Origin of the sequence: Bifidobacterium sp. ESL0690, assembly GCF_029392315.1 — a bacterium.
Taxonomy (GTDB): Bacteria; Actinomycetota; Actinomycetes; order Actinomycetales; family Bifidobacteriaceae; genus Bifidobacterium.
This window is the reverse complement of record NZ_CP113939.1, coordinates 1,960,831-2,018,501: the sequence shown is the minus strand read 5'-3', so window position 1 is coordinate 2,018,501 and position 57,671 is coordinate 1,960,831. Positions and strand designations below refer to the sequence as shown.

Sequence of the window (57,671 nt, the reverse complement as noted above, 5' to 3'; positions counted from 1 at the left end):
CGACGAGGCGGCGGAGCGCAGGCGGAGCGCGCACAGCGGGTTCAGCAATCCTGAGAACCCGCGCCGCAGCTGGCCGCTGACGATTGTGGTGGCGGTGTTCGCCGCGTACTGCCTGTTCCCGTTCGTCTACCTGCTGGTCAACGCCACCAAGACGCAGGCCGACTTCACCAGTACGTTCGGCCTCGGCTTCGGCCATACCTTCGCCCTGTGGGACAACCTGACGGAGGTGTTCTCCTACCAGGACGGCATCTTCGGCCGCTGGCTGCTGAACACGCTCCTGTACGTGGTGGTGGGCGCGGGCGGCGCCACATTGCTGGCGATCATGGGCGGCTACGCTTTGGCCAAGTTCCGTTTCCCGGGCCGCAGGGCGGTGTTCGCGGTGGTCATCGGCGCGATCAGCGTGCCGGGCATCGCCCTGGCGGTCCCGCAGTTCCTCCTCTTCGCCAAGCTGGGGCTGACGAACACGCCGTGGGCGATGATCCTGCCGAGCCTGATCTCGCCGTTCGGTTTGTACCTGATGTGGATCTTCAGCGAGCAGGCCGTCCCGACCGAATTGCTGGAGGCGGCGCATGTGGACGGGGCGGGCGAGTTCCGCACCTTCTTCACCATCGCCCTGCCGCTCTTGGCCCCGGGCATCGTCACCACCGCGCTCTTTACCATCGTGGCGACGTGGAACAACTACTTCCTTCCCCTGATCATGCTCAAGGACGCGGACTGGTACCCGCTGACCATCGGTCTGAACCAGTGGAAGGACCAGGCCTCCACCGCGGGCGGGCAGGCCATCCAGAACCTCGTCATCACTGGTTCTCTGGTCACCATCGTCCCGCTGGTGATCGCGTTCCTGCTGCTGCAGAAGTACTGGCAGTCCGGCCTCGCCGCAGGCGCCGTCAAAGAATAAAAACGCATGGCTCAAAGGCTTCCAGGCTTTGTCGGTTAAAACAAGATTTGATACTTGTGGTTGGTGATTCGTTGACGATTTAGCGCAAATCGTCAACCACAAGTACCAATCCTTCCAATCAAAGCAGAAAAGCTGGTTGAGTAAGTCAAATAACTATGTAAACCGAGCAAGTTCAACAGGAAAAACAAAGCAAGTCGAGCCAGTCAAGTCAAGTAGTCAATCTAGCCAAATCAATCAATCAACTAAACCAAACCAATCAGCCAAATCGATGTAAGCAAAACTGCCAAAACCGCAATCAGTGACGCCGCAATACCGCTACGTCCAAACCTTCTAGCCATTAATAAGGAACCAACTACTATGTCTGTCCGTAATTCGCCAACTCTCAGCCGCGATGGCCGGGGGCTTCGTCGTCAATTTCACTGGCCGAAACTGCTGACGTCCGATGGGCGCGGCATCGCCTATGGCGGCGACTACAACCCCGACCAATGGCCCGAAGAGGTCTGGGACGACGATATCCGCCTGATGAAGAAGGCCGGCGTGAACGTTGTGGCTTTAGGGATTTTCAGTTGGGGGCGTCTCCAGCCCGCTCCGGATACTTGGGATTTCGACTGGCTCGACCGCATCGTCGACAAGCTCGGCAAGGCCGGCATCGCCGTGGATATGGCCTCCGCCACGGCAACCGCTCCGATGTGGCTCTATGAATTGCATCCCGAAGTGCTCCCTGTGGAATCCGATGGCACGATCGTCCGTCCCGGCTCGAGGCAGTCGTGGAGCCCGTCAAGCCCGGTGTTCCGGGAATACGCGCTGGCACTGTGCCACAAAATGGCCGAACGCTATAAAGACAATCCCTACGTCGTCTCCTGGCATGTCGGCAACGAATACGGCTGGAACAATCGGCACGATTACTCGCAAAACTCGCTTCATGCCTTCCGCAAGTGGTGCAAGAAGCAGTATGGCACCATCGAAGCCGTCAACGATGCTTGGGGCACGGCATTCTGGTCGCAACAGGTGCGTTCCTTCGACGAGATCCAGCTGCCGATGCATCCCGGCAATGACACGATGGTCAATCCCAGCCTCCAATTGGATTTCGAGCGTTTCGGGTCCGACGCTTTGAGGGATTTCTTCGCCGCCGAACGCAATACCATCGCCGAGATCTGCCCCGACAAGCCGCTGACCACGAATTTCATGATTTCCACTGATCAATGCGTGATGGATTATGCCGATTGGAGCGACGAGGTCGATTTCGTCTCGAACGACCAATATTTCGAACCGGGCGCGAAGCATCTCGACAGCTTGTTATGCGGCGACGCGTTGGTGGATTCGCTTGCCTTACGCAGGCCGTGGTATCTGATGGAACATTCGACTTCGGCAGTGCAGTGGAAGCCGGTCAACGCGCGGAAACGCGACGGCGAATTGGTTCGCGACGCTCTGGCGCATGTGGCCATGGGGGCCGATGCCATCAATTTCTTCCAATGGCGGCAATCGCGGGTCGGTTCCGAAGCCTTTCATTCCGCTATGGTGCCCCACGCGGGCAAGGAAACCAAGGTTTTCCGCGAGGTCTGCGAGCTGGGCGAAATATTGAATATGCTTTCGGCCGCAGGCTTGCAAGGCAGCGAGCTTCAGGAATCGGACACGGCTATCCTTTTCGACGCCGAATCCGAATGGGCGGTGAGATGCAAGACGCTGCCAAGTGCGAAACTCAGCCACTGGGACGATGTTTCGGCATGGTACAGCGCTTTTCTGGACACCGGGCATCGCGCCGATGTCGTGCCGCTACGCGCCGACTATAGCGGTTATAAGACAATAATTCTGCCAAGTATTTTGTTGCTTTCAAACGAACAGGTCCAACGTCTCGAAGCGTTTGTGGCTTCAGGTGGCACCGCGATTGTCGACTATGCCACCGGCATCGTTGACGAGCATTTCCATGTGGGACTCGGGGGTTACCCGGGTGCCGGAAACGGTCTGCTGCGCAAGATTCTCGGAATAAACTGCGAAGAATTCAACATTCTCGGATCTATCGAGGGCGAATCTGATTCAGTGCTTCTCGGCAATGGTGCTGTTTCAAAACTGTGGCAGACCGTGGTTCGTTCGCATGCCGACTCGGCGGTCGTGCTCGCCAGATATCAGGGGAACGGGGCCAAAGACTGGGAGCTCGAAGGTGTCCCGGCCATCACTTGTAATACATACGGCAAAGGCAAGGCCTACTATATCGGCTGCGATCTGGATCGTGACGCGTTGGCCGCGTTGTCTCGGGGCTATCTGGAATCGGATACCATCAATGCCGATACCATCTCCGAAGCCCAAGCCAAAGCTGAAACCGAGACCGAGACGCACGACCAAAACCATATCATCTACGAGCAGGAAGAGGGTCCCGACAACAATTCGAACGAAAATCGTGATCTGGTCCATATCCGCCGCAAAGGCGACGGGCAGGTTTTCGATTTCTACTTTACGCGTGGCCATGAGTCGGTAAAAGTCGGGCATATCGACGGCGACGTCCTGTTTCTTTATCGCGGCTATACCCGAAATGTCGAAGGCGAATCGCAGTGGCTTAAAAAGGGTGAGGATGTCGTGCGCAAACCTGCGGAGAATGCCTATATTCTTGAGCGCAATGGAATATTGATAACTAGACGACAGGGAGTGTGATACATTAAAAAAGAGGCAAAGGAGACATAAAATGTCGCATAACGGAACGCACCATGATTTCAGCACTCATCACAGGCACGTTACGTTACGCAGTGTCGCCGAAGCCGCCGGGGTATCGCTGAAAACCGCGTCGAACGTCATCAACGGTACGGGGCGTATGACCGATGCCACTAGAAAAAGGGTCAAATCCGTCATCGATGACATGGGCTATCGGGTCAATATCGCCGCCCGTAACTTGAACCGTGGGCTTACCGGTTTTATTACTCTTGCTGTGCCGTCGCTGACGCCGCCATATCTTGCACGATTGGCCAACCGCGTGATCGATGAGGCGCGCAAACGCGGTTATTCCGTTTACGTCACCACTTATGCGGAGGGTTCGGCAAAAGGTGCGCGCGACGTGTTGCATTCGTTCAATCCCACTGTTTCGGACGGGATGATTCTCTCCATGAGCGAGTTTGAGGATATCTCTCCGGAAGATTTCGATGTCGACTATCCGCTTGTTGTGGTCGGTTCGCGCACCACTTGGCGGCGTGCGGACCACGTGACCCCGGACGATATACAAGCCGCCGAAAGTGCGACCGCGTACATGCTCGATCACGGGAGTTCGCGTATTGCGGTTATCGGTGCGCGCGAAGCGTTGGACACGAAAAAGCTGCGCAATGCCGCGGAAGGTAACGCACAGTTGCGAATGAAGGGGATTGTCGAGGAATGTCGCCGGCATCGGCGTCAACTTGATCCGGCGCTTGTCGGGGTCACTCCCGGCGATTGGACCATCAGCGCCGGAGTTCGCGCCACGCATCAGTTAATTGACACCGGCGTTCCGTTCGATGGCCTGATAGCGCTGAATGACCAGCTGGCTTTCGGTGCGCTTTCCGTGCTGGCGACTAGCGGCATCAGGGTCCCCGGCCAAGTGCAGGTTATCGGTTTCGATAACATCGAGGAATCCGCCTACCTGCAGACTCCGCTGACAACCATGGATTCTTGTCTGGATTGGACGGCGCCCACCGCCGTGGAGAGGATCATCGGCAGAATCCACGGGGAGATTACGAGCCCCGAACTGCTCAAGGTCAAATCCAAACTCATCGTGCGGCAGACGACGCGGCCGTAAATGTTTTACAGAGAATAGATCAGTGATTTATTGACAGATACGACACGGCACTCTCGCCAAGTTTCACCAGTCTCTTCAACGCCACAAGCCTATAAATTTAGTGCTTTTGTAATGAATTTCGCTTCAAGATAGCATCGTATTCAGCCTACAGTATTGTGTAATAGGCGTTTCGTGGAATGCACCATCTTATTTCCTTTGATGTATGAGCCATGAATCGTCGCTGGAAAGGTGCTTTTATGTTCGATCGTCGGCTCTTCACCCTCGTTCCGCGCAGTGGCGCGTTCGTCGCAGCGAAAGTGCTGAGCCTCTGGGTTTCGCTGCTCGCCGATATCGGATTTGCGTTCATCGCCGTAGGGCTTCTCGGCAATCTTTTCCCTGTGCTCACATCCGCCAACGACAACCTCAAACCAGCAGTGCTAAAAAAGCTTTTACGCGATTTCCAGGCGGTTCCGCAAGGTTATTCGGCCTTCGTTTTCGCGCTGGTCATGGTGGCGATTATCAAATATCTGGCCATTCGCGCTTCTCATTTCTTCGGTACCGAAGCTTCGGAACGCGTCAAGATCGCGCTGCGAGAACGCCTATATAACAAAATGCTTGATTTGGGACCCACTTATTCCGAGCATGTAAAAACCGCGGATGTGGTGCAATCGCTGGGTGAAGGTGTCGACCATATCCAAAGTTTCTTTGAAGCCTACCTGCCGCAACTCGTTTTCGCAGTTCTGGCGCCGCTGACCCTTTTCGTCGCGATTCTGCCATTGAATGCACCGACGGCGGCCCTGCTGTTGGTTTGCGTCCCTATTATCGTCGGCATCGTCTGGTGGGTGTCGGTGGCGACATCGCGCGCGTTCGGCCAATACTGGGATTCCTACACCGATATGGGCGCCACGTTCCTCGACAATGTTCAGGGCTTGGAGACGCTCAAGACCTTCGATGCCGACGAAGCCGCCGCCAAACGCATGAATGGCAAGTCAGAGGAATTTCGCAAGACTTCCATGAAGGTTCTTCACCTCGAACTTCGCGCGCGTCTGGCTCTGGATTTGGTCTCTTTCGGGGCGACCGCCGGTGGTATCGCCATTATTGTCTGGCAAGTGGCCAGCGGGCACCTGAAACTTCCCGCGGCTTTGGTGGCCATCCTCCTTTCGGTCAGCTTTTTCGTGCCGTTGCGCAAGCTCGCCTCTTGCTCCGATACTGCAATGAACGGCGTGGCGGCGATTAAACGGATTTATGCGATGCTGGACGTGCCGGTTTCCGGAGATGGACAGTCGGCTTTGCCGCAGGGCGTGGAGGATTGCTCAATCACCTTCCGCAATGTCGATTACACGTATAAACCGATTACCTCTGTCGTCGATAGTGGGGCAGGCGATAATGACAGTGCCTCTATTGAAGATATTGTTTCCAAGAATGACAATGCCTTGAATAGTGACGCTGCCGCAAAGAACGCTGCCGACTCCAAGGATAGTAACGATTCGGAAGCCCACAAAGCCTTGGATGGCGTCAGTTTCACTGCGCGCGCGAACGGTTTCACCGCCATCGTCGGGGTGAGCGGTTCCGGCAAATCCACTGTCGGCGCGCTGATTGCCGGCACCCGCAACGACTATGAGGGTTCCATTCGCTTGGGCTATCGGGTGCTCGGAAGCGTGGGAAGCTGCGAGCTGCACAGCCTCAAGAATCGTTCGCTGTGCGACGCGGTCACGCTGGTCGATTCCCGCAGCCATCTTTTCACCGGTTCCCTGCGCGAAAACCTGCTGATGGCCAAGCCTGATGCCACGGCCAACGAAATGTGGCTTGCCCTCGAAGGCGCCCATATCGACGATTTCGTCTACTCGCAGCCGCAACGTCTCGATATGCGTATTGAACAGGATGCCAGCAACCTTTCTGGCGGGCAGCGTCAGCGTCTCGCCATTGCCAGGGCCTTGCTACGCGAGAGCCCCATCTACGTTTTCGACGAGGCGACGAGCAGCGTCGACGCGGAAAGCGAAGCACTGATTGACGTGGCGATCCGCGATTTGGCCCGCACGCGCACGGTCATCGTCATCACTCATCGTTTGACCCAGGCGCGCGACGCCAATAATATCGTCGTTCTTGATGGCGGACGGGTCGTCGAAAGCGGCACACACGATGAACTTATGTCGAGCCACGGCCGTTACGCCACGATGTTCGAAACCCAGGCGTCGATTGAGCACGTCTCGCACCGCAACAGCTGGGGGAGCGCCTACGCCAAGCCGCAGCCAGCCAACCCCAAGGTGCGCAGGCCGTTTGATTTCGCGCTGCTCGATTATCAGAGCCACGATGATTTCGATGATTTCGACAATCGTTCTTCCCGTACTCGGGACTCCGAGCGTTCGGGAACGCAGACGCAACAGGGTCGTCAGACGCGTCATCGTCCGGCTGCTGCTGCCGGTAAATCGGCAAAAACCGAAGCCGCGCGCGCCCACGCCGCAACGCTCAAAGCGGCGGTGGGTTCCGCCAAACGTGCCGTATCCGCAGCTGCCCAGACTTCGGCGAGGAAATCCGGAAGCGCTTCGTCCGGTGTCTATAATTCCGCTCCTGCCGCTGCTGGGAGCCGACATTCCAATGGCACACGTTCCTACGAGCCGGCAAAGCGGCACGATGAAAGCGATGCGATACTCGATGTCGCGAACCGTCCACACGGCGAGAACAAACAGATGGGGACGTTCCATCTGACGCTGAGACTGCTTGGCTGCGTCGGTCGGCTGACCCCGTTCGTCGTGGGCGCAAGCCTTTGCGGGACCATCGCCCGACTTGCGGAAACCTTCATGCCTGTTTTCGGCGTGCTGGCGCTGATGGCGGTCTTCGGCCATCCCGTCTGGGGTGTGAACGTCGCCTTCGCGCTTATTGCCGCCGCCGTATGTGCAATCGCCAAAAGCCTTATGCACTATGCCGAGGAATATATGAACCACGAAATGAGTTTCCGCGTGGTCTCGCTCTTCCGTTCCAAGGCCTTTGAAGCGCTTCGGCGTCTCGCGCCCGCCAAACTCGCGCGGCGGGGCAAGGGCGATCTGACCACGCTGGTGACTTCCGACGTGGAATTGCTGGAGACCTTCTTCGCGCACGCCATTTCACCGGTGATTATCGCGCTGACGACTTCGGTGGTGATTGCGGTGGCGCTCTTCACCCTCGACCCATGGTTCGCGCTGTTGCTGATTGTCGCCCATCTGTTTGTCGGCGTTGCGCTGCCACGTCTTTATGCTGGTAATGTGCGTGGAATCGGTGCCCGGATTCGCAACGATTCCGCCAAACTCGGCGACAGGCTTGTCGATGACATGCACGGCATGGATGAGATCATCAGGTTCAACCAAGGCCGTCGCCGCTTGACCGATATCATTGCCGAAGACAAGAATCTTTGGCTTTTCGAGAGCAGGCTGAGTCGCAAAGATGGCGTGTTTGGGGGCCTCGGCGCGGTTTCGGTCATCGTCGCCACGTTTATCGCGGTGAGGGTCATGTTCGGCATCGTTACCGCCGATCCCGTCTCGATGGCCATGTGCGTGGTCGCGGTCATGATTATTTTCAGTTCGTTCGGCCCGACCCTTGCCTTGAGTGATTTGCCGGGTAATCTCAACCAGCCGTTAGCCGCTGCCAGACGTATGTTCGCACTCTTCGACGAAGTGCCTGCGGTCGAGGAAACCGGAAAGGACAAGCCGAAATTCGAAACCGTCTCGCTTCAAGATGTGACCTTCGGCTACCCGCTTTCTTCTGCCGGTTCGACCTCCATTCCTGCTTCGGCACTGGTATTGAAGGACTTCAACTTCACCACATTGCATTCGGGGATACTTGGCGTGCAAGGCCCATCCGGACACGGCAAATCCACGATTCTGAAACTCTTGATGCGTTACTGGGATCCGCAAGAAGGTTCCGTCGATTTCTCCGGCGAGCCGTTGCCGAATGTCGAGGCGCATTATCGCCGCCGCGTCGAGACGATGATGGATCAGGACACGTATCTTTTCGACGGCACGATTCGCGACAACCTTTTGGTCGCCGACCCGCGCGCCACGGATTCCGAGATGTATCAGGCGTTGCAACGTGCTTCCATCGATACGGTCATTGAGGCGTTGCCAGACGGATTGAACACTCAGGTGGGTGAGCTCGGTTCCAGGCTTTCCGAAGGCGAACGGCAGCGCATCAGCCTCGCCAGGATCTTCCTGACCGGCGCTTCGTTGGTGCTTTTCGACGAGCCGACGAGCCGCGTCGACGCGTTGAACGAATCCGTCATCTTGCACTCGATTAACACGCTCGCCGACGAACGTCCTGTTTCCATCGTCTTAGTCTCGCACCGCGCCTCCACGATGCAGATTGCCGACCGCGTCATTACGCTCTAGACACGCAGAGGCGCTTGATTCCGCCGATTTCTCTTTTATCAGCTTTCTGTCTTAGTTGGCTGGATGGTTGTCGGCTGTGGGAAATCGCTGAGTGAAGGCTTTCTGCGCCCCTTTTATTGCATTGATGCTCACAGATACGAGAAAATGGTCGTTTGGATTTTGCCAGTGACCGTTTTATTGCTTGGACGATTGTGGATGTTGGAAACTGTTCGTTTAGCGCCTGTCGATGGGCGTTTTCTTGCATGGATGCTTGGCCGATGCCAGAAACTGGTTATTTCTTTGCGTAGGCCGGACAGGGCGGGCTAGTAGGCTGGATACCGGTTGACGACAAAAGGAGCAGTGACGATGAGCGCTGAAGAAACCGCTGGAACAGTACCGGAAATCCCCGATATCACGTTAAGTGATGGCAACAGAATTCCGCAGATTGGGCTGGGTGTGCTCCGTATCAGCGACGATGACGTGACCAGCGTTGTCAAGTCCGGGCTAGAAGTCGGATATCGCCATATCGATGCTGCCGCGGGCTATAACAACGAGCCTGGTGTCGGCCGTGCGCTCGCGGAAACCGGTTTTAATGCCGGTGAAAACCGTAAATCGCTCTGGGTGACCACCAAGCTCAAGGATTCCGATCAAGGGTACGACAGCGCTCTCAAGGCGTTTGATCGACAGTTGGGTGATTTGCGTCTCGACTATGTCGACATGTACATGCTGCATTGGCCGACGCCGTTCAACTGGCGTTCCGGCGAAACATGGAAAGCGTTGATGAAACTGCGCGACGAGGGGCGCGTGCGTACGCTCGGCGTCTGCAACTTCCTGCCTGAGCATCTTGAACGTTTGCATCGGGAAACAGGGGAGTGGCCTACGGTCGATCAGATCGAGCTGCACCCCACCTGGCAGCAGCGCGAGGTTGTCGCGTTTTGTCATGAACACAATATCGCGGTGGAAGCGTATTCGCCGATGGCTCGCGGAGCCGACCTCAATGCCGGCAAGGGTACCATCGCGCGTATAGCACAAGCTCATGGTGTCTCACCAGCTCAGGTCATCTTGCGTTGGCATATTGAAAACGGCACTATCATCATTCCTAAGTCGGTTCATACTGAACGTCAGCGTGAAAACCTCGACCTCTTCGACTTCGCTTTGACCCCTGAAGAGCATGCTCAAATCAATGCACTCGATGGCCCCACCCGTGCCGGTCATGACCCGATGACTTTTACTTATGCGTGATGCTTTTATCATTTGATATGTTTTGTGCTGTTTTATGCATTAATGTTAAGTTTATGGACGAAATATGTGATTATTTTACCCCGAGAATGTTTACAAATGTTGTGGAAACGCGACGATTCTTTGCCCGTTGCTAGAAGCGGTTTCGCTATTGTAATCTGAGACAGGTTACATTTCAAAAGCGAAAGGAGTAACCATGCCACAAAAAATTAAAGCTTCGGTTGCCTATGGAGTAGGAAAAGGATTCGCCCAGCCGGAAGAGATTATCATTGATGATCCTATCGGCGCCGAGGTGCTGGTAGACGTTCAGGCGTCTGGCCTGTGCCATTCCGATCTGCATTTGGTGGAGGATGACGATCAGTTCTTCCCGTTCCCGGCCGTTATCGGCCATGAGGTCGCCGGCATCGTCGAGGCCGTTGGGCCTGAAGTGCAGGGCATCAAGGTCGGCGATCACGTGGTCGCTTCGCTCGAGCAGGTGTGCGGCCATTGCGCCAACTGCCTGAACGGTCATCCGCAGTCCTGCTCGCAGCAGCAGGAGTGCGTGCGCAAGCCCGGCGAGAAGCCGCGTCTGTCCTTCCCGGACGGCCGTCCGATCACCCAGGCCTTCGGCACCGGCGGTTTTGCCGAGAAGGCGCTGATTCATGAGAACCAGCTCGCCGTGGTCAACAATGAGGTGAAGTGGGACGAGGCCGCCTGCATCGGCTGCGCCACCATCACCGGCGCTGGCGCTGCGATCAACACCGCGCACGTTCGTCCTGGCGACACGGTCGCCGTCGTCGGCACGGGTGGCATCGGCCTGAACATCATCTCCGGTGCTCGCATCTGCGGTGCCAAGAAGATCATCGCCATCGATTTGCTCGACAACAAGCTTGAGTTCGCTAAGAAGTTCGGCGCCACCGACGTGGTCAACTCGAAGAACGAGGACCCGGTCGCCAAGGTGCGTGAGCTCACCAACGGCGGTGTTGATGAGGCGTTCGAGGCCATCGGCTTCCAGTCCACGATGAAGCAGTGCTGGGATATGCTCGGCGTTGACGGCACCGCGTACTGCATCGGCCTTGCCAAGCCCGACGCGACCATCAACCTCGAGATCAACCCTGCCGACCTGCTGGTCCACCAGCGTGGTTTCAAGGGCGTCTGGATGGGCTCGACCAACATCAAGCACGACATCCCGATGTACGCCGACCTCGCCGTCGACGGCCGTCTGAACATGCATGACATCGTCAGCCAGCACATCAACTTGAGCCAGATTGACGAGGCCTACGTCCAGCTCAAGAAGGGCGAAGTCATCCGCTCCGTCATCACCGAGTTCTGATATTTCGGTTTCGGTGTCAATGGCAATAGTTGTTGGCACCACAAAGTGATTGCAAAATAAATTCGCATTGGTCGGTTTCTGTCTAGTAGGCGGAGCTGGCCAATGTTGTTTGTAACGGAGGACTCGTGTCTACTGATACGAGAAGTTTCCGAAATTGTTCCCTTAATCAAAATCTTGTTAATTATTAAAATCTGAGGGATGCAGGCTATTCTATGAGGTTTAAGCATCTAAAATTTAAATAGATATTTTCTGTGATGTTTTGATCTTACGACGAGGACGGCTTTGTGATGTTTCAGATAAAGCAAAGTACGGATTTATTATTATTTTTATTTATGATAGCCCTCCTGTCCAGTAATTTGAGTGGAATAGTGGAAGTGTAATCTATTTGGTTCAAAGTACAATATATAGCTAGTGGTGTGCCACACGATTTATTGTTTATTGGTATCTAGTTGGTCAATCGGCTTTTCTCCAAGAAGAGTTTGGACCTTGTATATTTGTGGTTCTCTTAGCCAGTTCTCATTGGAAAATACGGTGACATAAGGATCTTGGAATACTGTGAATGAATGCTCGTCACGATTATAGAGATAGAGGAAAAAAGATTTGCGTTTTCTTTTTGCGGTTTCTAGTTCATTATGGGAAATGAAAAAGGCATAAGAATTGTTTTTACAACTTTTTACTTCTATGAATTTATCGGGGCTAGTACTTTGTGGCGTTAAATATGAGGCGATGTCATATCCGGCTGTTACGTCTATTGGCGAGATTTGAATCGGGTCTTTTTTGATTTCTTTTTTGAGAAGTATTTTCTTTTCAAAGGCTAGAGCTAGTTTTTCTGCTTTTTCCCCAATCTCGTCCTTAATCGCTAAGGTATTTTTTAATTCAGTTAGTGTGATTGCCGGTGCAGCTTTTAGCCCAGGAATTACTTTTGTCCCAAGATTAAAAGTGTAATCGAGGAGGAAAATTCGGTTGCCTGTTGGGCAAGATATGAGACCTACAGAGTCGGATATCATAACTAGTCCAGAGTATTGGAACGGTATTGAATTTCTGGAGATCCAGAAAAGTCCTGTCTCCTCATCATATGTTTTTTGTTGAGCATATAAGAAATCGTAAAAAGGTCTATAAATTTTTGGTAATTGGTCTTTGAGAAATGCCGAAAAAGTGACCTGGCTATTAATACCCTTTTCTGGTTTGTTTATCTCCTGCGTTGAGTATGAAATAAGACCGATATTTTTTAATAGCAACAAAGAATTATCAAGCGCAACGGTATTGCAATCCATGCTTGCTGCTGCATCTGAATAGCTTGTAATAGCATCGCCTATACGTTGATATAGAACAAAAATATCTGAAAGACAGAGGAAAAGGTTACAGCCGGTTAGCATTTGCATAGTAATCTCGTATAATAGCTTTAAAATCATCTGTAGTATCGTCAGAAAAGTCTTTGTTCTCTTCTATCAATGGAATTTCATGAGTGTCCAGAAAATGGAGCATCTTTTTTTCTTTCTCTATGAGACGAGAATAGATTGTCTGATCTATCGTATTTTGTGATTGTGCGTAAAAATAGTTTGTGTGTTGGTTAGCTTCAAGGCCAACACGATGAATTCGGTCTTTTGATTGCATATATGACCCAGCGTTAAAATCTTGTTCAAGATATAAAGCATTGTGACATCCTTTATGCAATGAGATTGATTCGCCAACTGCATGAGGGTTAGCAATGAGAACTCGAAAAGATGAATCTTCAGGATTTTGGAAATGTTCGACAATGGTGTCGCGATTTGTCCGTTCTGTATTTCCGTAAATAATTCTGGTCGCGATTCCACGTTGCTCGAAGTATCTGCTCAGTTCGTCGCACGTGCCTGTGAATTCGCACCAAATGAGCAGTTTCTCATTTTGAGCAACAATATTTTGGGCAAGTGTCTCGGCATATTTAAACTTATTTGGTATCTCTCGTGAATTGTAAGACTGGATTAGAGCTTGTAAATCATCTTCGAAAACAATATCTGCATCTGTGTCGATTGATTCCTCTGGTTCCTCGTCGTCCTCATTGCAAGAAGTGTAATATTCTTTTAAAGAGGTATTCAGCAGATTCGGATTTGAGGCAGCTTGACGCATTCGGATAGTTGCTGCCCTTTTGACAGCGCTTTGTAACTCATTGTTTTGGATTTTTTGTACTGCTATTTCGGCTATAGAATCATATATTTGTTGTTGGAGCGGAGCCATAGGTAATTCGGTTGGAGCGTTGAAAGTTGCTTTGGGCAGATTAAGATCATCTTTTTTTATTCGAATAAAAAAAGGTTCTGCATTTTTAATGAGTTGTGGAATCCTCTGATCTCGAGGGTTCCTGCTTAGATTTTTCAGTTGAATTGGTTTAAAGCCTAGTATTTCATGATCGGGCCAAATAAAGGAATACAGATTATATAAATCGGCGTAAGTATTAGGAGCAGGCGTACCAGTCAGAACAACACGAGACTTTGCATATGGAGCCAGAGACAAAGCTGCTTGACTTTGTATTCCGCCATCGGTGTTTTTAATACGATGAGCTTCGTCAAGTACTATCATAGTGCGATTGCGTCTGAGAAAAGAGATAAGTTGATCTTTATGCTTGGCTAGGCTGCCATAGCTGATAATTGTATAATCGATGGTTGGTTTGGATACGTTCAAAGTTTCTTCGACTACTGTATTCGAAGTCTTCCCACTGATTTCTAAGACTGAGGGGGACTGGCCGAAGCACTCTTTGAAATCGGATTTCCAGGACAAGAACGATGACAGCGGACCTACTACGACTAGCTGATCAATGTGTTTCTGTGAATCGTGTATGAGATTGAGATATGTATACGCGGCCAGTACGGTGGAGGTTTTCCCCGATCCGGGTACTGAAAAATTACAGGCATTCTGCGAATATGCTAGATGATAAGCAGCTAATAATTGATATGGCTTCAGCATGCGAATGAATGGTTTTTCATGTAATGTGGCGATAAATGAGTTTAGTTCTGGAGCAACATTATCATTATTCCTTATTCGCAATGCTTTCAGAGAAAAATTATGGAATGCCCGTTCTTCTGCCTGAGCATCTTTTAATAGCGAGCTTGCGCTATCTGAAAAGGAAATTTCTTGATGCAGTCGTTTCTCGAACACTTCAATAAGTGTTTTATATATCTCGTTGACATTGTTGTCTTTTAAGGGGATTGAAAAGGTGTTGGATTCCTTATCGTATGTTGATATCTTGCTGAGATACATTTGAACTCGACGCGGAAATACTGCTTGATCTGTACTAATTTGTAGATGATTCTGCCCAGAATCCGTGGATACTTGCACAGACATTTGCTCTCCTAGTCTACATCCTGCTTAAGGCGGCCGGATAGCTTTGCAATTTTGCTAATACCCTCTCGCGTATCGTCCAATTCAAAGTATTCTGGAGAGACTTGAAGAATTGACTGTAGTTTATTGAGTTTTGTCAATATTTGGTCGATTATATGCGACGGAGTTTCTGCATCTTTCTTGTCATTCATGTGGGCTTGTGCATGGCGGAAGGCATTAGTCAGTTTGTCTTCTACTCGGTCCTCAAAATCGTGAGTTCTGCGTTGCGAAATTTGCTCTTCACGCTCATTCTCCGGTGCTTCTGATCGATAAGTGTCAAAGCTTGCAATGTCTGCGTCTTCTTCAGCCTTTAAGACCGAATCTCTGAAAACTACCCACTCTGAATGGTCTAAAAAGATATCTCGGAATAGGCGAGTATTGTGGGTCGCTTCCTTTAAACGGATATAGTTAAACACTACTGACTTATAGTCATCGATATCGAGATCATTGTAATTCCATCCTTTTTTCTGGGCACTGCCTCGTAGAGACTTTAAATCAAGTTCAAGTCTCAAAAAGGCTTCTTCCTGAGACTCAAGAGCAGTGTAAACGTCTTCTTCGTCAATGTAAGTGAGGTATTCAAGCATTAGCTTGTATACGGATAGCCATTTTTTTACTTCGTTGACTTTTCCGCCAGTAAGTGACAGGAAATTATCTGCTATTTGTTGCTCGGTAAAGCCTTCTTGTTGCTGCTCGTAAGCGCCGATATATTTTTGAATTGGATCATAGTCGACTTTATCGTCAGTTCCGTACTGATAAAAGGATTCGTATCGAAGTATATCCTTTTTGTTTAGGGGTTCGTCGATGATGGCAGCTTCAAAATAACGAGCGCTATCTTTACCTTTTTTATATTTATCTGGATTTCTGACTATTTCGTTGAGCAAACGAAAGCGACGATTTCCGGATAATATAATGCCATCGTTAGTGACTACGCCAGCTTGTAGTTGACCGTCGTTAATGAGAGATTGAATCGTGCTTTCATTCTTGTCCTTTTTCTCGTCATAAATGAAGCGCTCTATTTCTGTGACATCGCTGGCATTTTCGTCGCTAAGAGGACGGCCAAGACGTTTTTCCAAGGTTTTAGCTTGTGTCAAGAACCTGGTGTTGTGAGGATTGTAAGACAGAAATTCCAATGGAATTTTATAAGTGTTCCGCTTCCCCTTTCCGGGTATTCTAACCGAGCCCTCAGGCTTTTGTTGCTCTATTTCATGCAGCTTTTCACGTCGCAGTGAACGAGAAAGTGGAAAAGTGGCTTCGTTGTCGACCATCATAGGCTCCTAGTGTGAAGTTATTCTCTTTTGATATATTACACGATTTCGCGTTATGATTCTGGGCTTATGAGTGTCAATAACCCAAAAATTGACATAATTTGATTAAGTGGCATTTTGGTTTTAATCAATGACAGGTCTTTAGGAAGATCATCGATTACAATACCGGGTTTTTCTGAAGATGTTTGTGCTATTTTTCCTATTCTTTTGACGAGAGAAAACGGATGCTCAGGATTTGAACAATCGAAGTCATATTCTTCGTTCTTTTTATCTAAAAAGCTAGAATTGTAATAATGGATATAATTATCAGCTTGAATCATCTCTAGAAAGTTTGGTTCTAATTGTTCAAGTACGCTTCTGGCGCTAGCAAGAGTATCTGCTCCTAACTCAAATCTACCGTAGCCTTCGCCGGTCCCGACAAACGCAATTACGCACCAACGGCTTTTGCCGTCAAGCGCACGGTTCGTTAAGTCGATGGTCATGTTCCCGCTTTTTACTGGATGTTCTCGGAACAGGGCGTTCGCGTTTCTCTGTGGTGGATTATTAAATATTTTTTCATGAGGATTGTCTAGATACGTGAAGTCTGTAAAATCGTGTTCTTGTTGAACCGGAGAAGATTGCCGATAAGGAAGTTGTTTGAGGATGGCTTGTCCAAGAGCTTTGGCGAGCGGTACACAGACGGCATTGCCTACCTGCCTCCACTTAGTTGACTCGTCTCCCCAGAATTGATAATTAATGGGGAACCCCATAATACTTGCCGCTTCGCGAATCGTTGGTGTGCGGTAACGCCCATCGGCGGTATCCTGATGTAAATCAGATTCGTATAAGATTGCCTCACGCGTGCTCGCAGATTTGGTGGCCATAATGGTTCTGCTCGGTTTGTCAAGCTTTTCGGGGAAAAACATAGTGCCCATGTATGGGTGATCTTGTTTCAGGTGTTGGGCTTTTTCCCATTCCACGGCATATACACCGGTATCGTAGTGATGATCGTGCAATTCGTTATATGTGATAGATAGAGCCTTATTGTTCGGGTCTGTTATCTTATCTTTTTTGTCGCCTAAAGGACTCCCCAAGGCTTGTTGAATGTCCGAAACAGTTAAACGTGAATCTGTAGGTTGCGGTTTCAAAGAATCGCCAGTTTTACAAATCTCTCCACAAATGAATCTTTTACGACGTTGAGCACATCCATAATTTTCAGCATTGAGAACTTCACCATTAACCGTAATTGCAATTTGGCTAGGGTCGTAATTGTTAGCTTTTGCCCACGAGGAAAGATTCAAATCTGAGAAGGAGTACGTTGGCTTTACAAAATTCTTAGAATTGGGGACATTCTCCATAGCCCATGCTTTAAGCTGAGAGTTTGGTTTGAATTTTTTGACCGCGACTATACGCAGAAAATTTCGTATTAGCTTTTTACCCAGTGTTTTATCGGCGTTGCCGCCTTTGTTGGACAGTGAAAAAGATACACAGGGTGGGCTGCCGATAATGATGTCGCTATCAGGTATTTGCTCAATAGCTTGTGGTGTTTCGATGGCAGAGATATCCCATTTTTTATCATGTAGATTGTGATTGGCGTTATGTGTAGTTACTGCCGGCTGCCAGTTATCTAGACCCATAATAACGTTAAATCCGGCTTGGCGAAATCCTTCTGAGAAGCCTCCAGCTCCACAAAAGAAGTCGATAACAGTCAATCTAGTTTGCATATTTAAAATTTAGATCAAGCACTAGAAAATTGTCGATGCGAATTCTGGTTATCGATTTAGAGATATTTAGATAAAATATAGATATCTCTAAATGTGCTGTTAAGAGAAGTGCTGATTTTGAATGCTTTGCTTGCAGCGGTTAGTCGAGTAAAGGAGTAAGTTGCTATGGCTGATACTTTTAAGGAATCCGGCCAAGGTAGTAATTGGACATATGAAGAAACTAAAATGGCTTTCGCTTTACATGTCATGCTTGACCGTAAAGAGTGCGACGAAAATAGTTCTGAAGTAATAAAACTTGCTAAAAGTATTGGACGTACCCCTGCTGCAGTGGTTTTAAAAATTCAGAATATCATCGCAGGCGATCCTGAATTTTCAGGACGAGGTCTGGCTCATGGCAGTAAATATGACCGACTGATTTGGGATGAATATTTTAAGGATCCAGATTCCTTTTCGGACCACTGCTTAACTGTGCTGACGAATCAGCTTCATGACATTCCTGCGGGGGATGTTCCTGAGCCTTCTATGCTAGAAGTCCAGCCTGTATTTGTTGGCCATGATTATTCGATTGAATCAACCCAAAGATACGGGCAGACTCGATTGAGAAAGGTAGTTTTTAATAACTATCATGCCCGATGCTGTTTGACTGGCATCGCTATCAAAGAATTGTTAGTCGTTAGTCATATCAAACCATGGGCTGTTTCAAATCCGACTGAGAAGGTGAAAGCTTCGAATGCGTTGCTCCTCAATGCCTTTCACGATAAAGCTTTTGACCAAGGAATCATAACAATTAATCAACAGTTTGAAGTTGTGGTTTGGGATGAGCTTGAGCATTCAGAAGCGAATGATAAATGGTTGTATTCATATGCAGGAAAGAAAATAGCGGTACCTCAAGTAGGTTTTCCGGCTCAAGAATTTATCGATTACCATAACAGAAACATATTTAAGAAACCATCGCAGCTAGATCTTAATAAGTCATTGTGATGATAATTTCGATTAGCTGGAAAGCAAAGTAATTTGGATAAATACCAATCAATAGCCATGCTGAGCAAAGACTCCGATGTTAACGAACTGGGCTTTATCCTTTCATCAGCCAATCAAGGGCATAGATCTGCTGAATGCCGTTGTGGCTGGTGGGGAGCTCGTCGTCTAGGGTGATGAGAGTTTTGGGGTAGTTGTCGTCTAGGTTGCGGAACGACGAGAGTTCGCGCTCTAGGGTCTTGGGATTGCGGACCGATTCAGAGACTTGATAGTAGGCCGGGCCATTCACGCCGTTGGTGACGAAATCGATTTCGCCTCCTGCGGATTGGCCTACGTACACCGTTCCTGCGCGTCGTTTGAGTTCGAGGAATACGATGTTTTCCAAGATTCTGCCGGTGTCTCGCACGTTTCCTGAAACGAGTATGCGGCGCAGGCCCATGTCCACCGCGTAATATTTGCGTTCCTGCTTGAGAATACGCTTGCCTTTCACCTCGTAACGCTGCGCCTGGTAAAGAATAAACGCGGAGCACAATGCCTCCAGCAGGTTCGCCACCGTCGGCGATGAGATGCGTGTGCCGGCAGAGGTCATCGTGTCGCTGATGGTTTTGGATGCAGTGAGGTTGCCGATATTGTCAAACATGAAGCGAGTGACCGCTTCCACCACTCCCGCGCGTGTACTTCCGAGACGCTGGGAGACGTCTTTGATGAGGATAGTGTTGAGAATGCCCTCCAGATAATCGTGAATAAGTGTGTCGTCTCCGCTGAATTCAGTGGTTGCAGGGAAAGATCCGTCATGGATATAGCGTGACCAAGTACGTTGTGCCGATTCGTCTTTCGGTGCGGCCGAACGATATTCGGCGAAGGAAAGCGGCATCACCGGTATCTCGACGTATCTGCCTGAAATCAGGGTCGCTAGTGTGCCGCTTAGCAGCGTCGCATTTGAACCCGTGACATACAGGTCGATGTTGGAACGGGTCTGCAGGCTGTCAAGAACCTTTTGAAAGTCCGGTACGTTTTGGATTTCATCAAGCATCACATAGTGCATGCCTTGGCTTTTACATCGATTGATGATGAATTCATGAAGCCGGTGATAGTCGAGCAGTGACTCGTTCTCGAGACGTTCTAGGTTGATTGAGATGATATGGTCTTGTGAAACTCCGGAAGTAGCAAGTTGGTTGGCGAACAGTTCCAGAATGGTTGATTTGCCGCAACGTCGTACTCCGGTGACTACTTTGATGACGGGTTTATCCTTCCATTGCTCCAAGTGATGGAGATATTGCGGCCTGTCAATCATGATTCCTCGGATACATACATAAGTTAAAAAGTATTTTTAAACTTCTCGTAAAAATATAGCAAGTTTAAAATTATTTTTCAACTTAAGTAAAAATGATGATAAGTTAAAAAGTATTTTTAAACTTGCTATCTTGCTGAAACCTGCATCAGTTTACTCAAACGGGTATTTCAAGCCCCATTTACCGCGGATCTGATCCATGAGCTTCATGATGCGGAGGGTGTCGGCGTGGGGCATTTCGGAGCATTCTGTCTTGCCGTCGAGAATGGCGTTAGCGGAGGCGGCGACCTCGTATTCGTAGCCAGTGAGCTGTGTAGGGATGTCAACGTGGCGGATCAGTTTGTGGTCGAGGTCGTAGAGGTCGATGCCCTCGATGTTGTTGATGTTCCGGCAGACCATGTAGCCCTTGGTGCCCCAAATGGCGCCGGAGCGGTCGGAGGCGCAAAGCATCGAAGCGGTGGCCGTGGCCATAACGCCGTCATCATAGTGCAGAGCGATGGAATCGGTGGCATCAACGCCGGTTTCGTACGGCACCATCGAAGTCGAAATATCCGAAATCTTGCGCTCGTTGGTATCGGCTCCCAGCGCCATGTCGAAGAAATTCAGCGGGTAAACGCCGACATCAAGCAGTGCGCCGCCGGCCATCTCAGGGTCTGTCATGCGAGCCTTGTGAGTGGTGGGGTAGCAGAGATTGGCTGTGGCGGCTTGTACTTCACCGATTTCGCCGGATTTGATGAGCTCGGCGACGATGCCGCGCGAAGGCATGTAGCGCGTCCAGATGGCTTCGGTGCAGAGCAATCCGGTCTTCTCGGCGACGTCGAGCAGCTCCTGCGCCTGCGAAGTGTTGGCAGTAAAGGATTTTTCGACCAGGATATTCTTGCCGGCCTTGAGGCACGCGATGCCTTGCTCGGCGTGCAGCGCGTGCGGCGTGGCGATGTAGACGAGGTCAACCTTTGGGTCGGCCAGCAGCTCGTCATAAGAACCGTAGGAAACGTCGAATCCATACTTTTGCGCGAAATCGGAAGCACGGTCGGCGTCACGCGCGGCCACGGCGTAAGGCTCAATCAGGCCGCTATACCGCGAATCGCCAGCCATTTCGACCAGCGTATTCGCCATCGATTTCGCGATGCCTCCAGCCCCAAGAATCGCGACGTTGACCTTGAGCCCTTGTTCTTCTGCCTCTGCGCGTTTGCCGTTCAGCCTGCTCATGAAAGTCCTTCCTGACATGAAAATGTATGCAACGCTTCCATTCTAAAGTCAGGTACGCCTTACCGGTAAGACGAATAAGCAGGGAGTGCCGATATACGTTATTTGACGTAAGAATGCTGTGAAGGGGTAGCAGTGAAGCCGAAATTGTGAAACTGCGTCGTTCCGTGCTGCGCTGAGTGATCGAAGTAATTCCGAGATTCCCTGAATAGCAGCGTTTGATGTTGAGCATATAAAAAATTCGCAGCAGGGAACGTCGATGAGATTCGATTTAAACGTTCCGTGCTGCGAATCGAGAGGAGAATAACTACTTATTTATTCCGTTATCATTCTTCGAGGCTTTTGAGCTAGGCTCAGTCCTTCTTGGCATCCTTAGCGGAGGTGTTAGCGGACTTAGCGGCTGTTATCAGCTTCGCTATCGTCAGCGGCAACCAGACCCTTCTTCTCGTCGTGACGACGCCACCAGGAGGAGAGTACCGAGCCGGAGATGTTGTGCCAGACGCTAAAGAACGTGGACGGGATGGCAGTGATCGGGGCAGCTGCGAACGAAGTCAGCGCCAGTGTCGCGCCAAGGCCGGAATCCTGCATGCCGACTTCGAAGGTGATGGCCTTCTGCTGTGCATAGCCGAAGCCCTTCGGATAAACCTTGTACATCAGTCGTGAGAAGCCGAATCCGAGTCCATAGCCGCAGAGGTTGTGCAGAATGACCACGGGGATGGCCAGCGCGGTGGCCTTGCTGAAGAGGCCCGCGTGGTTAGCGGCGACGACGATACCAATGATCAAAAGAATCGCGGTCTGTGAGATGATCGGCAGCACGTCGGTCACCTTCGAGATTTTATCTTTGAAAATCGTGTGGCAGATAACGCCGAGTGCGACGGGGATAAGCACGACCTTGACGGCAGTGAGGAAGAGCGACTGCCAAGGAATCGCAACGTACTTCGAGGCAAGCAGCTGCATCAAAAGTGGAATCATGAACGGCGCAAGCAGTGTGGAAAGCAGACCGATGGAGACGTCGAGCGCCACGTCACCGCGTGCTAGGAAGCTCATCACATTGGACGAAGTGCCAGAGGGGCAGCAGCCCACGAGAATGACGCCGACGGCGAGTGGCCCGTCAAGGTGGAAAATCCAGCAAAGCGCGACGGCGACCAGCGGCATAATGACGTAATGGGCCACGGTGCCCACAATCACCATCAGCGGTTGTTTGAAAATTCGGGCAAAATCTTCAAGTGAAAGCGTCAGACCCATGCCGAAAAGCACAATGCCCAGAAGCCAGCTCGTGTCGTGCTTCGCCCATTCGCTGGTTTGCGGCACGAAATAATTGAACACCGCCCAGACGATGACGATGAGCGTGAACCATTTCGTGATCCAATCCGCTACCTTTTTCACCTTTTCCATCTTCTCTCACTTCTTTTTCTGTTTTTGGTGTTGAGTGCCATGCTAGGTAGACGTTGGGCAGATTGAGTCGGTTGTCTCAAAAATAGAAAATCTGTTTCATATAGTGGATATAAGATTTGGTGGTACGAGTTATTTAATGGCATTTCTGGATATATGCTGGGCAATGATGAGTTTTACTGGCCGTCCGTCAAGCGCTCGCGGATAATCCGCTGCGACGTCTGTTTCTATGATTTGTCGCAGACTGAAAGTGGAATGGAACCGTGAAGCGGCAATCAGAAACGGTGAACGACAAGACATCCTCGACCCAAGATGACGTTGTCCCCGACGTCTCTACGTCCGCTGTACAAGTTATAAAGCAGTCCCAAAAACGTCGCAAAGACGGCTCGGCAAAAGTAGGGGAGTCTCGGGAAACGCTGCAAACTGCAAAGCCGGCAAAGAAGCGTAGTAAAGCCAGTGCCCGAAAAGCGCGGAAGTCCAGCAAGTCCAGCAAGGTTCCCGAAAAATACGAACGCGGCACCCGCAGCTATACGATGTCTCATATTCGCGGCAAGAATACGAAAATCGAAGTCCTCGTTCGTTCCTATCTCTTCCGCCGCGGGTTGCGCTTTCGCAAAAACGACAAGCGCTATCCGGGTCATCCGGACATCGTGCTCCCAAAGTGGCATGCGATCGTCTTCGTTAATGGCTGCTTCTGGCACATGCACGAAGGCTGCACGAAATTCTCGATGCCCAAGTCCAACGTGGAATTCTGGACAGCGAAGCTCGTTCGCAACCACGACCGTGACATCCGTCAGCACGCCGAGCTCGAGGCTGCCGGTTGGAAGGTGCTCGTCGTCTGGGAATGTGAGTTGAGCAAGGCTCGTCGCGAGGAAACGTTGGAGCGGCTCTATCAGCAGATTGTCGGCGTTGACGAGTTCGGTGGGTCTTCCGATAATTCATGAGTTGCGAATAAAGCCTGTGTATAAGTTGCAGCACTGAAGCAATATATCCCGATTCCTGAGATTCCCTGCTTTCGAAGCAGTGATTAGAATTTTTGCAATGTTGATATTTCAACGATTTCACGATTAGACAGACGATGATTTCAAGTTTGATGTAGCAGGGAATGCAATATATGTTGACGATTTGTGTTCCGTGCTACGCGATGTATGGATTTCGCATGAAGATGTAGCAGGGAACGCATTTATACTGATGACTCCTGTTCTCTGCTATGTCAAGTTATAAATATCAAGCGTAAGTACACCGCATGAGTGAGTTTCATAGATGGATTGCGCGAGTGTATTTCGTAGATACGCCATGCTTTACGTTAGCTATTCAGCCTTGCAGTACTTCCAGCTGTTTCTTGGCCTTGTGGAGCTTGACGTAGATCTCGTTGCGCTTGGTACCGTCCTTGGCGCGGGCATGGTCGCCTTCGAGCTTGGAGATTTGCGCGGTGAGCTCGGCGATCGCCGACTGCTTGGCGAGTCGTGCGTCAAGGTCGGTGCCGTCGCTGTCGCCGAAAATCACCTGCGCGCAAAGGTTTCGCCACACGTCGTCCAGCGTTTCGCCGGTTACCGATAGGGAAGCGGTTTTCGGATCCTGCCATTTGCTGACGTAAGTTTGGGTCTGGGCCTCGCCTTGATGTCCGGCGCGAACGGGCAGAATGCGTTGCAGTGCTAAAGCACATTGCAAATCGCTGCTGCCACTCTGAGTGCTGCCACCTTGAGCTCCGCCGTTCTGGGCGTTGCCGCCATCCTTGCCTTCGCTTTTGCCGAGGCTCGCATCGCGCACGCAGACAAAAAGAATGTTTGAAGACGAACGCAGTTTCGCGATGTGCTCCATCACTTCAACGGGCGCGTCCTTGCAATTCTGCGCGATGCCCATCACCAGAATTTCGCGGGTTTTCTTGCCGGTAGCCACGTTGATGGTGTTCGGCCGCAGCAGCGCGAGCATGGTGATCGATTCGACATCGCCGACGAACCGCTGCTTGAGCCGCGCCGAAACCGGTGGTTTCATATAGAACATCTGCTTGGGAATCACGCTTTTCGCTTCGGGGATGGCACAAGAACCAGGTAATCCCAACGAAGTTGCGCTTACGGTTGTGCAGTGTGCGACGGTCATTGTCGGCCTTTCTCCTTGAGGTAATGCATTCATAATACATTCAAGCGCTTTGTTTTCGCGTGGGCTGCCGCAGCGGAATTTGTGCGGCAAGCGCTCGCTTATCTACAGTATATCGGTATGTCATATCGATGCGGACAAAACGAGACGACATGACATTGAAGATCCGATACGATTTCTCATGCCCGGTGCGTCGTCGTATGCCGCACGGCGCGGTACTCGCGCGGGGATGTGCCGTAACGCTGTCGGAAAGCGGAATTGAGACTAGCGGCGCTGGGGAAGCCCGTGGCCCGGCTGATGTCGGCGACGCTACCTTTCGAATTGAGCAGTTTGGCGTGGGCGTCTTCGCAACGCAATTCGGTTAGATATTCCTTGAAACTATTACCTGTGGCGCGCTTGAAAAGCCGGCTGAAATGCTCGCGGCTGTAACCGAACTGCTGGGCGACGAACGTTTCGTTGAGCGGCTCGGTGTAATGCTTGTTCAAGTAGCCGATGATTTCCATGATGATGTTGCGGCCGCGCCGGATTTCCTCTGGTCGGCGGATTCCGCAGGTGAATCTGGTGTATAGCAGGCTGAGCATTTCGTACAGTGCCGCGTTGATGAGGAAGCTGCGGTCGCGTTCCTGACGGTTCGACAATTCCATAATTCGTGTAAGCAAAGCGACCAGAGTGGCTCGGTCGTCGTCGCTCGCGCTGGGGGCGGACCAGGAAAACCGATAACGGTCGGCGAAAGGATAGAGTTTGGCGATGATGTCGCCGTTGAAGGTCACTGAAATTCCGCGGTAAGGCGAGTCAATCAACGCGTGGTGCAGCTCGTAAGGGCTGATGATTAACGTGTCTCCTGATTCGATGTCGTAGACTTTCTTACCCACGGTAAAGCGCGCGTCGCCGCTCGCCGAATGCACAATTTCCAACCCGCGATGCCAGTGTGGGTGGACGTATTCGTAGTTGCTGTCGTGGATGATTACCAAGGCAGGGTATTCCTCCGGATATACGTCCTCCTCGAGATAGTCGGGGGTAATGACGGTGTTGTATGTCGGTTTGGGTGATGAAAGCGCCATGTTTCCTCCCTCCTTCGAGCATAACGTATGAATAAGTCTCAAACTGTTGTTTTTAGCCTAAAAATAATCACAAAACAGATTTTTGATATCACAAAATACGCTTATTTGCCTTTCTGGACTTGATAGATTCTCTATTGAACATCGTTGTTAAACAAAACGAAGGAGTAACAATGTCACAAAGCACTGATAGCTCGCCTTCTCAAGATGAGGCCGTCGAGGTTCTCGACCCCAAGATTCGCAGAAGGATTATTCTGGTATGCCTGGCTGGTGCCATGGGTGGCCTGCTGTTCGGCTATGACACCTCGGTGATTAACGGGGCCGTTGACGCCATCGCCGGCAAGGTTTCCGGATTCAACCTGAACAGTCTGATGAGCGGCATCTCGGTTTCAGGTGCGCTGCTTGGCTGCGTTCTCGGCGCCTGGTTCGCAGGCAAGCTCGCAGACCGTTATGGCAGGGTCAGGATCATGCTGGTCGCCGCCATTCTCTTCCTGTTGAGCGCCATCGGTTCGGGATTCGCGCCCGGCGTCTGGATTTTCGTCATCTTTCGTATCGTCGGCGGCGTCGGTGTCGGCTTCGCTTCGGTGGTCGGTCCGGCCTACATTTCCGAGGTCGCTCCTACCAAGATGCGTGGCTTCCTCACCAGCTTCCAGCAGTTCGGCGTGGCCATCGGCATGTTCCTTTCCACCATCGTCAACAACCTGCTTGCCAAGGGTTCCGGCAGCGCCGACAGGCCGTTCTGGTTTGGCATCTCCACTTGGCGCTGGATGCTTTTGATGATGGTCATCCCCGCAGTTTTGATGCTGATCGCCTGCTTCAAACTCCCTGAGTCTCCGCGTTACCTGGTGATGAAGGGCCGCGACAAAGAGGCCATGGGTCTGCTTCGCAGTCTCAATGGTTCCACCAATCCGAAGGCCAAGGTCACGCAGATTCGCGCCTCGCTTGGCAACGACACCACCCCGCGTCTTTCCGACCTTCGTGGCCATACTTTCGGCTTGAAGAAAGTGGTGTGGATCGCCATCGCCATCGCGCTTTTCCAGCAGTTCAACGGCGTGAACATCATTCTTTATTACGATTCCAGCCTTTGGCGTTCCGTGGGCTTCAGCGAGCAGCAGGCGCTCAACATCTCCGTGATCCGCAGCATCGTCGCTTTCATCCCGACGATTCTTGCCATGGTCTTGGTCGATCGCGTCGGCCGTCGTAAGATGCTGTCCTTCGGCTCGGCCGGTATGACCATCTTCCTGCTGATCGCCACTTTCGGTTTCTACCACGCTACCATCACTCCAAACGGCGTTTCTTTGAGCGGTTTCTGGGCTCCGCTGACGCTCGTTGCGGTCTATCTCTTCTACCTCATCTTCTGCGGAACTTGGGGTCCGGCCATGTGGGTGGTCATCAGCGAGATCTTCCCGAACAATATCCGTGCCATGGGCGTGGCCGTTGCCACGGCCTTCAACTGGATCGGCAACTTCGTGGTGAGCACGACCTTCCCGCCGATGCGTGACGGCTGGGGCATCGGCAATGCTTACCTGTTCTATGCGGTCTTCGCAGCCTTGAGCTGGATCTTCGTGGTCAAGGCTTTGCCGGAGACCAATGGAGTCGAGCTTGAGGATATGAAAGCCGAGTGAGCGCCATGGATTTGAAGATCGAAGACGATGAGCGCAAGCTTTTCTCCACCTGGACCGAGCTTGACGGCGACCTTGCCGGCTGTGACGAGCATGTTGCGCAGACCATTCTGGCTTCGCGCCTGATGTTCGCGCGCGGCGACCGCTCGCGTACTGCCTATTGGCAGGTTCCTGAAGATATCGACGTCATCGCCGACATCCCGTACATCGACGACGGCACCCGGGCGCACAAGCTTGACGTGTATCTTCCGCACGATGTGGTGGTTCGCGGCGGCAAAACCGCTCCGGTCTACATTGACATCCACGGCGGCGGCTTCATGTATGGCCACAAGGAGCTCAATCGCAACTTCAACGTTCATCTAGCCGAACAAGGATTCGTGGTGTTCTCGGTCAATTACCGGGTGATGCCGGAAAGCGATTTCCTGGGTCAGCTGGCCGATGCCGAAGCCGCGTTCGCATGGATTCGTGACCATATCGACGATTACCCGGTCGACCCCCAGTCGATTTTCCTCACCGGCGATTCCGCCGGCGGCACCTTGGCGCTGTATGCCACGGCCGTTGAACGCAGCCAGGAGATGGCCGACGCATTGGGTTTGAAGCGTTCCGGGCTCAATCTCAAGGGGTCCACGCTAATTTCCGGCCTCTTTGAACTCAAGCCGTATCTTGACGCGGTCGATGGCTTCGGCGATATCGACGAGAGCTCGCCGACCGGTTCGATGATGGTCATTTCGCCGTTCTTCTTCAAGACTTTGAAGGAGCGGGGCGAACAGTGGGCTGACCTTGAGTTTATGGCCGCTCACGTCGACTTGCCGCCGCTGTTCCTCAACACGAGCAACGACGACTTCCTGCAGGGCGATGCCATGCGGCTTGCGGCGGCGCTTTGCGACGCGGGTCGCGACTTCGAACTGCACGACCGTCACGCACCCAAGGGCGTAACTCTGGGTCACGTCTATCCGGTCTGCATGAGCTGGTTGCCGGAAAGTCAGGAGACGTTGCGTCAGATTCGCGATTTCTCCTACAACCACCTCTGATCCATTAATCGGCGGCCGATTCCGGCTTACCGATTGATATGGCTTCACGCTAATGTCCCTGTCATCATCGTGATGGCAGGGACATTTTTGCTCGCCACGCTGGGCGGGCCAGGTTTGCGTGTACAATACCTTATGTTGCCCGGGTAGCTCAGGGGATAGAGCACCGCTCTCCTAAAGCGGGTGTCGTCAGTTCGAATCTGATTCCGGGCACAAATTTTTCTTGTCGGTATTTTGCAATACAACTTTATCCGATAGTCGAGCCTGATGTTCTCAATATGCGGCACGTTTTATTGCTTGTTCAGGGGCTGTGCCGAGCGGGTTTTGTCGCGTGATATAAGTTTTTTCTTTAACCCGGTATACGCGTTTCGTCTCAATTTAATCGTTCTTCATGATATGGAAACACTCGGTGGGCATATAATCCAAAACGTAGTTATACGTGTAAATATATGTGTTTTATAACTGCGTGTGTTACATGCTAATAACGAGTACAGGGAAGAAAGGGAAAATTATGGCTTCGAAATCATGGAGTATAAAAATCGTGGCCGCACTGGCTGCAGGCGCGGCGTTGATTTCCGTTGCAGGCTGCGGCGGTTCGGGTAATAATAATACCTCGACACCGAAGAAGGCGGCGACCACCGATGAGATCATCAAGGTCGACAACACCGAGCCGCAAAGCCCGCTCGTGCCTTCGAACACCAACGAAATGGGCGGTGGCAAGGTCATCCGTTACCTCTTCGAAGGTCTGGTGAGCTACGACGCCAAGGGCAAGCAGCATATGGAAGTGGCGAAGTCAATCACTCCCAACGCGGATGCGACGCAATATACCATCAAGCTCAACGACGGGTGGAAATTCACCAACGGTGAGAAGGTGACGGCCTCTTCGTTCGCCGACGCATGGAGCTATGCCGCCAACGTCAAGAACGCGCAGAAGCAGTCCAGCCGCATGTCCATCATCAAGGGCTACGACGAGCTGCAGAATCCGAGCGTTGCCGCTGACGCCAAGCTTTCCGGCCTCGAGGTCAAAGACCCGTTGACACTGGTGGTCACCCTGAAGAGCCCCGATTCGGTCTTCCCGATCCAGCTCGCGCACCAGTCCTTCTTCCCGCTGCCCAGCGCCGCGTACAAGGACATCAAGGCGTTCGGCAAGGCACCGATTGGCGACGGCCCGTACAAGTTCAAGTCCTGGCAGCCCAACACCGACATTCTGGTCGTGAAGAACCCGGATTATCAGGGAAGCCGTAAGGCCGCGAACGCCGGCATCGACTATCGTGTCTACACCAATGAGGATGCTGCTTACGCCGACCTGCAATCCGGCAATCTCGACGTGATGGAAGAAGTGCCGCAGTCGGCATTGAAGACCTTCCGCACCGATTCTTCGGTGAAGGCGTTCGTGCAGCCCGGTTCGTCCTATCAGGGCTTCGTCATCCCCGAAAGCCTGCCGCACTTCGCGCTCGGCAAGGAAGGCAACCTGCGTCGTCAGGCCATTTCCATGGCCATCAACCGCAAGCAGATCGTCAGCAAGATCTACCAAAACACGAAGACGCCGTCCACCGATTTCACTTCGCCTCTGGTTCCCGAACATTCGAAGGAACTGAAGAATTCCGCCAATCTACAATACAATCCCACAAAGGCCAAGGAGCTCTGGAAGCAGGCCGACCAGATTTCGAAGTTCACCGGCGACTTTAAGATCGCTTACAATTCTGACGCCGCGCACAAGCCGTGGGTTGATGCAGTGAGCAACAGCCTGAAGAACACGTTGGGCATCAACGCATCCGGCGATCCGTACCCGACCTTCAGCGACATCCGCAACCAGGTGACCGACCGGTCCATCAAGACCGCGTTCCGCTCCGGCTGGATGCTTGACTACCCGACGGCCGAGGACTATATGACCCCATTGTATTCCTCCTCTTCCGCTGACGGCCACGGTTCCAACGACGGCGATTACAAGAGCCCGGCGTTCGACGCGGCTTTGGCCAAGGCGTTGAGCCAGACCGACGTCGCCAAGCGCACCGCTGATTTCAAGTCCGCCCAGGAAATCCTGCTCAACGACCTGCCTTCGATTCCGCTGTGGAATGAGGACGTGGCCGCCGCAGCTTCCACCAAGGTCAAGAATGTGCACTTCGACTACACGAACCTGCCTACCTATAACACCGTCACCAAGTAAGGCGATAGTTCGTAACTGACTGAATAACAGTTAAATAGAGAGGTCGGGCAACGGCTCATAAAGCTGTTGCCCGACCCCTCTATATCTGTTGGGTCTATTGAATTTGCCTTATCGGAATTGCTGCGGGCCCGGTGCCGAGACCTGTATACAACTACAGATTTTCGACACCGGGCCCGTTAAAAAATCAGCCGGTAAATCGGTCGATGAAGGCAGTTGATAAGTCAGCCGCTATCTCAGCCCTGCACGTAGCTGCTGGTGGGGGATTTGTAACCGCAGTTCATCATCTCGCTGTTGTAGGCGATGACGCCCTCACCCTTGGCCGGCAGCACGATTAGGCCGCCGTCGCCGCGATGAGCCTCGATGTCGTTGAGTGTGGCGCTCGCGGATTCCAGCGGGGTCTGCTTGGCGAATTTCACGCGGTCCGAGACCTGATGGCAGGCCACCGTGCGCATGAACGCCTCGCCGATGCCGGTGCCCGAAACCGCAACCGTCTCGTCGTTGGCATACGTTCCGCAGCCGGGCAGCGGGGTGTCGCCGACGCGTCCGTGCATCTGGTTGGTGATGCCGCCAGTGGAAGTCGCTGCCGCGAGATGGCCTTTCTCGTCGCGGGCCACAGCGCCGATGGTGCCGTGCTTCTCCCATTCGTCGCCGTTGGTCTGCGCCTCGATAAGCGATTGCTTGCGCTGCTCGGTGATGAAGTAGCTCGGGTCGCGCGTCTCGACGCCCCAGTCGGCAAGCTCTTTGTCCTGCGGGTCGGCGAAGAGGACGTGCTTGGTCTGCTCCTTGACTGCCCGTGCGGCGTCGATCGGGTTCTTCACGGTGTGTACGCTGGCCACGGCCCCGACCTCTCCGTCTCCGCCCATCAGGCACGCGTCCATCTGTGCGATGCCGTCGCTGGTGAGCGCCGCTCCATGCCCTGCGTTGAACTCGGTGGCGTTTTCCATCACGTGGATGGCGGCCACCACGGCGTCTTCGGCGTTGGCTCCGGCCTTAAGCTTGGCATATCCGGCGTCAAGCGCACGCTGCAAGTCCTTCTCCACCTGCGCCTGGCGTTCTGGTGTGCTGTGCTTGCCACGGCTTCCGGCTCCGCCGTGGATGACGAGCAGGATACCGTTTTCTCCGCCTTTGGTGACGATTGATTTGACTGGACTGGGTGATGCCATCGGTTCGTTTCCTTTCGATAAAGCGATAGTGGCCATTGCACAACAATGCCCACTGCGCCATGACGCCCATTGAGCGTTTGTTTGGATATCTGCCATGGTACGCCGCTGGGCATGACTTCGTATTGTGTCCGTTTGAAGACGGTGATTCTTATTGTGAAATATCGAGCACAATGTTCCATTATGGCCGTATATTATGGTCTATTGTCTCAAGGTAACAAACCTGTATCGTACCGGTATCATTTGCCGGTGTAAGGTGAGATATCCTGTCAACCAAACGTCAAGGGAAAAGAGAAAAGGGAAAGATGACATTCAAATCTTGGGGTACCCGTCTCGCGGCCGCGCTGCTCGCTTCGGCGACGCTGGTTTCGGTGGCCGCCTGCGGGTCGAGTTCGACAAGTGACAATAGTGCGAAGGCGGATCCCAACGCCATCATTTCGGTGAACAACACCGAGCCGGAAAGCCCGCTGGTGCCCGCCGATACCAACGAAATGGGCGGAAGCCGTATCATCCGCTACCTCTTCGAAGGCCTGGTCAGCTTCGACGCCAGGGGCAAGCAACATATGGAGGTCGCGAAGTCCATTACGGCCAATCCTGAAGCCACGCAATACACTATCAAGCTCAACGACGGCTGGAAGTTCACCAACGGCGAGCCGGTGACCGCGCAATCCTTCGCCAAGGCCTGGAGCTACGCCGCCAACGTGAAGCACGCGGAAAAGCAGTCCAGCCGTATGTCCGTGATCAAGGGCTATGACGAGCTGCAGAAGCCCGGCGCCGCCGATGACGCCCAGCTTTCCGGCCTTCAGGTTCCCGACGACCACACGCTGATCGTCACACTCAACAGCCCGGATTCGGTCTTCCCGACCCAGATTTCGCACCAGTCGTTCTTCCCGCTGCCCAGCGTCGCCTACAAGGACATGAAGACCTTTGGCAAGAACCCGATCGGCAATGGCCCGTACAAGTTCAAGTCGTGGACGCCTAACAAGAACATCACCGTGGTGAAGAACCCGGATTACAAGGGCTATCGCAAGGTCAAGAACGGCGGCATCGAATACCGCGTCTATTCCAGCCCCGACGCGGCCTATTCCGACGTGGAATCCGGCAGCCTCGACCTGCTGATGGACGTGCCCCAGTCCGAGGTCAAGACCTTCCGTACCGATTCGACCATTCACGCCTATAGCCGCCCCGGCAGCTATTATCAGGGCTTCATCATCCCCGAATGGGCGCAGCATTTCGGCTTCAACAAGGAAGGCATCCTGCGTCGTCAGGCGATTTCCATGGCCATCGATCGCGGCCAGATCGTCGACAAGGTCTTCTCGAACACCAAGACCGTGGCCACGGACTTCACCTCACCCGGCGTTCCCGAGCATCAGAAGAACCTCAAGGGCACGGCCAATCTCAAGCACAACGCCGCCAAGGCCAAGGAGCTTTGGAAGCAGGCCGACGCCATCTCGCCGTATAACGAGAAATTCAGCCTGGCCTATCCTTCCGACGGCGGCCACAAGCCTTGGGTTGATGCGGTTTGCAACCAGCTGAAGAACACGCTGGGCATCCAGGCCGTGGGCGACGCCTACCCGACCTTCAGCGACCTGCTCAACCGCGTGACCGACCGCACCATCCAGACCCCGTTCTTCTCGGGCTGGTCTCTGGACTATCCTTCGGCCGAGGATTATATGACGCCGCTTTACGCTTCCGAATCCGCCGACGGGCACGGTTCCAACGACGGCGACTACAAGAATCCGGAATTCGACCAGGCGCTGCTCAAAGCGAAGTCGCAGCTCGACCCTGCCAAGCGTACGGCCGATTTCAACGCCGCGCAGGAGATTCTCCTGAATGACCTGCCGGCCATCCCGCTTTGGTGCAACAACGTTTCCGCGGTTTCTTCGCCGAAGCTCAAGAACGTGGACTTCGATTACACGAACCTGCCCACCTACAACACCATTACGAAGTAAGGCAACAGCAGGGCGCTGTGCGTGCGTTGTGCAGCACGCCGTTCCGGTGTCCGGAAAATAGATAGGCAGATATGACAGGGGCGTTCCTCCAGGATTAGATATGGAGGAACGCCCCTGCTGTTTGTTGCCTTTTGTGGTTTGCTGTTTATCAGCGCGATTTACTTCATCCCGCTTTGGCATTGTCAGCTGTTAACCGTTCAGCGGCTGTTATTCAGCTTTGTACATGGCTTTCCGCACTCGAGCGGTAACCGCATTTCATCGTCTCGCTGTTGTAGGAGATGACGCCGTGGCCTTTGGCGGGGACGATGATGACGCCGCCATCGCCGTGGTAGCCGTCCACTTCGTCGAGGGTTGCCTTGGCCGCTTCTTCTGGGGTTTGGCCGGCGAAACGTACCCTGGATGCGATTTGGTTTGCCGCCACGGCTTTGACGAACGCCTCGCCGATGCCGGTGCAGGAGACGGCGAGCGAACGCTGATCGGCGAAAGTGCCGCAGCCGGGCAGCGGGGTGTCGCCGACGCGTCCGTGCATCTGGTTGGTGATGCCGCCGGTCGAAGTGCCGGCCGCGATATGGCCTTGTGCGTCGCGGGCGACGGCGCCGATGGTGCCATGCTTCTGCCAGTCGTCGCCGTTGTTTTGCGCGTCGACAAGTTCTTCGCGGCGTTCTTCGGTGATGAAGTATTCGTTCTTTTCGGTTTCGATTCCCCAGTCGGCGAGTTCCTGCTCGGTGGGCTCAGCGAACATGACGTGCTTGGTCTTGTCTTTGATGGCCCGCGCCACGTCGATGGGGTGACGCGCTGTGTCGAGCCCGGTGGCCGCACCGACCCTGCCGTCGCCGTCCATCAGGCAGGAGTCCATCTGCACGATGCCGTCGCTGGTGAGCGCAGCCCCGCGTCCGGCATTGAACTCCGGAGCGTCCTCCATCACATGGATGGCGGCGACCACGGCTTCTTCGGCGCTTGCCCCGGCTGTTAGCTTCGCGTATCCGGCGTCGAGTGCCCTGTTGAGGTCGGCGTTGACTTCTTCGGCGCTGTGATTGCCACGAGCGCCTGCACCGCCGTGGATTACGAGAAGCGGGCCGTCCTCTGACTTGGTGGTGATGGTGATTACTCGTGCGTTGTGACCCGTTTCGGGCATGGTTCCTCGTTTCCTCTATTTCGTTTCGTATTATGAAGGTAAAGGCTTTTCGGCCGATGGATTTATCCTAGGCGTAGCCGGGCATAATGCCATGATATTGGCTAATATGAATGCAGAAATCATGCTAGGCAACCGCCGAGTCCCGATCAAGGTTGCGAATACCAGGAAGGCAATGTGAAGGCGAAAACCAAATCCAGAACGGCATCTCAAAGCAAGACAAAGTCGAGGTCGAAATCGACGCAAAAAGGCAGGTCGAAGCCCAAGGCCACCTCGAAAGCAACTGTGAAATCCGCGCCTCAATCAAGGAAACGCGGAGGTTTTCTGCGTAAGGTTCTAGCGCTTTTGGCTTGGTTGTGTCTGCTCGCCGCGTTGCTGGGAACGGTGAGCCGTGAGCTGCCTGAGGAATTGCAATCGCTGCCGTATGTGCCTGTGGTCGCCGCGTTCACTCCTTGGTTTGCCGTGTTGGGTGTACTTGCGCTAGTGCTCGCCTTGGCGTCGCGCAGATGGTTTGCTGCGCTGCTGGCGTTGGCATGCCTCGGGCTTCAGGGATGGTGGCAATATCCCTATTTCGTCGCTAAGACCCATCTTGACGATGCCGCGGTCTCGGCGGTCGGAGAAAGCCACGCGGATACCCACGATTCCTACGCACGTGTGATGACGGCGAATGTCTACAAAGGCCGGGCTTCGGCCAAAGCGGTGGTGGAAGCGGTGCGTGACCAGCGCGTGGAGGTGCTGGCGCTGCAGGAAACCACCAAGCCGTTCGTCCGTGCGTTGAAGGCGGAAGGCATCGACGATTACCTGCCGTATTCCCAGATTTCCTCGTCGGACGGCAAATACGGCAACGCGCTTTTTTCGGCTACGGCGTTGGACTCGCCGGCCGACGATGACGTCGATTCCAGTGCTTCCTTCATGCCGGGCGGCACGGTTTCGTTTGGTGACGGCAAAACGCCGATTCGTTTCGTTTCGGTGCATACCACCTCTCCCAAGCCGGGTTATTGGGACGACTGGCGTACTTCGCTTGACGAGGTGGCGGCGATGCGCTCGCACAAGAACGACAGGTACGTGCTGATGGGGGATTTCAACGCGACCACCGACCACACGCCGTTCCGTAATATCCTGGGTTCGCGCTTTCATGATGCCGCACAAAGTTCGGACAACGGGTTCGTTTTCACTTGGCCGGCGAACAAGCCGGGGGTGCCGAAATTCGCGGGTATCGACCATATCGTCCTCGACCAGGGGATTACCGCCGGGCAGGTGAGCACCCTGCCGATACCCGGTTCGGATCATGCCGCGCTGCTCGCCACCATCGCTGTGAAATAAACGACGGTTGGTCGGGCGAAGCTCGTTCGGCATCCTTCCGTATCGCTTTCGTATCCCTTTGTAGTAGTGGTTTGGGGCAGCGGTTCAAGCGAAAAAGGAGGTGTTATGATTCGCTTTAATCATTTTGTGATAAAAATTGTGACATGATACACATTCATCTACATAGGCGGCTAAGATGGGGTGCAGGCAGAGAATGCCGAACGTACAAGTGAGATTACAACGAGGAGTGCTCATGGACGAGAAAACATTGGTAGATAAGCTTTCTAAGGTTACTACCATCACTGATTTGCAGGCGGTTGCCAAAGAGGTCGGAAAGCCTATGACCGTCGAACAGGCCGACAAGGCGCTGAATCGTCTTTTCGGTGCGGAGAACGACACGGGCGAGCTCATGGGCGACTCCGTGGCCAAGGCCGCCAAGGACATCTTCGGCTGAGTTATCGCTCTGGTTGTTAAACGATTTGGGCTTATCCACCTACAGTTTCGTGGATAAGCCCAAATTTTTGGTATAGAACCCAAATTTTTCGGTTGAAAACTTCAATTATTTGGTTCATGGCCCAGATTTTGTAAAAGTTGGGGTCTATCCGCTGATAGCAACGGATAGACCCCAACTGCTTTTTATTTTATTCCTTTTGCGTTCAAACCGCGTTCGAGATGGCCTCCACGCTGGCCTTTGCGTCGCCGAAGAGCATCGACGTGTTGTCGTTGAAGAACAGCGGGTTCTGCACGCCGGCGTAACCGGTGCCCATCGAGCGCTTCAAGACAACGACCTGCTTGGCTTCCCAGACGCGCAGCACGGGCATGCCGGCGATGGGGGAATCGGGGTCAACGGCGGCGGCCGGGTTGACGGTATCGTTGGCGCCGATGACGAGAACGACGTCGGTGTCGGCGAAGTCGTCGTTGATTTCGTCCATTTCCATGACGATGTCGTACGGCACCTTGGCTTCGGCCAGCAGCACGTTCATGTGACCAGGCAAACGACCAGCAACAGGATGGACGGCGAAGCGGACCTCGACGCCTTGGGCGCGCAACTTCTCGACCAAGCCGGCCACGGCCTGCTGTGCTTTGGCCACGGCCATGCCATAACCGGGGGCGATAATGACCGAATGTGCGTTCTTGAGCATCTCCGCCACGTCAGTGGCGGTGGTCTCGTGCACCTCACCGGTGATCTCCTTGGCGTCGCTCGACTTGGCCGGCTTCTCACCGAATCCGCCGAGGATGACGGACATGAACTTGCGGTTCATGGCCTTGCACATCAGGTAGGAGAGGATGGCGCCGGAAGCGCCGACCAGCGAGCCGGTGATGATCAGCAGGTTGTTGTCGAGCATGAAGCCCGAAGCGGCCGCAGCCCAGCCTGAGTAGGAATTGAGCATCGAGATGACCACGGGCATATCGCCGCCGCCGATGGCCGCGACCATGTGCAATCCGAGCAGCAGTGCGAGCAAGGTCATGATGGCCAGAGGCCAGATTGATTGCGTCGGGATGAACCAGGCGATCATCGCGAGCATCACGATGAGGACGATCAGATTGATGATGTTGTGGCCGGGGATGATCAGCGGCTTCGACTTCATCTTGCCTGCCAGTTTGAGGTAGGCGATGATGGAACCGGTGAAGGTCACGGCGCCGATGAGCACGCCGATGTAGATTTCAGCCAGATGTGCGCCGTTCGGGTTCTTTTCCGTGAGCCACGAATTGTAGCCGATCAAAACCGCGGAAATGCCCACGAAGCTGTGGAGCATGGCGATGAGTTCCGGCATCTGCGTCATCTCGACGGTGCGTGCCTTCCAGATGCCGATGGATGCGCCGACGATGAAGACCAGGGCGATCAGCAGGGCTGTCACCCAGATTGGACGCTGGGAATCAACGAGCGCCAAGGCGATGGTGGCGACGATGGCGATGAACATGCCAAGCATGCCGAGAATATTGCCGCGACGGGCGGTTTCCTGCTTGGAAAGACCCGCGAGAGAAAGAATGAACAGCACTGCCGCCAGCAAGTAGGCGGATTGGGCAATGGATTCAAGTGTCATGATTTCACGCGTCCTTCCTGAACATGCTGAGCATTCGGTAAGTCACCAGGAACCCGCCGAACACGTTGATGGAGGCGATGGCCGCCGAAACCACGGCGAGCACCGTCACCAGCGTGTTGTTCGAGCCGATTTGCAGCAACGAGCCGATGAGGATGATGCCCGAAATGGCGTTCGTCTGGCTCATCAGCGGTGTGTGCAGCGAATGGGTGACGTTGGAAACGACGTAATAGCCCACGAAAATCGCCAGGATGAAAATGGAGAACGTCATCAAGAGCTTCGTGTCGGCAAACGCCAGCGCGATGGCAAGCAGAATGGCCGCAACTGCCGTGAGTACGGTGTTGCGCTTGCTCTTCTGCGCCTGGATGACCGCTTCTTTGGCCTTGGCGGCGTCTTCCTGAGCCTTCTTTTCCTCCGGCGTCAGTTGCTGCTTGGCCTTGTTGTCGCTCTTGGCTGCGGCCGATACCGAAACCTTGGGCGGTGGCCAAAGAATGCTGTCATCCTTGGTTACGGTCATGCCGCGCTGCACCTCGTCGTCAAGGTCGAGCACAACCGTGCCGTCCTTCTTCGGCGTCAGGAGCTTCATCAGGTTGACCACGTTAGTGCCGTAAAGCTGCGAGGTCTGCTGCGGCATGCGGCTGGCGAGATCGGTGTAGCCGATGATGGTCACGCCGTTGTCAGTGGTGATCTTCTTGCCGGGTTGTGTCAGTTCGCAATCACCGCCACCGCTTGCCGCGAGATCGACGATGACCGAACCGGGCTTCATACCGGCCACCGCGTCCTTGGTGATGGTCAACACGCCTTGGCCGCGAACCAAAGCGGTAGTAATGACGATATCGGCATTGGCGGCTTCCTTGGTATACAAGGCCAGCGTCGCCTTCTCCTGATCCTCGCTCAAGGCCTTGGCATAGCCGGTGTCGGATTTCTCCTGCTGGGCACCCTCGGCACGTACAAACGTGGCGCCCAGCGATTCGATCTGCTCCGCGGCTTCCGGACGAACGTCGAAGGCACGAACCTCGGCGCCCATAGAAGCGGCCGCACCGATGGCGGCCAGACCCGCCACGCCTCCGCCGATGACGAAGACCTTGGCCGGGGCCGTTTTGCCGGCTGCGGTGACCTGTCCGGCGAACATGCCGCCGTAGGATTCCGCGGCCTCGATGACGGCGCGGTAGCCGGAGACATTAGACATGGTCGAAAGCACGTCCAGCGATTGCGCTCGCGAGATGCGCGGTACGGCATCAAGCGCCAAAGCCGTGATATTGCGATGTGCCAGGATGTCGAGAAGCTTGGCGTTGCTTTGTGGTGCGAGGCGCGAAATCAGCATCGCGCCCGACTTCATCTGAGCGATTTCGTCCGGTGTCGGGGTGTCGACGGTGACCACAATGTCGGCGTTCCAGGCGTCCGCTGCTTTGCCGATTGTTGCACCCGCCTTGTGGTAATCATCGTTGGAGAAGCTTGCCTCTTTCCCGGCTGAAGTTTCAATCAGGACATCGTAACCAAGCTTTTTAAGCTGGCCGACGGTTTTTGGCGTTGCCGCAACCAGTCTTTCGCCCGGAGCCGTCTCCTTGGGTATTCCGATAATCACGCTCGCTCCTTTCTTGAGGTCAGTGATATTCATATATCAATATTTACAACGCAACGTCCCCGTTGTCGCAATGTGTCCACTTTCGGGCGCTTTTCGTACGTACGAAGACGCAATTCATCCTTGCGCTGCTTACTGGCCAAAACGTTAAGCAAGAAGTCCAGTGGACTTCTTGTAGTTTTGGTGAGCGTGCCTTATGCGCGCGAAGACAGAATCTAGCCTTGCGTTACTCAAGGTTTGATTGCTGAGCCGTTAAGCGGGAAGTCCTGTGGACTTCCCGTAGGCGATGTGAGCACGCTTAAGCGTGCGAAGGCTCAGTCTAATTTGGTATTACTCCAAATTAGACTGAGTTCCAGCCGTCGCGGCGGTCGACTGCTGCTCAGCCTCGGCGCTTTCGAGTTTGGCGCGAACCTCGTTCAAGAGGCTTTGTGCGCGCTTGGCCAGCGCCTCGCCGACTTCCCACTGATGCATTGACTGGTCAAGGTTCAGCCCGCCGGCCTCCAGCGCCTGCACAGCCTTGATAAGATTGTCGCGTGCCTCTTCATACGGCATTTTCGCGATCTGGTCGCGTTCCTTGTCGGTGAGGCTCGAAGCCGGGGCAGTGCCTTTTGCCGCTTTCGTGTCCTCGGCCTTGTCGTCCTTCGATTCCTTGTTTGCTGTTGCCATGATCAGTCCTTTATATTGTTATTTATTGATGTTATTGATCTGTTTGTTGTATCCAAAAGTCGAATGCCGCTACCGATATCCTGATTTCCGATTGCAGCAATCTCGTTCTTTCCTATTCCGGATTCACCGATTTCGTTTCGGTGACCACCTCGCCCTTCCTCAGGGTCAAGGTCAGCACGTCGCCGGGGGAGACGGCTGAAGCGTCATCGAGCACGTGCCCATTGGCCGCCTGGACTACCGCGTATCCACGATCGAGCGTGGATTGCGGGCTTAGAGCGCTCAGGCTGGCGTGCAGCTTTTCGATGGTCAGGCTAGCGTCATCCACAATGCGGGTCAGCCCGAGCTGCATACGCTGCACGGATTCGTCGATGAAGCGCTGGTGCGGCTCAAGCATCGTTTGCGGGTGCGTGAGGCTTGGGCGGTTTGCATAGCCTTCGATGGCGCGGATTTCGTTGTCGACACGGGCCCGGACTCGCATGTTCATCTGCGCACGGGCGTTGGCGATGAGCTGCCATTGCTCGCGGACGTCCGGCACCACTTTCTTCGCGGCGTCGGTGGGGGTGGAAGCACGCAGATCGGATGCCAGATCGATCAGCGTCCAATCGTCCTCGTGTCCCACGGCCGAGATGATTGGAGTTTCGCACGCCGCTGTGGCACGAACCACGCCTTCGTCGGAGAAGCCGATGAGATCCTCGAAACTGCCGCCGCCACGGGCAACGATAATGACGTCGACCTCGGGGTCGGCATCCAGTTTTTGAATCGCGGCGATAACATCGGACGGGCACTGCACACCCTGCACGTGGGCATGAACGACCTTGAACTTCACAGCCGGCCAGCGCAGGTTGACGTTGGTGATGACGTCGCCTTCCGCCCGCGCCTGAGGGGCGCAAATCAGCCCGATGCATTTCGGGAATTCTGGCAGCTCGACCTTGTTCTCCTGATCGAACAGCCCTTCTCCTTTGAGCTTCTTGCGCAGTTCGTCGATCTGCGCCTTGAGATCGCCCGCACCGATGCGACGGATGTCGTCGGCTACAAAGCTCAGACGGGTCGCCTTGACCCAGATATCCGGCTTGCCGTGGATGACCACGCGGTCGCCCTGGTGGAAGTTCGAGGCCATCGCCACGAAATTGCGGAAGCCCATCACCGAAATGGAGATGTCCTCGAAATTGTCGCGCAACGTGATATAGCCGGAACTGGCGCGACGCATGTTGATTTCGACGATCTGCCCCTCAATCCACGAGCCGGGCCACCGTTTCACGGCATCGTGGTATTTCTGGCTGACCACGCTGACCGGCCAGGGATTTTCCGGGGTGGTGTCCCGCGCGAGTCGCGGCAGCTGATCCAGCGGTTTCGGGCCTTGTTCGTTTGTGCCCGCACCCGATGCAAATCCTGCTTGGTCGGGCGCGGTATACCCATATCTCGTATTGAAAGCCATGCCTCCACAATCCTCTTTATGAAGGACAAGAATTTATTTCCGTAATGGCGCTGCCAAGATTCTTTTGTAATACGTGTTGTAGTACGTATGGACAATTTTGTTTGTGATGCAACGCGACACACCGAGGCTGAAAACTTTGTGGTGTATTTCACATTTGATTTCCGCGTTATTCCGCCATTGTTACTATATCTGGGGTCGAAACGCCGAATATATCCCTAGATATAGTATTCAGGAAGTCGTATAGTGAGTGAAGACACAGAAAGTTACACGCGTGTGATTTCATCCATGTGATTTGTAGGATTCTGTATCGGTTTCTTTAGTTTAGAGGAAGGTATGTGATGCAGGCTCAGGTTCTGGATGCGCCCACAAAGCCAACGACGGCGACGAAAACCGTGTTGGTAGAGAAGCGTGACGGGCGGATTGTTGATTTTGACCCGGTGAACATCATCGCCGCGGTCAAGTCGGCCTTTAAGGATCTCGACAAGGAAGTTGGTCCTGAAGAAGAACAGATGATTCGCGATCTTGCCAATGGCATTGAAGGCGAAGTCAAGGAGCGTTACAGCGGTCCGGCCAAGATCGAGGATATCCAAAATCTGGTTGAACACGGCCTTGTTGAAAATCATCTGTACGAAGTCGCTCGCAACTATACGAACTATCGGCTGAACAAAGATATCGACCGCGCCAAGGCCACCGATATCAACGCCGCCGTTGATCGTCTGGTCAACAAGGACGAGACGCTGGTGCGCGAGAACGCCAACAAGGATTCCAACGTGTACGCCACCCAGCGCGACTTGCTGGCCGGTGCCGTTTCCAAGGCCTCCGCCTTCTCGATGCTCCCGAAGCGTGTGGCCAACGCCCATATGAAGGGTGACATTCACTTCCACGATGCCGACTACTCGCCGTTCACCGCAGAGACCAACTGCAGCCTGCCGAACTTTGCCGACATGCTCCACAACGGTTTCGAGCTGGGCAACGCGATGATGGACACCCCGAAGTCCATCGGCACCGCCGCCACGCAGATCACGCAGATCATCAAAGACATCGCCGGCGACCAATACGGCGGCCAGACCGTCAACCGCGCCGACGAGATGCTCGATGAATACGCCCGCAAGGACTACAAGAAGTTCCTTGATCAGGCGCACACCATGATTCCGGATTCCATGCCCGAGGAAGTGGCCCAGCAGATCGTCGACGGGCTCAAGGCCAACGAGCCCAAGACCCTGCACTTCGACGCCGACCGCAAGCCGATTCCGCAGGATGTTCCTTTCCATACCGACGTGCCACGCATGGAGCAGATTCGCGAGATCTACGCCAAGATCATGACTCGTAAAGCGATTTACGACGCCATGCAGACCATGGAATATCAGATCAATTCCAACCGCGTTTCCAACGGTCAGACCCCGTTCGTCACCGTTGGCTTTGGCCTCGGTACCTCGTGGTTCTCCCGCGAAATCACCCGTTGCATCTTCCTGGTGCGCATCCTGGGTCTTGGCCGCGACCACCACACCGCGATTTTCCCGAAGCTCACCTACGCCGTCAAGCACGGCATCAACTCCGAGCCCGGCGACCCGAACTATGACCTGAAGCAGCTCGCCCTCGAGTGCTCCACCAAGCGTATGTACCCCGACATCCTCTTCTATGAGAACCTCGTCAAGATCACCGGCTCCTTCAAGGCGCCGATGGGCTGCCGTTCATTCCTGCCTGCCTGGACCAACCCCGACACCGGCAAGGAAGAAGAGGAAGGCCGCATGAACCTCGGCGTCGTCACCGTCAACATTCCGCGCATCGCGCTGGAATCGCGCGGAGACAAGGATCGCTTCTGGAAGATCTTCGACGAGCGTATGGATGTCGCCCATGAAGCCATGCAGTTCCGCATCATGCGCTGCAAGCAGGCCAAGCCGATCAACGCCCCGACGCTTTATCGTTACGGTGCTTTCGGCAGGCTTGATGCCAATGACAACGTCGACCAGCTTTTCAACCGCGACCGCGCCACCGTTTCGCTCGGCTATATCGGCCTTTATGAGGCGACCAGCGTCTTCTATGGCAAGGATTGGATGCAAGATCATAGCTGGGACGCGGAAGGCAAGGAATTCGCCCTCTCGATTGTCAAGAAGATGAACGAGCTGTGCGCCAAGTGGGCAAAGGAAGAGGGCTATCACTATTCGCTCTACTCCACGCCTGCCGAATCGCTGACCGACCGCTTCAACCGCATGGACCGCGAGAAGTTCGGCCGTGTGCCGGGCGTTACGGACCATGACTTCTACACCAACTCCTTCCACTATCCGGTCTGGCTCTCGCCGACCCCGATGGAGAAGCTCGACTACGAGAAGGACTTCCCGTACTACGCTTCCGGCGGGTTCATCAATTACTGCGAGTTCCCGACCCTGCAGACCAACCCGAAGGCGCTCGAGGCCGTGTGGGATTACGCCCACAATATCGGCATCGGCTACCTCGGCACCAACACCCCGATCGACCACTGCTACGTCTGCGGTTTCGAGGGTGACTTCGAGCCGACCGAAGAGGGCTTCAAGTGCCCTGAGTGCGGCAACTCCGACCCTGACAAGTGCAACGTCACCAAGCGTACCTGCGGCTATCTCGGCAACCCGGTGCAGCGCCCCATGGTGCACGGCCGCCACGAGGAGATCACGCACCGTGCCAAGCACATGAGCGGTGAGACCGGCCATGTGGTGCTGAAGGACGGCACCGAGCGTGAATGGTACGAAGAGGCCAAGTAATTCGGTAGCTTTAAGTAAGTAAGTAAGGTAAGGCGGTTCATCATTCGGTGTGCCGCCTTTGCTTTTGCCATGTGAATCGGCTGTGGCAATATTCCGAAATGATATCGTCGTAATCCATGTCGGTGATGAATGATTTTTTGGCGAGAGAGAAAACCGCATCCTGGGTTTGGGGTGGATTGTTCTATTTGAAAGAGGAAATAAATGGGAAAACTGTCGGGCGGCAAGCTGCATGATTTCGCGGCGGACGAGCAGAATCGTGGGCCTTGGATTCCGACGAAATATGCCAATAATCCCAAGGCGGGGCAGTGGACCAGCGACAAGCTGAGCCACGATATGATCGCCGACTACAAGCCCTTGGTGATGACCGACGGCGAGGGCATCCGCTGCTCCGTTTACGTTTCCGGCTGCCCGTTCCACTGCGTCGAATGCTTCAATGAGTCCATCTGGGATTTCCAGGCTGGCCACCCCTATACGCAGGGGCTCGAAGACAAAATCATCGAGGATTTGTCGCAAGGCGTCGTCCAAGGTATTACATTTCTTGGAGGCGAACCGCTGCTCAATACCGGTGTGCTGCTGAAACTCTCCAAGCGTATTCGCAAGGAGTTCGGCCATGATAAGGACATCTGGTGCTGGACCGGCTATACGTGGGAAGAGCTGATGCGCCCCGGCGAAAGTGCCGACAAGCTTGAGCTACTGAGCTACGTTGACATACTCGTGGATGGCCGCTATATGAAAGATCATCACGATTCGCTGCTGCAATTCCGCGGTTCCAGTAACCAGCGTATTCTCGACGTCCCCGCCTCGTTGCGTGCGCACGACGAAACCGGCACATCTGCACCCGTGATTTGGCCCAAGCTCCACGACCAGCACCGCTTCATCCCCGAGGTCTACGGCAAGGACCGTTCTGCCGGCGAAGGTGCCGCCAGCTAATTGCGACAACGGTGATTTGCATAAATCATTTCTTTTGTCAAGAGATGTAGGTCACAATACTTGCCTCTGTGAGCTGAATCATTGCGAAGGGTCTGGTTACTGGGAAGTCCAACGACTAATCTGACTAAATAGTATGTGTGTAAGCTCACAGCGTTTCAGGCGCCGGATTACGCAAAACGCTGAGAGATTACGAGGAATGGTAAGGATTCAGGCATGGCTGACGTGATGGAAACCAAGACAACGGAGCATGAAGTTATGCCCCTGCGGGTCGGGCTCGATATTGGTTCAACTACGGTCAAGGCCGTCGTGCTGGACAAAAGCAACGACCTGAAGGACGTGCTGTTCTCCGATTATCGGCGGCACAATGCCAATGTGCGCGCCACGGTGGCCGGGTTGCTGCGTGACATCAAGAAACAGCTGGAAGAGGAAGGCCGCGGTTCACAGCCGATCAACCTCGCGATTACCGGTTCCGGCGGTTTGGGTTTGGCCGACGATATGAACGTTCCGTTCGTCCAGGAGGTCATCGCTGAGACCAAGGCCATTGATCAGGTCTATCCCGAAGCTGATGTCATTATCGAGCTGGGTGGCGAAGATGCGAAGATTACGTACCTGAAGCCCACTCCCGAGCAGCGTATGAACGGTTCCTGCGCAGGTGGCACCGGCGCGTTCATCGACCAGATGGCCACTTTGCTGGACACCGACGCTTCCGGCCTCAACGATATGGCCAAGGATTACAAGCTGCTTTACCCGATTGCCTCACGTTGCGGCGTGTTTGCCAAATCCGACTTGCAACCGCTGATCAACGACGGTGCGGATAAGCCCGATCTAGCCGCATCCATCTTCTCGGCCGTCGCCACGCAGACCATCGCAGGCCTTGCTTCAGGCCGTCCTATTCACGGCAACGTGGTCTTCCTCGGCGGCCCGCTCTTCTTCCTCTCCGAGCTTCGCGAAGCCTTTGCCCGCGCATTGGAAGGCAAGGTCGATAAGTTTATCGTCCCGGAGAACGCGCATCTTTACGTGGCCTACGGCGCTGCACTGATGTGTGGCGATGACAACGAACTCGATAGCGGACAGCATTTCGAGCCGCGCAGTTGCCAGGAAATCATCGACGACCTCGAAGCCCTCAAGAACAAGCCGGTCGACACCGCTACGATGCCGCCGCTTTTCCCCACCGAAGAGGACCGCCGCAAGTTCAACGAACGCCATGGCAAGGAACAGGTCAAGGTCGGCACGCTTGAAGGTGCGAAAGGCCCCCATTTCCTTGGCATCGACGCCGGTTCAACCACCATCAAGGCGACGCTCATCAACGACGACCGCGAGATCGTATGGTCGTCCTACGGCACCAACGACGGCAGCCCGCTCGACGCGGCCGTCGAAATCGTGCGCAAGATTGAAAACGCGCTGCCTGCCGAGGCTTGGATCGCCCGTAGTTGCGCCACCGGTTACGGCGAAGGTTTGATCACCACCGGCCTGCACCTAGACGAGGGTGTAGTGGAGACCATGGCGCACTATCGCGGCGCTGAAATGGTGAGTCCCGGCGTCACCGCCGTCATCGACATCGGCGGGCAGGACATGAAATACCTGGCCATCGCCGACGGCGTCATCGATTCGATTTCCGTCAACGAGGCATGCTCGTCGGGCTGCGGTTCGTTCCTGCAGACCTTCGCGTATTCCATGGGCCTGACCATTGAAGAATTCACGCAGGCTGCGTTGAACTCCGACCACCCGGTCGACCTGGGTTCGCGCTGCACCGTGTTCATGAACTCCTCGGTCAAGCAGGCGCAGAAGGAAGGCGCCACTGTCGAGAACATCGCGGCAGGCCTTTGCTATTCCGTGGTGCGCAACGCGCTTTACAAGGTCATCAAGCTGCGCGATGCCGGCCAGCTCGGTGACACCATTGAAGTGCAGGGCGGCACGTTCCTTAACGACGCTGTGCTGCGAGCCTTCGAGCTGTTGACCGGCAAAGAAGTCACCAGGCCGAATATCGCTGGTCTTATGGGCGCTTTCGGTGCGGCGTTGACCGCGCGTATGCATTATGAGGATGCGCACGACACCGACGAGACCGCGGAACATACCAAGTCTGGCATTGTGCAGGGCGATGAACTCGATCACTTGTCGATGACCTCGGAGCGTGATGTCTGCAAGCGTTGCCAGAACCGCTGCAAGCTCACCATTACAACCTTCCAGGATGGCTCGCGTTACGTCACCGGCAACCGATGCGAACGTGGTGCCGATGCCAAGGCGGAACGCAGCGACCGTCCGAACCTTTACGACTACAAATACAAGCGCGTTTTCGCCTACCGTCGCCTTACCGACAAGAAGGCCTACCGCGGCGAAATCGGCATTCCGCGCGCGCTCAACATGTATGAGAACTATCCGTTCTGGTTCACGCTCTTGACCAACCTCGGTTTCAAGGTACGGCTTTCCGGCCGAAGCAGCCACGAGCTCTTCCAGTCCGGCATTGAATCCATCGCCTCCGAGAACATCTGCTACCCGGCAAAGATGGTGCACGGCCATATCAAGTGGCTGCTCGACCGCGGTGTCAAGACCATTTTCTACCCCTGCGTCTCCTACGAGGAGAATCTGGTCGAAGGCGATACCGACAACCATTACAACTGCCCGATCGTCGCCAACTATCCGGTCGTGATCGAAGCCAATATGGCCGAGCTGCGCGAACCCGGCATCCGCTACATGCGTCCGTACTTCAACCTTGCCGACCACGAGCTGATGGTCGACCGCATCGTCGAGGAATTCGCTTGGACCAACGTCACGCGCGAAGAGGCGGAGAAGGCCGTGAAGGCTGCGTACGCCGAAGACAAGATTTTCAAGCACGACGTGCAGGAGGAAGGCCTGCGCGCGCTCGCCTATATGAAGGAACACAACTGCCGTGGCATCGTGCTCGCCGGCCGTCCTTATCATATTGACCCCGAAATCAACCATGGCATTCCCGAGACCATCTGCTCGCTTGGCATGGCGGTGCTTTCCGAAGACTCCATCTGCGAGCTGCAACCCGGCCAGAAACTGCACCTGAGCGAATACCTGAGCAAGGGTGAAAAAGACCCCCGTGCCAAGAACGAAGGAGGGTTCCGCGAGGTAGGCGACCGTAAGGTTATCAATATGCCTTTGCGTGTGGCCAATCAATGGGCCTACCATTCCAGGCTTTATGCGGCGGCGAATTTCGTGGCGTCCTATCCAGGGCTTGAGCTCGTGCAGCTCAACTCCTTCGGCTGCGGCATCGACGCCATCACCACCGATCAGGTCAGTGAGATTCTCGCCGACAAGGCCGATGTCTACACGTTGCTCAAGATTGACGAGGTCAGCAACCTTGGCGCGGCGAAGATTCGTCTGCGCTCGCTCAAGGCGGCCATCGAAGAGCGCGAGAACAACAAGGCGAAGCTCAAGAAGGCTGCGGACAAGGCCGAACTTGAAGCGAAGTCTGCAAGCGATGCCTCTGACGTTGCCAATGAAGGAGGTGCCATGGAATCTGCCGAAACCACCGCCGAAGATGTGGCCAAGCAGGCTGCCGCAGCGAAGGCCCGTCAAGAGGTGGCAGCCAAGCGCCAGGCCGAGCTGAAGGACGCCGAAAGCAAGCTCGAAAAGGCCAAGGTGCAGCTTGCCGCCGCTCAGGCTGCCGTTGATGCGGCGCAGAACAAGGCTGAAAACGCAAAGCAAAGTGCTGATGCTGTTGATTCAGCACGGGATGCTGGCAGCGTCAAGGGTTCTGGTAATTCCGCGGCTTCCAATGCCGATACGAATGCAACGGAGACTGGCGAGGTTCCTGCCGACAAGCAAGGCGAGTTCCGCAAAACCGGTTCCAAGGCTCCGACCCCGGGCCGTCAGGTGCTGCTCGACAGCGTGATGAAGGCGAACCCGAAGCTCACCGAGTCGATGAAAGAGGCTTCGCGTCGCGCCAACGGCGAAAGCGTCGCCACCGGAAGCAGCAAGACCGACAAGACCAATGTCACTTCAAAGGTCGATAAGAAGTCTGCAGATAAGGCCGTTGCGGGTAAAACCAAGAAGCGCAGCAAAGGCACCCTTTCCGCCTACGCCCACAAGGTCCGCTTCCAGAAAGACATGCGCCGCGACTACACCATCGTCGCCCCGCAGATGAGCCCGGTGCATATGAGTCTGGTCGAGGCCGTGATTCGTTCCGGCGGTTACAAGTTCGATGTGCTCAAGATGGCTGATCAGCAGGATGTGGAGACAGGCCTCAAATACGTCAACAACGACGCCTGCTATCCGGCCATCATGGTCGTGGGGCAGCTGGTCGATTCGATTATCAAGGGCAAGTATGACCCTGACAAGGTTTGTCTCGCTATCACCCAGACCGGCGGCATGTGCCGTGCGACCAACTATTACGGCCTGATCCGTAAGGCCTTGGTCGACGCCGGCTATCCACAGGTGCCGGTTATCGCGCTTTCCACCCAAGGCATCGAGGATAACCCCGGTTTCACCGCGACTCCGACGCTGTTGTGGCGCGCGGTCAAGGCGCTGGTCATCGGCGACCTGCTGATGAAATGCCATTACCGGGTGCGTCCGTATGAAAAGGTGAAGGGTAGCGCCAACCAGCTCTACGAGATGTGGGACAAGATCGTGCGCGAGACCATTGAGCACCACGGCCATTCCAAGACCGCCAAGGCCAAGATCGGTAAGGGCTATCTGCCATATCAGACGCTTTTGAACGAAATCGTCAAGAGCTTCGACGCCTTGCCGCTGCGTAACATTCCTCGTAAGCCGCGCGTCGGCGTGGTCGGCGAAATTCTGGTGAAGTACCACCCGGATGCCAACAACCACTTGGTCGACCAGATCGAGGAACAGGGCTGTGAAGCTGTGGTGCCTGGCATCATGGAATTCATGACCACGCGCCCCTACATCACCGATTGGAACGAAAAGAACACCGGCATGGGCGGCAACAAGAAGGCCTACGCCGTGATGCGTTGGGGGCTCGATCGGATTCTGAACCCGGTGCGTCGCGCCATCAACCTCTCGCATGGCAAGTTCAGTCAGGACACCCCGATGCCCGAGCTGGTCAAGCTCGCCTCCACCGTCACCTCGATTGGTGTGCAGGCCGGCGAAGGATGGCTGCTGACCGGCGAGATTCTGGAGCTCATCAAGTCCGGTTGCCCGAACGTCGTATGTGCCCAGCCGTTCGCCTGCCTGCCGAACCACGTCACCGGACGCGGCATGTTCGGCAAGATCCGCCGGCTGCACCCCGAAGCCAACATCGTCTCCATCGACTACGATCCCGGCGCTTCCGCCGCCAACCAGCTGAACCGTATCAAGCTGATGATCGCCGCCGCCAAGAAGGCCGATCAGAAGCTGGCCAAGGCCGACTGAACGGTAAACGGCAGTAGCCGATAGAAGTTTCTCAACGAATAAAAGCTGGTCGATACTTGTTCATGGGTATCGACCAGCTTTGCGTTATGGTGACCGCAAGATAATCGTGATTATCGTTTCGTGGGTCTTGTTCGAAAGCTGCTGGAAGGCGGATATCCGCAGAAGCTTAGGCGCCTGTTTTGCGGAACATCGAGGTTATCGGCTACGTATCATGGCTTTTAATGAGAAAATCAACTATCCCAGTCGGCACGCCAATATTGCGGCGAGGCAGGAATGTCTTCGCGCGCAACGCCTAGGCGGGCGGCGGCCATCGCGGGCCAGTGCGGGTTGCGCATGGCGGCGCGACCGATGGAGACGGCGTCGACCTGACGGGTGCGCAGCATGGTTTCTGCCTGTTCCGGGCTGGAAATACCGCCGACCACGCTCACGACCGCATCAGTGTCAGCAAGGGCCTGCTTCATTTGTGCGCCGAGAATGGCGTGGAAGCCGGGGCCGGAAGGCTGCAACGGGGTGTTGACCAAGCCGCCGGAAGAGACGTCGACCCAGTTGATGCCATGATGCTTGACCAATTCGCGCATCAGCGGCGCGGTGGTCTCGATGTCGAGCCCGCCTTCCACCCAGTCGGTGGCGGAAATACGGATACCGAGCGGCTTCGATTTCGGCCACACGGCACGAATGGCGTCAACGACCTCGCACATCAGGCGCGACCGGTTTTCGAGACCTCCGCCGTATTCGTCGGTCCGTGTGTTGGTCAGCGGCGAAAGCGCCTGATGGAGCAGATAGCCATGAGCGGCATGGATCTGGATGGCATCGTAGCCGGCTGCATCGGCCCGCCGTGCGGCATCGGCGAAATCCGAGACGATCTGCGAAATGCCGTCTTTGTCCAGTTTCGTGGTCGACCGATAGTCTTTAGCGATGGATTCGTCGGTCATGCCGACCGTCTGCCATCCGCCCTCTTCAAGAGGGGCGGAACCGCCGTGCACACCCGGAAGCCAAGGTTCGCCTGAAGCGCGTCCGCCCGCATGATTGAGTTGTACAGCTGCGGCAGCACCCTGCGAGTGGATGAATGAGACCAGATGCTTGTGAGCTGCTTCCTGTTCGTCGCTATACATTCCGAGGTCAAGCGGCGAAATTCGGCCGACAGGATTGACTCCGGTCGACTCGATGGTAAGCAACCCGAATCCGCCAGCGGCGATGGCGCCGTAATGCTGCAGATGCCAGTCCGTGGCCACGCCGTCCATCTTTTCGACGGCATACTGGCACATGGGGGAGAGGATGGTGCGGTTGCGCAACTTGAGCCCGGTCCCGTCCGGGGTGGGCAGGGTCAGCGGCGAAAACAATGTGCTGCGATTATCCGTGGTCATAAAGTGCTCCTTTGGTATTGGCAGTTTCGATACCTCCATTCTATGCGGTCGACAATCTCGGGGTGATTTTATTTCGTTGGAATTAGGCTTCATTCGACTTCGTTGCGAAGGAAGATACGAAGAGAGAGAAGAGACGGACGCGAAACGCAGGGTGTGGAACGCGAGACGCAGCATGCGCGATGAAGTGTTGGAAATAGGAAATGTAAGATAACCGAGTTTCCCGGCAAATGCGTCGAAACAGGTGATTATAAGCCTCGCGGAATCGTTCCAATCTGTCTGGCGTGCGTTTCTCCTATACTGGAAACCATGTCAAAAGCCAAGCAGCGCCGAATCCGCAAGTCTCCCGAAGAACGCAGGCAGGAGATTACGCAGGCCGCTGCCAAGCTCATCAGCACGAAAGGGTTCAACGGCATCTCGCTCAAGGACGTGGCGGACGAAGTTGGTATGAGCCAACCTGGTCTTTTGCATTACGTTGGCAGTAAAGACGGTTTGCTTTCCCCGTTGATCACCGATATCTATGACACGACGGGCACGCCGGAGGATTTTCTGAAGTCTGGATTGCCTGGCAGCGACCCGCAAGGCCCGTTTTTTCCGGCGTATTTGCGGTTTCTGGTGCGACATAATGCGAGCAGGAAAATGATGGTCCAGCTCTATATGGTGTTGGAAACGGAATCGTTCAATCCCTCACATCCGCTTCATCGGTATTTTGCCGAGCGTCCTGATTCGGTTTGGCGATATTATTCGAAGTTCGACTGGGTTTTGCCTCCGGAATTTCGCCCGTGGGCCGACAAAATGCGGCCGGTGGTTCGCCAATGCATCGAGGCTATGGATGGCATTCAGCTGCGTTGGCTGCGTGAGCCTCCAATCGATCTCTACGATGAATGGCTCGGTTTCGAAAAGGTCATTTTCCCGGATGAGGTATGGCAACATTATCGCTGAGATGACATCGTTGCGATGGTTTGCACAATAATTCTTGGCATATAAAGTGTTCATTCAGTTGTACGGGAAAAATAGTCATCCAAAAGAAGTTTTTGCAATTTTAAATCAGATTATCGAGTATCTATAAGTTAATTATCGTTTTCCTAAATCTGTTATAAATGGCGATAAATGAATCTTTCCTAACGATAATTGACGTAAAAGGCTGTTATTGAGAGAGGAAATGCAACTAAAAAGATGAAAAACCGGAGAAAACGTCAGTAAAATTATTAGTTATCTGATTTGACAAACTATAATCAGCTTATTACTATCTCATATATCTAATAGATAGTAGATAAGTTCCAAGCCGCTATCGTTGGATACATCATTGTTGATAGTGAAAGAAGTGGGTCAATGAGTGATTCCATAGTCGCCAGCAAAGCCGAGCGCCTTGCCGAGCACAATGCCGCGATAGAGGCGGCGGAAAAAGATCCAGACCTGAGCCCCGAGACGGGTAAAAAGGTCCCTAAGAAGAAGCTCGTACGCTTCGGCGCAGGGTTCTTCATGTTCGGCATACTGTGGATGACGGGCCTCGGCATCGTCTCCATCGTGTTGCTGCCGGAACATTATAAACAGGTCATCGGCGTGCGTCCGGATGTGCTCATGGGCAACGTCAACGCCTGCACCGCCGTGGCGTCGCTGGTCGCCAACCTCGTCTTCGGCACTTTCTCCGACCGTTCGCGTTCGCGCTTCGGCCGCCGTACTCCTTACATTCTTTTCGGTGGCGTGCTTGGCGGCGTGATGCTCTTCCTGACCGGCACCACCAACAACGCCATCCTGCTCACCGTCTACTACTGCCTGTGCATGTTTGGTTTGAACTGCATGATTGCGCCGGTGACGGCCACCATTTCCGACCGCATCCCCTCCGGCGTGCGAGGTACCATGTCCGCGTTCTTTGGTGCCGGCTCCACCATCGGTTCGCCTATCGGCTCCTTGATCGGCGCAAGGTTCGTCACCAATCTGCTGCCGGGCTTCGCCGTGGCAGGCGTCTTGATGTTCCTCGGCGGTGTGGCTGCGGTCGTGCTGATTCCGCGCGAGGAATCAGCCGATTATCTGCCGCCGGCCAAGAAGGGCTTCAAAGACATCATCATGTCGTTCCGTCCGCCGAAGTTCTCCACGGGTCACGATTTTTACAAGGCCTTTGTGGGCCGTCTGTGCATGCTCATCAGTTACCAGATGATCAGCGTCTATCAGATGTACATCGTCGAAAACTACGTCGGCCAGTCCGTCAAGCAGGCGGCAAGCACCATTTCGGTGATTTCCGTGATCACGATGGTCGTTTCCCTGCTCGGTTCTGTGGTCGCCGGACCGTTCTCCGACTTCATCGGACGCCGCAAGGTCCCGGTTGTCGTCGCTTCCGTGTGCTTCGCCATCGGCATTGCGATGCCTTGGATCTTCCCCTCTTCGATGGGCATGTATCTTTACGCCGCCATTGCCGGCCTGGGTTACGGCGTCTATTCCTCCGTCGATCAGGCGCTGCTCGTCGACGTGCTGCCGAACAAGGACGAGGCCGGCAAGGATCTCGGTATTCTGAACCTCGCCACCACCTTGGGCCAGATGTGCGGCCCGCTGATCATGGCACGCATCGTCGTCTCCGTCGGCTATTCGCTGGCGTTCCCGGTGGCCATCGCGCTCGCGCTGATCGGCTGCATCTTCATCATGTGGATCAAGGGCGTCAAGTAATCCTCAGAGGCTTACATTGGACGAAGTCCTGTTATCGCTGATTTCCCGCGGATTGCGGAATAGCGGATATCATTCCGCAACCCGCGCGAAAAGCAAAATCTGATAGAAAATCTTAAGAAAGGCAGAATGATGACTGCAACATGGATCGCATCCACTCCTGATGCGAAATTGGTGAAGACGAAGCTGACATCGCCGGAAAACAGTACGGCCCAGCAGGCTGGAAGCAGTGATGGCAGCGATACCGGCGGGCTGAAACTCACCGGCGAGACGTTCCAGAAAGTGCGTGGTTTTGGCGGGTGCTTCAACGAGCTCGGCTGGCAGGCGCTGACCAAATATACCGATGAAAGCACCTCCGAAACGGTGTTCCACGAGCTGTTCGGACGAGACGAGATGAACTTCCGTTTCAACCGCGCCCCGATCGGCGCCAACGACTTCGCCGAGGAATGGTACAGCTACGACGAAACCGACGGCGACTACGACATGAGCCATTTCAGCGTCGAGCATGATGACAAGACGCTGGTTCCCTATATCCAGCGCGCGCAGAAATACCAGCCCGAAATGCAGCTTTTCTCAAGCCCGTGGAGCCCGCCGACGTGGATGAAATTCCCCAAGGCCTACAATTTCGGCCGCATCGTGATGACCCCCGAAAACCTCACCGCCTACGCCAAGTATTTCGTGCGCTACATTCAGGAATACGCCAAGCGCGGCATCAAAGTCACCCAGCTGCACGTGCAGAACGAGGTCTTCGCCGATCAGAAGTTCCCGAGCTGCCTCTGGTCGAGCCACGACCTGAAGATTTTCATCCGTGACTATCTCGGGCCGGCCTTCGAGCGTGAAGGCATCGACACCGACATCTTCCTGGGGACGATGAACGGCCCGGAAGACATGTCGTGGACCGGCGGCGGCTACGGTATGAGCCTCAACAACTACAACCGCTATATCGACGACATCCTCTTCGACGAGAAGGCTCGCGGCTATATTAAGGGTATCGGCTACCAGTGGGCTGGGCAAAACGCCATCGCTCGCACCCACGAATCGTGGCCGGAGCTTGAGCTTGAGCAGACCGAGTCCGAATGCGGTACGGGCGACAATTCCTGGGCCTACGCGGAATACGTGTTCCACTTGATGAACCATTACTTCCGCAACGGGGCCACTGCTTATGTCTACTGGAATATGGTGCTGACCGAGATCTTAAGCACCTGGGGCTGGAACCAGAATTCGCTTTACACGGTCGATTCCAAGACAGGCAAGCTCACGCGCAACCCGGAGTGGTACGTCATGCGCCACTTCTCAAAGTACGTCAAGCCGGGTGCCGTGCGGCTCGGCACGAGCGGGCGCTTCAACTCGATGGGTATCGCCTTCCGCAACCCCGACGGCTCCATCGCCGTGGTGGTGCAGAACGCGCTCGAACGTCCGTTGGACTTCAGCTTTGAAGACCCGGATGACGCCTCGCATGCGGTCAACGCGACTCTCGCCCCGCGTTCGTTCAATACCTTCGTCATCGACTGAAGGTTGCTTTAGCCGCTTGTGATAACGGCTAATGCTTGCAGATATGGTCGTCGCTTGGTCACCGGTAACGGCCATGTCTGCATCTTATTATTTTTTATTGTGTATTCAATGAAGACGACACGTAAGACAAGGATGAACAGATATGAATGCCATAAAAAAGACGGCGAAGCTGCCGGACAGGATTCTTTTCGGAGCGGCATATTACGACGAATACATGCCGCGCGACCTTGACCGGGTCGACACGGACATGGAGATGATGCGGCATATCGGCATCAATACCATCCGCATCGCCGAATCGACGTGGAGCACGTGTGAGCCGCAGCCCGGCGTTTTCGATTTCTCGTATGTCGACCGCGTGCTCGAGGCGGCGCGGCGTCACGGTATTTCCGTTATCGTCGGAACGCCGACATACGCCGTGCCGACCTGGCTGGTGCGCATGCATCCCGACGTGCTTGCCGTCACCCCCGACGGCCCCGGCAAATACGGTGCGCGGCAAATCATGGACATCGTCAACCCCTCGTACCGCTACTATGCCGAGCGGGTCATCAGAAAGCTGATTGCCCACGTCGCCCAAAATCCCGCGGTCATCGGCTATCAGGTCGACAACGAGACGAAATATTATGACTGCGTTTCCGCCGATATGCAAGCATTGTTCGTCAAGTACCTGCGTGATCGTTTCAACGACAATCTGGATGAGCTCAACGCCACGTTCGGGCTTGATTACTGGTCAAACCGCATCAACGCCTGGGAGGATTTTCCTGACGTGACCGGCGCGATCAACGAATCGCTGCGCGCCGAATTCGACAAGTTCCGGCGCTCGCAGGTGGCGGAATACCTGGCATGGCAGGCCGATATCGTGCGCGAATACGCCAGAGACGACCAGTTTGTGACCCATAATTTCGACTACGAATGGCGCGGCTATTCCTTCGGCGTGCAGCCTGCGGTCGACCATTTCAAGGCTGTCGAAGCGCTGGATATTACCGGAGTCGATATTTACCATCCCACTGAAGATGAGCTGACCGGCAAGGAGATTGCGTTTGGTGGCGACATGGCCCGCTCCATAAAAGGCGGTCAGAACTATTTCGTTCTGGAGACCGAGGCGCAGGGCCAGCACGGTTGGCTGCCCTATCCCGGCCAGCTGCGGCTGCAGGCCTACAGCCACTTGGCCAGCGGTGCGGACAGCGTGATGT

The 57,671-nt window shown here is 54.4% G+C and carries 37 protein-coding genes and 1 tRNA gene (2 of these 38 only partly in view); 22 read left to right on the top strand and 16 right to left on the bottom strand.

Going from position 1 to position 57,671, the window contains the following annotated elements; genetic code table 11:
* From OZX62_RS08015 to OZX62_RS07990, 6 genes are all read left to right on the top strand, one after another.
* On the top strand, positions 1-898 hold the 3' portion of the coding sequence (locus OZX62_RS08015; RefSeq protein ID WP_277177081.1) for a carbohydrate ABC transporter permease. Its footprint begins 35 nt before the window's first position; only the last 898 of its 933 coding nucleotides appear in the window; its start codon lies off the left edge, out of view; its stop codon occupies positions 896-898.
* Positions 899-1,255: 357 nt separating this feature from the next.
* Complete coding sequence (locus tag OZX62_RS08010) at positions 1,256-3,544, top strand: beta-galactosidase (RefSeq protein ID WP_277175677.1); 2,289 nt, start codon at positions 1,256-1,258, stop codon at positions 3,542-3,544.
* 31 nt (positions 3,545-3,575) lie between these two features.
* Positions 3,576-4,652, top strand: a complete 1,077-nt coding sequence (locus tag OZX62_RS08005) for a LacI family DNA-binding transcriptional regulator (protein WP_277175676.1) — start codon at positions 3,576-3,578, stop codon at positions 4,650-4,652.
* 236 nt (positions 4,653-4,888) lie between these two features.
* Positions 4,889-8,989: an ATP-binding cassette domain-containing protein gene (locus OZX62_RS08000; RefSeq protein WP_277175675.1), complete on the top strand. Its 4,101-nt coding sequence runs from the start codon at positions 4,889-4,891 to the stop codon at positions 8,987-8,989.
* Between the two features lie 345 nt (positions 8,990-9,334).
* Positions 9,335-10,210 carry an aldo/keto reductase gene (locus OZX62_RS07995; RefSeq protein WP_277175674.1) on the top strand — a complete coding sequence of 292 codons (876 nt, stop codon included), beginning with the start codon at positions 9,335-9,337 and terminating at the stop codon, positions 10,208-10,210.
* 193 nt (positions 10,211-10,403) lie between these two features.
* Positions 10,404-11,519, top strand: a complete 1,116-nt coding sequence (locus tag OZX62_RS07990; RefSeq protein WP_277175673.1) for a Zn-dependent alcohol dehydrogenase — start codon at positions 10,404-10,406, stop codon at positions 11,517-11,519.
* 428 nt (positions 11,520-11,947) lie between these two features.
* Here OZX62_RS07990 and OZX62_RS07985 read toward each other — a convergent pair whose 3' ends face one another.
* The 4 genes from OZX62_RS07985 to OZX62_RS07970 are packed head-to-tail and all read right to left on the bottom strand — an operon-like array spanning position 11,948 to position 17,826.
* Positions 11,948-12,901 (bottom strand): DUF3883 domain-containing protein, encoded by a 954-nt coding sequence (locus OZX62_RS07985; RefSeq protein WP_277175672.1) that lies wholly within the window; start codon positions 12,899-12,901, stop codon positions 11,948-11,950.
* On the bottom strand, positions 12,879-14,834 hold the full coding sequence (locus OZX62_RS07980; protein ID WP_277175671.1) for a DEAD/DEAH box helicase: 1,956 nt from the start codon (positions 14,832-14,834) through the stop codon (positions 12,879-12,881). Before OZX62_RS07980 ends, OZX62_RS07985 begins: the two co-directional genes overlap by 23 nt.
* Positions 14,835-14,842: 8 nt before the next feature.
* The gene (locus tag OZX62_RS07975; RefSeq protein WP_277175670.1) at positions 14,843-16,138 is read right to left on the bottom strand and encodes a hypothetical protein; all 1,296 of its coding nucleotides are present in this window, start codon (positions 16,136-16,138) and stop codon (positions 14,843-14,845) included.
* Positions 16,139-16,188: 50 nt separating this feature from the next.
* Positions 16,189-17,826: a DNA cytosine methyltransferase gene (locus tag OZX62_RS07970; RefSeq protein ID WP_277175669.1), complete on the bottom strand. Its 1,638-nt coding sequence runs from the start codon at positions 17,824-17,826 to the stop codon at positions 16,189-16,191.
* A gap of 177 nt (positions 17,827-18,003) precedes the next feature.
* Here OZX62_RS07970 and OZX62_RS07965 point away from each other — a divergent pair, with 177 nt between their 5' ends.
* Positions 18,004-18,819, top strand: coding sequence for an HNH endonuclease (locus OZX62_RS07965; RefSeq protein ID WP_277175668.1), 816 nt, complete (start codon positions 18,004-18,006; stop codon positions 18,817-18,819).
* A gap of 94 nt (positions 18,820-18,913) precedes the next feature.
* Here the strand turns inward: OZX62_RS07965 and OZX62_RS07960 are convergent, their stop codons facing one another.
* From OZX62_RS07960 to OZX62_RS07950, 3 genes are all read right to left on the bottom strand, one after another.
* Positions 18,914-20,110 carry an ATP-binding protein gene (locus tag OZX62_RS07960; RefSeq protein WP_277175667.1) on the bottom strand — a complete coding sequence of 399 codons (1,197 nt, stop codon included), beginning with the start codon at positions 20,108-20,110 and terminating at the stop codon, positions 18,914-18,916.
* A 150-nt stretch (positions 20,111-20,260) separates the two neighbouring features.
* Entirely contained in the window at positions 20,261-21,316 is a 1,056-nt protein-coding gene (locus tag OZX62_RS07955) for a Gfo/Idh/MocA family oxidoreductase (RefSeq protein WP_277175666.1), read from the bottom strand.
* Between the two features lie 390 nt (positions 21,317-21,706).
* On the bottom strand, positions 21,707-22,708 hold the full coding sequence (locus tag OZX62_RS07950; RefSeq protein ID WP_277175665.1) for a bile acid:sodium symporter family protein: 1,002 nt from the start codon (positions 22,706-22,708) through the stop codon (positions 21,707-21,709).
* A gap of 413 nt (positions 22,709-23,121) precedes the next feature.
* On the opposite strand from OZX62_RS07950, the gene OZX62_RS07945 reads away from it, so the two are divergent.
* On the top strand, positions 23,122-23,649 hold the full coding sequence (locus OZX62_RS07945; RefSeq protein ID WP_348519312.1) for a very short patch repair endonuclease: 528 nt from the start codon (positions 23,122-23,124) through the stop codon (positions 23,647-23,649).
* A gap of 370 nt (positions 23,650-24,019) precedes the next feature.
* Here OZX62_RS07945 and OZX62_RS07940 read toward each other — a convergent pair whose 3' ends face one another.
* Positions 24,020-24,805 (bottom strand): DUF4391 domain-containing protein, encoded by a 786-nt coding sequence (locus OZX62_RS07940; RefSeq protein ID WP_277175663.1) that lies wholly within the window; start codon positions 24,803-24,805, stop codon positions 24,020-24,022.
* 176 nt (positions 24,806-24,981) lie between these two features.
* Positions 24,982-25,863, bottom strand: coding sequence for an AraC family transcriptional regulator (locus OZX62_RS07935; RefSeq protein WP_277175662.1), 882 nt, complete (start codon positions 25,861-25,863; stop codon positions 24,982-24,984).
* A 170-nt stretch (positions 25,864-26,033) separates the two neighbouring features.
* Here OZX62_RS07935 and OZX62_RS07930 point away from each other — a divergent pair, with 170 nt between their 5' ends.
* The 4 genes from OZX62_RS07930 to OZX62_RS07915 all read left to right on the top strand — a co-directional run bounded on the left by OZX62_RS07930 (position 26,034) and on the right by OZX62_RS07915 (position 30,677).
* A complete protein-coding gene (locus tag OZX62_RS07930; protein ID WP_277175661.1) occupies positions 26,034-27,485 on the top strand; it encodes a sugar porter family MFS transporter in 1,452 nt (483 codons plus the stop codon).
* 5 nt (positions 27,486-27,490) lie between these two features.
* Positions 27,491-28,513, top strand: coding sequence for an alpha/beta hydrolase (locus OZX62_RS07925; protein WP_277177080.1), 1,023 nt, complete (start codon positions 27,491-27,493; stop codon positions 28,511-28,513).
* A gap of 137 nt (positions 28,514-28,650) precedes the next feature.
* Positions 28,651-28,723 (top strand) — tRNA-Arg (locus OZX62_RS07920).
* 298 nt (positions 28,724-29,021) lie between these two features.
* A complete protein-coding gene (locus OZX62_RS07915) occupies positions 29,022-30,677 on the top strand; it encodes an ABC transporter substrate-binding protein (RefSeq protein WP_277175660.1) in 1,656 nt (551 codons plus the stop codon).
* Between the two features lie 233 nt (positions 30,678-30,910).
* Here the strand turns inward: OZX62_RS07915 and OZX62_RS07910 are convergent, their stop codons facing one another.
* The gene (locus tag OZX62_RS07910; protein WP_277175659.1) at positions 30,911-31,840 is read right to left on the bottom strand and encodes an isoaspartyl peptidase/L-asparaginase; all 930 of its coding nucleotides are present in this window, start codon (positions 31,838-31,840) and stop codon (positions 30,911-30,913) included.
* Between the two features lie 302 nt (positions 31,841-32,142).
* Between OZX62_RS07910 and OZX62_RS07905 the strand changes: the two genes are divergently transcribed.
* Positions 32,143-33,789 (top strand): ABC transporter substrate-binding protein, encoded by a 1,647-nt coding sequence (locus OZX62_RS07905; protein ID WP_277175658.1) that lies wholly within the window; start codon positions 32,143-32,145, stop codon positions 33,787-33,789.
* A gap of 211 nt (positions 33,790-34,000) precedes the next feature.
* On the opposite strand, the gene OZX62_RS07900 is transcribed toward OZX62_RS07905, so the two are convergent.
* Complete coding sequence (locus OZX62_RS07900; protein WP_277175657.1) at positions 34,001-34,924, bottom strand: isoaspartyl peptidase/L-asparaginase; 924 nt, start codon at positions 34,922-34,924, stop codon at positions 34,001-34,003.
* Between the two features lie 174 nt (positions 34,925-35,098).
* Between OZX62_RS07900 and OZX62_RS07895 the strand changes: the two genes are divergently transcribed.
* Positions 35,099-36,244, top strand: a complete 1,146-nt coding sequence (locus OZX62_RS07895; RefSeq protein ID WP_277175656.1) for an endonuclease/exonuclease/phosphatase family protein — start codon at positions 35,099-35,101, stop codon at positions 36,242-36,244.
* 232 nt (positions 36,245-36,476) lie between these two features.
* The gene (locus OZX62_RS07890; RefSeq protein ID WP_277158021.1) at positions 36,477-36,677 is read left to right on the top strand and encodes a hypothetical protein; all 201 of its coding nucleotides are present in this window, start codon (positions 36,477-36,479) and stop codon (positions 36,675-36,677) included.
* 202 nt (positions 36,678-36,879) lie between these two features.
* Here OZX62_RS07890 and pntB read toward each other — a convergent pair whose 3' ends face one another.
* The 4 genes from pntB to xseA form a co-directional block, all read right to left on the bottom strand.
* The gene (gene pntB, locus OZX62_RS07885) at positions 36,880-38,268 is read right to left on the bottom strand and encodes a Re/Si-specific NAD(P)(+) transhydrogenase subunit beta (RefSeq protein WP_277175655.1); all 1,389 of its coding nucleotides are present in this window, start codon (positions 38,266-38,268) and stop codon (positions 36,880-36,882) included.
* Positions 38,269-38,272: 4 nt separating this feature from the next.
* Positions 38,273-39,883: a Re/Si-specific NAD(P)(+) transhydrogenase subunit alpha gene (locus OZX62_RS07880; RefSeq protein ID WP_348519292.1), complete on the bottom strand. Its 1,611-nt coding sequence runs from the start codon at positions 39,881-39,883 to the stop codon at positions 38,273-38,275.
* Between the two features lie 294 nt (positions 39,884-40,177).
* Entirely contained in the window at positions 40,178-40,513 is a 336-nt protein-coding gene (locus tag OZX62_RS07875; protein WP_277175653.1) for an exodeoxyribonuclease VII small subunit, read from the bottom strand.
* A 112-nt stretch (positions 40,514-40,625) separates the two neighbouring features.
* Positions 40,626-41,948 (bottom strand): exodeoxyribonuclease VII large subunit, encoded by a 1,323-nt coding sequence (gene xseA, locus OZX62_RS07870; protein WP_277175652.1) that lies wholly within the window; start codon positions 41,946-41,948, stop codon positions 40,626-40,628.
* Between the two features lie 338 nt (positions 41,949-42,286).
* On the opposite strand from xseA, the gene nrdD reads away from it, so the two are divergent.
* The 3 genes from nrdD to OZX62_RS07855 all read left to right on the top strand — a co-directional run bounded on the left by nrdD (position 42,287) and on the right by OZX62_RS07855 (position 50,950).
* Positions 42,287-44,683, top strand: a complete 2,397-nt coding sequence (gene nrdD, locus OZX62_RS07865) for an anaerobic ribonucleoside-triphosphate reductase (RefSeq protein ID WP_277177079.1) — start codon at positions 42,287-42,289, stop codon at positions 44,681-44,683.
* Positions 44,684-44,884: 201 nt separating this feature from the next.
* Positions 44,885-45,613, top strand: coding sequence for an anaerobic ribonucleoside-triphosphate reductase activating protein (nrdG, locus tag OZX62_RS07860; protein WP_277175651.1), 729 nt, complete (start codon positions 44,885-44,887; stop codon positions 45,611-45,613).
* Positions 45,614-45,826: 213 nt separating this feature from the next.
* Positions 45,827-50,950 carry an acyl-CoA dehydratase activase-related protein gene (locus OZX62_RS07855; protein WP_277175650.1) on the top strand — a complete coding sequence of 1,708 codons (5,124 nt, stop codon included), beginning with the start codon at positions 45,827-45,829 and terminating at the stop codon, positions 50,948-50,950.
* A 230-nt stretch (positions 50,951-51,180) separates the two neighbouring features.
* Here the strand turns inward: OZX62_RS07855 and OZX62_RS07850 are convergent, their stop codons facing one another.
* A complete protein-coding gene (locus tag OZX62_RS07850) occupies positions 51,181-52,314 on the bottom strand; it encodes a tRNA-dihydrouridine synthase (RefSeq protein WP_277175649.1) in 1,134 nt (377 codons plus the stop codon).
* 306 nt (positions 52,315-52,620) lie between these two features.
* Between OZX62_RS07850 and OZX62_RS07845 the strand changes: the two genes are divergently transcribed.
* From OZX62_RS07845 to OZX62_RS07830, 4 genes are all read left to right on the top strand, one after another.
* Positions 52,621-53,253: a TetR/AcrR family transcriptional regulator gene (locus OZX62_RS07845; protein ID WP_277175648.1), complete on the top strand. Its 633-nt coding sequence runs from the start codon at positions 52,621-52,623 to the stop codon at positions 53,251-53,253.
* A 390-nt stretch (positions 53,254-53,643) separates the two neighbouring features.
* Entirely contained in the window at positions 53,644-54,972 is a 1,329-nt protein-coding gene (locus OZX62_RS07840) for an MFS transporter (protein WP_277175647.1), read from the top strand.
* A 126-nt stretch (positions 54,973-55,098) separates the two neighbouring features.
* Complete coding sequence (locus OZX62_RS07835; RefSeq protein ID WP_277175646.1) at positions 55,099-56,481, top strand: glycoside hydrolase family 30 beta sandwich domain-containing protein; 1,383 nt, start codon at positions 55,099-55,101, stop codon at positions 56,479-56,481.
* A 142-nt stretch (positions 56,482-56,623) separates the two neighbouring features.
* On the top strand, positions 56,624-57,671 hold the beginning of the coding sequence (locus OZX62_RS07830; protein ID WP_277175645.1) for a beta-galactosidase. 1,184 nt of this gene lie beyond the right edge of the window; the window shows 1,048 of its 2,232 coding nt (coding positions 1-1,048); the start codon lies at positions 56,624-56,626; its stop codon lies beyond the right edge, outside the window.

Excerpts from the sequence above, each read along its gene's own strand:
- OZX62_RS07935 (WP_277175662.1), bottom strand. The coding sequence starts at position 25,863 with ATGGCGCTTTCATCACCCAAACCGACATACAACACCGTCATTACCCCC.
- OZX62_RS07925 (WP_277177080.1), top strand. The coding sequence starts at position 27,491 with ATGGATTTGAAGATCGAAGACGATGAGCGCAAGCTTTTCTCCACCTGG.
- OZX62_RS07850 (WP_277175649.1), bottom strand. The coding sequence starts at position 52,314 with ATGACCACGGATAATCGCAGCACATTGTTTTCGCCGCTGACCCTGCCC.
- OZX62_RS07915 (WP_277175660.1), top strand. The coding sequence starts at position 29,022 with ATGGCTTCGAAATCATGGAGTATAAAAATCGTGGCCGCACTGGCTGCA.
- OZX62_RS07890 (WP_277158021.1), top strand. The coding sequence starts at position 36,477 with ATGGACGAGAAAACATTGGTAGATAAGCTTTCTAAGGTTACTACCATC.
- OZX62_RS07995 (WP_277175674.1), top strand. The coding sequence starts at position 9,335 with ATGAGCGCTGAAGAAACCGCTGGAACAGTACCGGAAATCCCCGATATC.
- OZX62_RS07955 (WP_277175666.1), bottom strand. The coding sequence starts at position 21,316 with ATGAGCAGGCTGAACGGCAAACGCGCAGAGGCAGAAGAACAAGGGCTC.
- OZX62_RS07950 (WP_277175665.1), bottom strand. The coding sequence starts at position 22,708 with ATGGAAAAGGTGAAAAAGGTAGCGGATTGGATCACGAAATGGTTCACG.
- nrdD (WP_277177079.1), top strand. The coding sequence starts at position 42,287 with ATGCAGGCTCAGGTTCTGGATGCGCCCACAAAGCCAACGACGGCGACG.
- OZX62_RS07840 (WP_277175647.1), top strand. The coding sequence starts at position 53,644 with ATGAGTGATTCCATAGTCGCCAGCAAAGCCGAGCGCCTTGCCGAGCAC.
- OZX62_RS07960 (WP_277175667.1), bottom strand. The coding sequence starts at position 20,110 with ATGATTGACAGGCCGCAATATCTCCATCACTTGGAGCAATGGAAGGAT.
- OZX62_RS07855 (WP_277175650.1), top strand. The coding sequence starts at position 45,827 with ATGGCTGACGTGATGGAAACCAAGACAACGGAGCATGAAGTTATGCCC.
- OZX62_RS07845 (WP_277175648.1), top strand. The coding sequence starts at position 52,621 with ATGTCAAAAGCCAAGCAGCGCCGAATCCGCAAGTCTCCCGAAGAACGC.
- OZX62_RS07875 (WP_277175653.1), bottom strand. The coding sequence starts at position 40,513 with ATGGCAACAGCAAACAAGGAATCGAAGGACGACAAGGCCGAGGACACG.
- nrdG (WP_277175651.1), top strand. The coding sequence starts at position 44,885 with ATGGGAAAACTGTCGGGCGGCAAGCTGCATGATTTCGCGGCGGACGAG.
- OZX62_RS07965 (WP_277175668.1), top strand. The coding sequence starts at position 18,004 with ATGGCTGATACTTTTAAGGAATCCGGCCAAGGTAGTAATTGGACATAT.
- pntB (WP_277175655.1), bottom strand. The coding sequence starts at position 38,268 with ATGACACTTGAATCCATTGCCCAATCCGCCTACTTGCTGGCGGCAGTG.
- OZX62_RS08000 (WP_277175675.1), top strand. The coding sequence starts at position 4,889 with ATGTTCGATCGTCGGCTCTTCACCCTCGTTCCGCGCAGTGGCGCGTTC.
- OZX62_RS07985 (WP_277175672.1), bottom strand. The coding sequence starts at position 12,901 with ATGCAAATGCTAACCGGCTGTAACCTTTTCCTCTGTCTTTCAGATATT.
- OZX62_RS07990 (WP_277175673.1), top strand. The coding sequence starts at position 10,404 with ATGCCACAAAAAATTAAAGCTTCGGTTGCCTATGGAGTAGGAAAAGGA.
- OZX62_RS07880 (WP_348519292.1), bottom strand. The coding sequence starts at position 39,883 with ATGAATATCACTGACCTCAAGAAAGGAGCGAGCGTGATTATCGGAATA.
- OZX62_RS07835 (WP_277175646.1), top strand. The coding sequence starts at position 55,099 with ATGATGACTGCAACATGGATCGCATCCACTCCTGATGCGAAATTGGTG.
- OZX62_RS07905 (WP_277175658.1), top strand. The coding sequence starts at position 32,143 with ATGACATTCAAATCTTGGGGTACCCGTCTCGCGGCCGCGCTGCTCGCT.
- OZX62_RS07940 (WP_277175663.1), bottom strand. The coding sequence starts at position 24,805 with ATGACCGTCGCACACTGCACAACCGTAAGCGCAACTTCGTTGGGATTA.
- OZX62_RS07900 (WP_277175657.1), bottom strand. The coding sequence starts at position 34,924 with ATGCCCGAAACGGGTCACAACGCACGAGTAATCACCATCACCACCAAG.
- OZX62_RS07910 (WP_277175659.1), bottom strand. The coding sequence starts at position 31,840 with ATGGCATCACCCAGTCCAGTCAAATCAATCGTCACCAAAGGCGGAGAA.
- OZX62_RS08005 (WP_277175676.1), top strand. The coding sequence starts at position 3,576 with ATGTCGCATAACGGAACGCACCATGATTTCAGCACTCATCACAGGCAC.
- OZX62_RS07980 (WP_277175671.1), bottom strand. The coding sequence starts at position 14,834 with ATGTCTGTGCAAGTATCCACGGATTCTGGGCAGAATCATCTACAAATT.
- OZX62_RS08010 (WP_277175677.1), top strand. The coding sequence starts at position 1,256 with ATGTCTGTCCGTAATTCGCCAACTCTCAGCCGCGATGGCCGGGGGCTT.
- xseA (WP_277175652.1), bottom strand. The coding sequence starts at position 41,948 with ATGGCTTTCAATACGAGATATGGGTATACCGCGCCCGACCAAGCAGGA.
- OZX62_RS07975 (WP_277175670.1), bottom strand. The coding sequence starts at position 16,138 with ATGATGGTCGACAACGAAGCCACTTTTCCACTTTCTCGTTCACTGCGA.
- OZX62_RS07930 (WP_277175661.1), top strand. The coding sequence starts at position 26,034 with ATGTCACAAAGCACTGATAGCTCGCCTTCTCAAGATGAGGCCGTCGAG.